The organism is Mangrovimonas cancribranchiae (assembly GCF_037126245.1).
GTDB classification, from domain to species: Bacteria; Bacteroidota; Bacteroidia; order Flavobacteriales; family Flavobacteriaceae; genus Mangrovimonas; species Mangrovimonas cancribranchiae.
The window spans coordinates 1,011,371-1,069,041 of record NZ_CP136925.1; the positions used below are offsets into that span (position 1 = coordinate 1,011,371).

Sequence of the window (57,671 nt, forward strand, 5' to 3'; positions counted from 1 at the left end):
ATGCTTGACTTTTTTTATAGCAGGTAAAATGCTTAAAAACTGATTTTCTACCAGTTGTTTATCGCTATTATTTTTTAAGATTACGGCAAACGCTTTGTTGCCATTTCTACCAGCACGTCCAGCTTCTTGAAAATAACTTTCAATACTTTCGGGTAAATGTAAATGAATAACGGTTTTTACATTGGGTTTGTCAATGCCCATACCAAACGCATTGGTAGCAACCATAACCATTTTTTGATTGTTAATCCATTGGTATTGATGTTGCTCTTTCTCTTTATTAGATAATCCGCCGTGGTAATAAGTAGCAGAGAATCCTAATTGCTCTAGCTTAGAAGCTGTATCTAGAGTTGCTTTTCGGTTTCTAACATAAACGATAGATGAAGCAGGATTCTTTTTTAGAATAGTTTCTAGCCTATAAAGTTTGTCCTCTTCATGAAAAACCATGTAAGCTAAGTTAGAGCGCTCAAAAGATTGTTTGTGTATTTTAGGTGAAACAAAATCTAAGTTTGTAACAATATCTTCAACAACTTTTTCTGTTGCCGAAGCCGTTAAAGCAATACAATTAACATGTGGCTTTAACTCTCTTAATAGACTAATGTTTTTGTATGCTGGACGAAAATCGTTTCCCCATTGCGAGATACAATGAGCTTCATCTACAGCAATTAGGTTAACATTCATTTGCCTAATTCGATCTTGTACTAATTCTTGTTGAAGTCGCTCGGGCGATAAATATAGAAATTTATAATTTCCATAAATACAGTTATCTAAAAACGTATCTAAATCACTATAAGAAATCCCGCTAGTTAAACAAAGCGCTTTTATGCCTTTATTATTTAGTTGTTGTACTTGGTCTTTCATTAAAGCCACTAAAGGCGATACAACAATGCAAATACCATCCTTTATTAATGCAGGTATTTGAAAACACATAGATTTTCCGCCACCTGTTGGCATAAGTGCCAAAGTGTCATTACCATTTAAAACATCATTTATAACAACATCTTGTAACGGTTTAAACGAGGTATATCCCCAAAAACGCTCCAATATGTCTAAGGGTTGTTGCATTATATGATGCTCAAATGGTTAAGTAAAAAATCAACACGATTTTCAATAGTATCCAAAGGAACATCAGTTAAATTATAATCAAACTTTTTATAGGTTGACAATAAATAATCATGAATTTCTTCTGCTTGTTTAAAGTTCTCGTAACGCTCATTGTCGCTTTCAAATATGGCTTCCCAAGGAGCTAGAACAAACACAGCGTCATAAGTATGGTTTTGACTAGCGTTAACAAAGTGATTAGGATAAGTTTCATTAGCGTAGTCCATATAAGCCAAGACATCAGGAATACCACGATCTAAAAAAATGAGATCTGACTTAGAATTATTAGCTTCAATATATTGCTGTTTTCGGCCTTCTAAAAGACGTTCGCTAAACAAAAGCGGCTTTGTAAGAAACAGCTGTTCAATACCTTCTTTGCGGGCTTCTAGTATAACGTCTCTAGAAACTTCATCGTAGCAAATGTAGCCACGAGTTTTAAGTTCGTTAATAAGCGATGTTTTTCCTGTACCTGGGCCACCAGTTATAACTATTTTTTTTGTTTTCAAATCGGCAAGGTTTTAGCTGTAAAAATCGTAATTTAAAAGGGAAATAAAAAATAGAAACTAAAGTGTATCTTTGCTAGATAGATATAAAGACTATGGAATTAAATAAAAAAACAGAAGAATTTTACGAAAAACTAAAGTCACAACTTTATGAAAATAATTCATGGCCAGCTGAATACCTCTATAAGTTTATTGTGAAATCTGATTCGCATAAAATAGCCGAAATAGAAGCTATATTTAACAATATGGGCGCTGTTATTAAAACAGCTGAATCTAAAAATGGTAAATATACCAGTGTGTCTATTAACTTGTTAATGCGTAATCCAGAGCATGTTATAGAAAAATACATAGAAGTTGGAGAAAAAGTAGAAGGTGTTATTAGCCTATAATTATTTTTTGTATTTTGCGCTTAAGGAAAATGACTTCAAGACAATTTTAATCCGCAACACATTTTGATAGACAATTTAGAATATAACTCAGAAAGAGAACATTTGATTATTCCAGAATACGGAAGGCATATTCAAAAAATGGTAAACCATGCCAAAACCGTTGAAAATAGAGACGAAAGAAATAAAGTAGCAAAATCAATTATTGATGTTATGGGGAATTTACAACCCCATTTAAGAGATGTAACAGATTTTCAACACAAACTTTGGGATCAGTTATTTATCATGTCTAATTTTGAATTAGATGTTGACTCTCCATTCGAAAAACCTTCCAAAGATAAACTTCAAGAACGTCCAGAACCATTACGTTACCCACAAAATCACCCTAAATACAGATTTTATGGTAACAATATAAAAACCATGATAGATGTAGCATGTACTTGGGAAGAAGGTGATAAAAAAGAAGCCTTGGCATACACCATTGCAAACCACATGAAAAAATGTTTCTTAAACTGGAACAAAGATACTGTAGACGATGCCGTAATTTTTCAACATTTGTATGAATTATCAGACGGGAAAATAAATTTAAAAACATCTGATGAAGATTTAACAGATGCCTCAAGTTTAATGCGTGGCAAAAAACAACGCCATCATAGTAACAAGAAAGGAAAAAAGAACCGAAACCGTAAACGCTACTAAACTACCAAAATGGGAATTTTTAAAATTGAAGGCGGCCATCAATTAAAAGGAAGTATCCAACCCCAAGGCGCCAAAAACGAAGCCCTACAAATTCTTTGTGCGGTGCTTCTTACTCCAGAAAAAGTAACTATCAAGAACATTCCAGACATTGTCGATGTCAATAAATTAATTGTTCTTTTAGGGAAACTTGGAGTAAAAGTTGAAAAGCTCTCAACATCGTCTTATTCTTTTCAAGCAGACGATATTAACTTAAAATATTTAGAATCGGCAGAATTTAAACAAGATGGTCGTGGTCTTCGTGGGTCGATTATGATTGTTGGGCCGTTATTGGCTCGTTTTGGCAAAGGTTATATCCCAAAACCAGGAGGCGACAAGATTGGTCGTCGTAGATTAGATACGCATTTTGAAGGTTTTATTAACCTTGGCGCAAAATTTCGTTACAACAGGGAAGAGTATTTTTACGGTGTAGAAGCCGATAAACTTACTGGAACCTATATGTTGCTTGATGAAGCTTCAGTAACGGGAACGGCCAATATAGTTATGGCAGCAGTTTTGGCCGAGGGTACAACCACTATTTACAATGCAGCTTGCGAACCTTATTTGCAGCAATTGTGTAAGATGCTCAACAGAATGGGCGCAAAAATTTCAGGAATAGGCTCTAATTTATTAACCATTGAAGGCGTTGATACATTAGGCGGAACTGAACATACCATGTTGCCAGATATGATTGAAATTGGTAGTTGGATTGGCTTGGCTGCGATGACCAAAAGTGAGCTGACTATTAAAAATGTAAGTTGGGACGATTTAGGACAAATTCCTAATGTATTTAGAAAGTTAGGGATTACGGTTGAGCAACAAGGTGACGATATTCATATTCCAGCACATACCGATGGTTACGAAATACAAAGCTATATAGATGGTTCTATTTTAACCGTTTCCGATGCACCTTGGCCTGGATTTACACCAGATTTGTTAAGTATTATTTTAGTTGTTGCTACCCAAGCTAGAGGTAGTGTTTTAGTACATCAAAAAATGTTTGAAAGTCGTTTATTCTTTGTTGATAAGTTAATCGATATGGGCGCAAAAATTATTTTATGCGATCCACATAGAGCGACTGTAATTGGTCATGATTTTAAATCGCAACTAAAAGCCACTACAATGACCTCGCCAGATATTCGTGCGGGTATTTCATTATTAATCGCTGCTTTATCGGCCAAAGGAACATCAACTATTCATAATATTGAACAAATTGATCGTGGTTACGAACACATTGTAGAACGCTTACAAGCTATAGGCGCTAAAATTGAACGCTTAGATTAAACAATTTATATTATCATAAATAATTAAAAACGTCTGCATTTGTGCAGGCGTTTTTTTTAGTTTAAAGCGTTTTTATAAGTTGCTAAGCAACGTTCACGTGCTTCTCTATGATCTACAATAGGTTTTGGGTAAGTTAGTTCTTGATATTCTGGCACCCATTTTTTGATGTATGTATGGTCTTTATCAAATTTTTTAATCTGTGTAGTGGGATTGAAAATTCTAAAATAAGGAGCAGCATCAACACCAGACCCAGCTACCCATTGCCAGTTACCAATATTACTTGCCATTTCATAATCGTGAAGTTTTTCGGCAAAATAAGTTTCGCCCCAACGCCAATCGATTAGCAAATGTTTACATAAGAAACTACCTACTAGCATTCTAACGCGATTGTGCATATAACCTGTTTTGTTAAGTTCTCGCATTCCAGCATCAACCAAAGGATATCCTGTTTTGCCTTCACACCAGGCTTTAAACTCGATTTCGTTATTACGCCATTCAATACGGTCGTATTTTGGTTTAAAGCTTTTGGTAACCGTATGTGGAAAGTGCCACAAAATTTGTATAAAAAACTCACGCCAGATAAGTTCTTGCCAAAAGGTTTCGTTGGGTTCTGTTATGGCTTTTTTTATCATTTCACGAATACTTACTGTACCAAACCGTAAATGTGGCCCTAAATGTGATGTCGCATCTTTGGCTGGAAAATTACGTGTGGCTTCGTAGTTTTGAATAAGCTCTGGTGACACAGTATAATCAGTAATATTTTGTGAGGATGTTTTAAATCCTATATCATTTAAACTTAAGTTAGGTAGATTATTTTCTTTAATTAAATTTTTAAGGAGTGGTTTTGTGTCATAGGTTTTAAGTTGAATGGTTTTAAACTTGGCTTTCCAGGTTTTCATATAAGGTGTGTATACTACATAAGGATTGCCATCGTTTTTTACAACTTCATTTTTTTCAAAAATAACGTGGTCTTTGTAAGTTTTAAAAGCAATATTCTTCCCCTTTAAAAACGTTTCAATATCCTTGTCACGTTTTTGGGCATAAGGTTCGTAATCGTGGTTGGTAAATACGGTGTTAATGGTATAATTTGCCGTCAGTGTTTTAAAAACATCAATAGGTTTTCCATTGAAAAGTGCCAAACTACTATTTTGTTTACCTTTAATATAACTACGCATTTGCTGCAAAGTGTTGAATATGAATGTCACGCGTGCATCGTCCTTTGGTAACTTATCCAAGATTTCTGTATCGAAAATAAATATTGGTAGGACAGGTAAACCGTTGTTTAAAGCATGACATAAGCCAACATTGTCTTCCCATCGTAAATCACGACGAAACCAAAAAATATTTACAGGCTTATTCATAGGGTAATTCGTTTTCCTTTAATGGTTTATAGTCACTTGAATTGATATCTAGAATAATATTTCCAATACGAATACGAACTAAACGTAAGGTTGGAAATCCTACTTTGGCTGTCATTTTTCGTACTTGTCTAAATTTTCCTTCGGTAAGTGTAATGCTTACCCAGGAAGTAGGTCCATGACGAGAGTCACGAACATGGCGCTTTTCTATAGGGAAATGATTTGGATTAATATTTGTAGTTACTTGACAAGGTTTTGTTTGATAGGATTTTCCATTAATACTAATGGTAACACCAGTTTTAAGTTGATTTATGGCTTCTTCTGTAATTACACCATCAACTTGTGCCAGATATTCTTTTTCAACTTTGGAGCTGTTTATGTAATGACTTGTTTTTCCACAAGTCGTTAATAGTAATAAGCCTTCAGAGGTTTCATCGAGTCTCCCAACAGCCATAATATTTTTGGGAAACTCACCAAGTTCACCTAGTAGCTTTTTATTACGACGTTTATTTTGATTATTAACAAACTGACTTAAATAGCCGTAAGGTTTATGTATTTTAAAATGCTGTGCCATTATTTAAATTCACCAAATAAGTCCATAAGTTTTTGTTGCCGGTAGTTGAATATCTCGTTTAATTTTGGTTTTACCAATATAGGGTGAAAAAGCTGCCCTAGAAAACCAAACGGGAGTTTGTAGTGCACAATATCTTCCATTTCAATACCGCTATTAATGGGTTTTATAAAATGTTTATGATGCCATAAGGCGTAAGGGCCAAACCGTTGCTCATCTACAAAATAGGTGTTGTCTTTAACATGAGTGATTTCGGTTACCCATTTTGATTTAATTCCCAAAATAGGAGTTACAATGTATTGAATAATTTGTCCAGAAAACATTGGTTTGTCTGCACCAGACAAAATATCAAAACTCATATAATCTGGTGTAATCGTTTTAAGGTTTTTAGGATTTGATAGAAATGCCCAAGCCTCTTCAACAGAAATGGGCAACTCCTGTTTTGTGTGTAATGTGTATATTTTCATTTTAGTTGTAGATAAAAATATAAGCGTTTAAAGAGGTCGCCAGTAATAACCAAATTAAATAAGGCAGCAATAAATACCTTATGCGTTTCATGTAATCTAGTTGGTATTTTATAAAGAAATAACCTATTACCAGAGTAAGCAAACTAATAACAATAAGTCCTAGAAAAACTAAATGTTGATTAAAGAAAATGTAATTCCAACTGACGTTTAAAATAATTTGAACACCGAATAATATGTTTAAAAACTTTGACTGGAATTCTTTAAATAAATACGCCAAATACACAGAAAAACAAATCATAATGGTACTCCAAGCAACCCCAAAAACCCAACCTGGAGGTGTCCAAGGCGCTTTGTTTAAATTTAGATACCATTGCGATTGCGGCCCATTATCCATTAACCAACTACCCAAGGCCAAACAGCCAAAATTGATAACTAGAAGTAGTATGATTAATTTGGCCGTTTTCATTATTCTAGATGTTTGGTAATCTTCTTGCTTAAGGGCTTTGTCATTGAGTAATATACATCAACAAATCGGCCGTTTTCATCAATAAGATATTTTTGAAAATTCCATTTAACCGATGAGTTTTTTGTGCCGTTAAGGTCTTTATCAGTTAACCATTTGTACAATTCGTGTTGGTTATCGCCTTTAACGTCTATTTTTTCAGTCATTAAAAAGTCTACACCATAATTAGATTGACAGAAATTTTGAATTTGTGTGGCAGAACCTGGTTCTTGGTTCCCAAACTGATTACATGGCAATCCAATAATTACAAGTTTGTCTTTATACATTTCATGAAGCTTTTGTAAATCTTCGTACTGTGGTGTAAAACCGCATTTAGAAGCTGTATTAACAAATAATATATGTTTGCCTTTAAAATCAGAAAGATTTACAGGTTCTCCAGAAAGATTATTAATCTTAATATCATAAATAGATGTTTTAGGTTCTTGAGCCTGCGTTTTACAATTAAATAGTACCATAAAAGTTAATATTGGAATGAATGTTTTCATAAAGTATATAAAATAAATGTTCAACAAAAATATAAAAAAGTTAGACAAAAATATGGTCTTTCGCTTTTATTTAAGGATTCGTTAACAATTAAAAGAGCGCTTAATTTGTAATTTTAACCTAATTAAAATTAGAAAACAAAATAATACTAATCACAATGAAAAAATTATTACTACTAGTTGCTTTAGTAGCGTTTACTTTTAATGCTAAAGCACAAATTGAAACACCTCAACCAAGTCCAGCGAGTAAGTTGGAGCAAAAAGTTGGGTTAACAGATGTTACATTAGAATATTCACGTCCTGGAGTTAGAGGGCGAACCATTTTTGGCGATTTAGTACCATACGGAAAGTTATGGCGTGCAGGAGCCAATAAAAACACAATGGTCACTTTTAGTGACAATATAACTATAGGTGATCAAACACTTAAAGCTGGTTCTTATGCTATTTTTGTTAAACCTATGAAAGGTTCTTGGGAAGTGTATTTTTACACCGATACTAATAACTGGGGAGCACCAAAAAACTGGGACGACAGTAAAGTAGCCGCAAAAATTACTGTAGAAACGCACGATGTTCCTTTTAATGTGGAAACTTATACTATAGATGTTAATCAGATAACTAATAATGGCGCGGCATTAGAGTTTATTTGGGAAAAAACCTATGCGGCTGTACCGTTTTCTGTACCAACAGAAACTAAAGTTGCATCGGCTATTAATCGTGTAATGCAAGGCCCAGGAGCGAACGATTATTATGCTGCTGCAGTATATTATTTAGAAGAAGGTAAAGATATAAAACAAGCGAAACAATGGATAGATAAAGCTATATCTATGGTAGATAAACCACAATTTTGGCAATATAGAAAGCAGGCTTTAATTTATGCTGAAGCTGGTGATAAAAAAGGAGCAATAAAGGCCGCAAAGAAATCTTTAAAAGGTGCTGAAGAAGCTGGAAATGCCGATTATGTAAAGATGAATACCGATTCTTTAAAAGCATGGGGAGCCATGTAGTAAAATCTATTTGATAGATTGAATTGACCAAAAAAAAGCGCGCTACTAAAATTAGTAGCGCATTTTTTTTATTAATAGTTTAAATTAATTTTTTTTCTAACGGAATCTAAAGTGGTGATTAGCGTTTTGCTGAATTCAAAAGGCATAATATTGCTTTCCGTTTTTCCTTCGCGAATAAGTTGATTAAAATGGCGTGTTTCAAAACTATATCCTATGGTATTGTAACCAAAATCTAAAATTTCTTCTATTCCATTTTGGGGTAATAAAGTAACTGTTGACGGTTCGTGAAAACGTCCATTTATTTTAATAATACCTTGTTCGCAATAAAAGGTTGCCGACGTTTCAGTTTCTTCAAGTAAAGTACTTTTTAAACTAGCTCTTACATTATTTGGGTATTGAAAAACCATATGGCAAGAAGCATCCGATCCATTATCAAAAAATGTAGCCGAAGCTTCAATATTTTGTGGATTTCCTAATGTTGATAAGGCTGCAAAAATAGGGTAGATACCAATATCTAATAAGCTACCTCCGCCAAGGGCTTTTTTTATTACTCGTGAATTTTCATCATATTCAGGTTGAAATCCAAAATCGGCTTCCATTTTTAAAAGCTTTCCAAAATGGTTTTTTTGCAAAAGATTTTGAACATGTTGATAATGTGGTAAAAAAGCTGTCCAAAGCGCTTCCATTAATAAGGTATTATTGGCTTTTGCAGTAGCAATCATTTCAGAAACTTCCTCAAGATTCATAGCAAAAGGCTTTTCACACAATACAGCAATACCTTTTTTTAGGCACATAATGGTATTTTCTTTATGAAACACGTGCGGTGTTGCTATGTAAACAGCATCGATTGTAGCGTCGTTAGCTAACGCTTCGTAAGAACTATATGCTTTTGTTGCTTGATAGGATTTAGCAAACTCATTAGCCTTATCTTGGCTTCTAGATGCCACAGCATAAATTTTGGCATCGGTTAGTGTAGATAAGTCTTTAGCAAATTTATGGGCAATTTTACCAAGCCCAATAATTCCCCAGTTTATCGTTTTGTTAGTGTTCATTTTTAAAGTTTAAAGATTGAATTAATATAGCCAATGCAATAACTAAAATACAGCCAAATAAATTTAGCCATAGGTATGGCATCCAATTAAACCACCAGCCAATTATAACGATGATTTGTGTTATTATTGCAGCTGTGAAAACAGCATTTCCACGTATTTTTTTAAAGAAAAATGCGAGCAAGAAAATACCAAGAACATTACCGTAAAAAATGGAGCCAATAATATTTACTAATTGAATTAAATTATCGGCTAAATAAGCTACGCAGGCCACAATAATAGCAAGAATACCCCAACTTAAGGTAAACCATTTAGTGGCTTTAACATAGTGTTTTTCGTCCTTGTTTTGAGCGTAATTACGCTTGTATAAGTCTAATGCTGTAGTTGATGCTAAAGCATTTAACTCGCTAGCTGTACTTGACATGGCGGCACTTAGAATAACAGCTAATAAAAGGCCAATAAGTCCGCGAGGTAAATTATTTAATATAAAATGAATGAACACATAGTCCTTATCATTAGTCTCTACATCTACTATTTTTTCTTGAGCAGCTTGTTCTATTAATGTTTTTGCAGCCTCACGATTAGCTTCAGATTGTTTATTTAATTCTTGAATGTCTTTGGTTAATGCTACATTATTAGTTTTTATATAGTCCGTTATTAAGGTTTGCTTTTCTTTAAAAATGGCTGTTTGCTCATTTTCAAGAGCTTTGTAATCTTCAGCATAGGCAGAATTTAAAATAGTCTGTTGTGCTGATGGATTAAAATTAATAGGAGAGACATTGAATTGGTAAAATACAAATACCATAACGCCAACCAACAGAATAAAAAATTGCATAGGGACTTTTAAAAGGCCATTAAAAATTAAGCCCATTTGCATTTCTTTGACTGATTTTCCAGAAAGATAGCGTTGCACTTGACTTTGGTCGGTACCAAAATAGGAGAGAGCTAAAAAAGTTCCACCAATTAAACCGCTCCAAACGGTATAACGATTTTCAAAATCAAAAGAAAAATCTAAAATATCCATCTTACCACTTACGCCAGCAATATCTAGAGCATTTGAGAACGTAATATTTTCTGGTAGATAGCTAAATATCAAGAAAAAAGCAATAAACATTCCAGTGAAAATCACAGCCATTTGATATTTTTGAGTAACGCTTACCGCTTTGGTACCGCCTGAAACGGTATAAATGATAACTAAAATACCAATAATAATATTGAGATAGGTTAAATTCCAACCCAAAACAGCCGATAAAATAATAGCAGGTGCATAAATAGTAATTCCAGCAGCTAAGCCTCTTTGAATCAGGAATAAAATAGCTGTTAAACTTCGTGTTTTTAAATCGAATCTATTTTCTAAAAACTCATAAGCTGTGTAAACTTTTAAACGATGGTATATAGGAATAAATACCATACAAATAGTAATCATAGCTAATGGTACGCCAAAATAAAATTGTACAAACCCCATACCATCATGAAAGGCTTGTCCTGGTGTAGACAAAAATGTAATAGCACTAGCCTGAGTAGCCATTACAGATAAACCAATGGTCCACCATTTCGAGCTATTACCGCCACGTACATAATCTTGTACGTTTTTGCTTCCGCGAGTTTTCAAAGTGCCATAACCAACAATTGTAAACAGAGTTCCTATTAATACAACCCAATCGAGTAGTTCCATATTAAAAAGCTTGCATTAAAAGGAAGAATAGTACAATATAAATAGCGTTGGCCACTAAAACTAAAGTGTAAAGCTTAGACCATTTTTCTTTGGGTTGCTGCGCCATTTTTAGTCGTTTAAGGTTTGCGTGTTATTGTTGGCTTCTTTTCCTAAAGATAACATGTTGGCAAATAATCTGTAAGCGCCAGATACGCCAGCAGGAAATTCTCTAAAGAAACTTAAACCTGTATATATATAGTAGCCTTTACCGTATTGCGTTACTAGTAAACTTCCTTTTTTTGCCGACTCACCTTTATCATGCATAGATAGAATAGGTGTAAAGTGTTTGTCCCATTTGTTAGGGAAATATAAGCCGCGTTCTTGTGTCCAGCCTTCAAAGTCGTTTTGAGTAATATTATTTGGGTAATTTAATATTGGATGTTCGGGTTTTAAAAGGGTTACTTTTGCAAACTCATCGGTAACACGATCGCGTGACAATTCTAATTTATATGGTGCTAGTTGTTGTGTTTTAAGTCGGTGACTAGTATTGTATTGTACAATCATATTGCCACCTTGTTTAACAAAATTAAATAATGCTTGTTGTTTAAATTTTAATTCTTCAACGGTATTATATGCACGAATACCAATAACAACTGCATCGAAACTTGAAAGGTTTTCAAGGGAAATATCTTCGGGAGCAAGTGTTACAACGTTGTATCCTATTTGCTGTAAACTTTCTGGAACAACATCGCCAGCGCCTTCAATGTAAGCTATATTTTCACCAATTTTTTTAATGTCTAGTTTTACAACTTTACTTTCGCTGGGTAATAAAACGGTTTGAAAAGGAATATGATTATAATCAATTTCAATCAGTTCTTTAGTGTAAAATGTATCATCAATATTAACCATTGGCGAAATAAATCCTTCACTTTGATATTTTGGAGGAACTACTGTAAAAGTTACTGTTTGTTCTTCGCCTTTGTGCGATAAGCTGATGTTTTGTTTTTTAGGGTAAACCTGCCAATCTTTAGGATGTGCTATTTGTACAAAACCTTCTAAATTATCTTTTTCAGCTTTAATAATAACTGGAATTTCTTTTTCTTCATTGGTATTAAAAATGATAACTTTTTCATCAATTTTTGCCGAAACCACTGGTACAATTTCAAAAGGTTTGTAGACTTCGCCTTTTACAGGGTCGTTGTATTTGTAAACAACAGGTTTTGTAAATGAAATAGGCGTATTTTCTATATATAAATTAAAAGTAACGTTAAAAACTCTTGGTGTTTCTGGATTACCAGTTACGTTAATATCATCAACTTTATACATACCTAAACTACCTTTTTGTGTTAACCAATATGGTGTAGTTGGCGCTTGGTTTTTAGGAATGTTTAGTTTTTCTTCAAACTGAAAAGAGGTGTTGTTTGTTAAGTTAATATTTTTTGAAACTTGATGGTTTTCTGTGTTATAGCTAACTAATGTAATGGCATTTTGACTACGGTTAATGGTTTCTATATTTAAGTCAATAGTTTCTCCAGCTGTCGCCAAATTTGTGTTCGCAACTGCTTCCAGATATAACCCAGAACAAGCAGCAATAATATGCTTAATTTCTTTAGTTTTTAGAGCTTTCCAATGAGCATCTTCTAGATTTTGAATGTGCTTATAAGCTTCAATTAATTTAGGAACAGAGGCCGAAGGGTTTGTAAAGTCGAAGTCGTCTTCAACTTGTTTTAAAATAGCTCCAATAGTTTTTCCGCCTTTTACACGGTTCCAAGAGGTATCGATACCTTCAAACACATTATTAGTGGAAGGCATATCTCCTTTAATTAACTCGATATATTCCATTTGCTTACCACGAGTTCCTGTATTTCCAAATCCTTGTGATTTGTGTTGGCTTCGGCTTAATGAAGCGATTTCAGAGTTACTTAAACCTAATTCAGGGTAATAGGTTCCTATATCAATGGAAAGCATTTCAGATTTGTCTGCTTTATCAAATTTCTCTTGACTACCATAAAACCACCAAGAGGTATTAAAAAACACCCGTTTGGGTTGCCAAGTTGACGTTATATCAAGGTGTTTTGGATATTTTTCAGGATTGTTTGCTATATCAAAAGCTTCAATACTTAACATAGCCGAGGTGGTATGATGCCCATGAGTTCTACCTGGGCTTCTGTGATCAAATCTATTTATAATAACATCTGGCTTAAATTGTCTAATAGCTAAAACAACATCGCTTAAAACCTCATTTTTATTCCAAATATCTAAGGTTTCGTCCGGGTGTTTGGAATAACCAAAATCGTTGGCACGTGTAAAACGTTGTTCGCCACCATCTATGGCTCTAGCAGTAAGTAGTTCTTGTGTTCTGATGACGCCTAAAAGTTCACGGATTTCTGGACCAATAAGGTTTTGGCCACCATCGCCACGAGTTAAAGACAAGTAGCCTGTTCTAGCATGAATATTGTTTGAGAAATAGGAGATAAGACGCGTATTTTCATCGTCTGGGTGTGCTGCTAAATACAATACAGATCCCAGAAAATTAAGCTTTTTAATATCTTGGTAAATCTCTGATGCATTAGGTTTTTGGGGGTGTTGAGCTGCAACGTTTAATGTAGTTAAAACGAAAATTAACGTGAGTAGGCGTAACAGTTTTGTCATAGTTAGTGTTTTTCAGCGTTAAATATAAAAAGAAAACCAGCGGTTAGGCTGGTTTTAAAATTTCTTTAACGTAAAGTTTAAAGCCATTTTTTTCTTCTAAAATAGTATATCATTCCTAGAAATATGATAATCATAATCCCCCAAACAATATAGTAGGCATTGTTATAATGAAGCTCTGGCATATTGTCGAAATTCATACCGTAAATTCCCGCAATAAATGTTAATGGAATAAAAATGGTAGCTATTATGGTTAGTACTTTCATAACTTCGTTCATGCGATTACTTATGTTGGTCATGTAGAGGTCCATTAAACTCCAAATCATTTCACGATATATATCGATAGTATCGGATAATTGGATAATATGATCGTAAATATCGCGGTAGAATTGTATGGTTTTTTTCTGAATAAATTTTGTTTCGCTTTTTTCAATTCTATTAATAATTTCGCGAAGTGGAAAAATAGCGCGACGTACTTTTAGAAGTTCTTTTTTTAAGTTAAGAACTTGCTGGCTTATGTTATCGGCGGCGGCACCTTCAAAAAGGACATCTTCAATATCTTCAATTTTATTGCCTAAAGTTTCCGATACAATATAATAATGATCGACTATGGCATCTATTAAAGCATATAATAAATAATCTGAACTAGAGGTTCTTATACGACCTTTCCCGTTACGTATACGTTCTCTAACTGTATCGAAAACATCGCCCTCCGATTCTTGAAAAGTGAGTACGTAGTTTTCTCCCATAATAAAGCTTACTTGCTCTATAACAACATCTTCATTGGTGTTATAGTAAAGCATTTTTAATGAAATAAAAATGTAATCGTCGTATTCGTCAATTTTTGGGCGTTGCGAGGTGTTTACAATATCTTCTAAAATTAAAGGGTGAAGATTGTAGTGTGTTCCTATTTTTTCAATTTCATCAATGTGGTTTAAGCCGTTAAGGTTTATCCAAGTAATGGTGTTTGACGCTTTATACTTAAAGGCTTCTTCAACATTTTTTAATTCGGCTTCAATGGCTTGTTCGGAATTGTAATCAAAAGATTCAATAAAGAGTTTTTCAGATATTTTATCGCCAGTGTAAACAATAGCGCCGGGAACTTGCCCAACATGTTTTTTGTATTTAGAGGTACGTTTTTTGCCCATAATTTACTAAAAGTACATAATTTTTATAACGCATCATGACCATCGTTGTAACTATTTGTAATGGCGTCTTTTTTTAGTAATGTTACTGGTTTTTGTAAAATAAGGTTGTTGGGGTAGGTTACTAAGTCGCCATTGTCTAAGCGTAAATGGAGTTGAAAAGCGCCAATATCTTCAATAATAGCTTTAATAGGGAAATCTTTGTCATGTATTTCTATTTTATCACCCACTTTATAAGGGAAATTAAAAAACATGATAATACCCGAAGTAATGTTGCTTAAAATAGACCAAACAGCAAATAAACCAATACCTATAACGGCAAAAACCGAAGAAAAAACCAAGGCAATGTCTTTAAATTCGGTGCCAAAAATAATAGTCTCAATTAAAAGCGCAATTAATAGAAGCGTTACCGTGACATAGCGGTTTATTAAATGAATACGCGCATCGTTTATGCCGCTTTTTTTTCCAATTTTATTTATAGTGACTCGTGTTAAAAAACGGATAATTAATAAAAAGGTAATGATGATTACCGATTGGATGAGTTCTGATTTGTATGTTTCAAAAAACATAGTTATAAAATATCTCGGGTTGCTTAACAAAGATAGTTTACAAAATGAATTTGCAAGAATTTAAATAAAACTATTTAATGTTTTATAAACGAGATCTGTTGGTAAACCAACAACATTAAAATACGAGCCTTCTATGTTTGTAATGCCAATTTTCCCAATCCATTCCTGTATGCCGTAAGCACCAGCTTTATCGTAAGGTTTATAGGTTTTTATGTAATATTCAATTTCTTCTCTAGATAATTTTTTAAAGGTAACTTTTGTTATTGAATTTACTGTTTTTTGAAGTGTTTTGGTAGTAAAACAAACCGATGTAATAACCTCGTGTGTTGTATTGCTTAAAGCATTTAACATAAAAAACGCTTCGTCCTCTGAAGTTGGTTTGCCCAATGCTTGGTTGTTATGCCAAACAATAGTGTCGCTAGTAATTAAAATATCCTCTTCTTTAAGTTCTTCTTTAAAAGGTAACGCTTTTAACTGTGCTAAATAATCGCTTATTTCAAAATGGTGTAACCTATTGGGATATTCTTCTTTTACGGGTTTTAAACGAATGTCGAAATCTAGACCTAAATCTTTGAAAAATTGCTGTCTTCTAGGAGATCCAGAAGCTAGAATAATATTAAAGTCTTTTAATTTCTCTTGAAGCATAGTCGTTAACTAATTATTTCACTTTTGTCCAATCGTTTTTTATAAACGGACTAAAATTTTTGCCATCGAAAGCTATTAAAAAATCTTCGGTAAATGTTGAGTTAGAATTTTTAGTGTAAATAAGCTTTGCTTTCCAATTACCAGGGTTGTTTTCTATTTCTCTAGACATAAATACAACCTTGTTGTTGGTAGTTTGCTTACTATCTAATTCGTAAACAATGGTAAAGCCTTCAACAAAAAATTCACGAAAAACAATCTTTTTTGTATTACTATTAAAACTAAAAACACCTTTATCACGGTGTATTTCGCCTTTAGGTTTTTTTTTCTGAAGGCGGAAAAGCCGATTGGTTTTCTATAAAAATAAAATTGTTTGCTAATTCGTATTGGTAAGTTCTAAAACCAACACCATTGCCTGCAGCACCCGATTCGATACCTTGCCAGTTTCCTATTAAAAAATCTAAAGCTTCAAATTTTGATTGACTATATGTTAGTTGATTTATAGTTGCAAAAATAAGGGCTAAGAGTAATATTATTTTTTTCAAAATAAAATAGTTTTATTTGAGTATAAACGGATATAAAAGTAATGATAGTAACCCCAAAAACATAACAAGTTTTAATAATTGACTTATATAATGTAGTTGCTTTTTTGTTTCAGCAGAAAATAATTTAATACTAATATAAATTAATGGTGCAATAACAAATAACAAAAAGTAAATTACAGCAATTATTTGATGATATAAATACGTTGCGGTATAGTAAATTATCGAGATAATAGGAAGTAAGGATATTATAAAAGCAATTTTTATAGCGCGTTCCCTACCAATAGCTATTGGTAATGTGTTCATTCCAGATTTATAGTCGCCGTCAATATCTTCAATATCTTTAACAATCTCGCGAATTAAGTTAATAAAGAAAGCAAACATGGCGTAGTCTAAGATAATCTTAAAAAATGTTGATTGTGTATCTTGGTTTTGTGGTGTGATTTCTGGTAATAAATCAAAAACACCAACAATAATTAGGCTTAAAGCAACAAGTATAGAAATTAAAATATTACTCGCTAAAAGCACTTGTTTTAAATAGCTAGCATAAAAATATAGCGAAGCCGATACAAAAACAAAAAGGCCAAAAAAGACATCTTTTCCAATGGCTGTAGCAACATAGTAACCCAATAAAACACCAATAATATTACATGCAAAAAATAGGTTATAAGCAAGTTTTTCTGAGATGGATTTCCCAATTAAAACAGTATCTGGATTGTTTATTAAATCGGTATCTACATCGTAAATATCGTTAATAATATTTCCAGCTGCAGCAATACAAACTGATGCTAAAACCAGAATTGTAAAATGAAATCCGTTTAAGGCTGTGGCAACTCCAAATGGTTCTAAAAGGGCATATTTAACTAAAATTTGAGATAAGGCTATTAGTCCTAAATTTTTCCAACGGATAAGTTTTAAAATCGCCATAAGTTGTATTAATCGTATTTAGCATCAAAGTTACTATTCCATTTTTCCTGAACTTTTAAAACTTGCTCAATAACATCTCTTACAGCACCTTTACCACCATTTTTGTGAGAGACGTATTTAGAAATGCCTTTTATTTCTGGAACAGCATCTTGTGGGCAGCATGGTAAACCTATCAATTTCATAACCGGGTAATCGGGAACATCGTCTCCCATGTACAATACATTTTCGGCTTTAATATTGTAAATGTCTAAATATTCATCTAGCTGTTCAATTTTATTATGTGCGCCAAGATAAATATCGGTAACTCCTAAGCCACGTAAACGTTTACGAACCCCTTCGTTGGTGCCTCCAGAAATAATGCATACATTAAAACCTGCTTGTAGAGCTGTTTTTATAGCATAACCATCTTTAATATTCATAGTTCTTAGCATCTCGCCGTTTGTTGTAATGGTTATTGTGCCATCGGTAAGCACGCCATCAACATCAAAAATAAATGTGGTTATATGTTCTAGGTATTCTTTGTAACTTTTATCTTCCATGAGTGTGTTTTATTGAAGCTGTAAGCAGCTCGTATATGTCTTTATGTTTCGAGTTTTCTAATTGTTTTAAATGACGTTTTATTGTTTTTTTATCACGTCTCACGGCTGGTCCAGTTTGCGCCATGTAAGGCGAAACGGTTTGTACTTTTTTGGCCGTTTCCATAATTAAAGGTTTTAAGATATCGAAATCTATACTCTTAGCATCGCTTATTTCGTGAGCGATACGATACAATTGATTGGTGAAATTATTTACAAATACAGCCGAAAGGTGTAGCGTTTGGCGTTGTTCGGTATTAATTCTATACCATTTACTCCCAATGGCTTCTGTAATGGTTTTTAGGGTGTCAATATCTTGTTTATCTATAGTTTCTATACATATAGGCACCTGTTTAAAATCCATTTCAACGTTTTTAGAGAACGTTTGTAAAGGGTAAAATACGCCACGGCGTAATTTTTTGTCTAAATCATGAATACCAGCACTACCCGAAGTATGCACAACTAATCGGTTTTCAAACGGTAAGTTAGACGACACTTTTTTAATAGCATCGTCGCTAATAGCCATAATATAGATATCAGCTTCAGCCAATTGTTCTATATTATCAGTAATATTTACCTCATTTTTATACGTGCTAACTTTAGATAAATTGCGGTTATACCACTGCTTTACTTGCAATTGGTTACTCTGTGTGAAAGCTTTATATAAATGTGTAGCTACATTTCCGGCTCCTATAATGCAAATTGAAATCATGCCGCTAAAATACTGAAGTATCTTATGATTTAAAAGTATCTTTGTAAGTATGAAGAAAAAGGATATAAAAAATAGAGACGACATCAAGCTATTGGTTAGTAGTTTTTACGATAAAATAAGAGCACACGCTATATTAGCGCCTTTTTTTGAAAACGCAATAACCGATTGGGAAGCGCATATTGAAAAGCTAACTGATTTCTGGGAAGCTAGTTTGTTTTTAAAAACAAAGTTTTACGGTAATCCGTTACAAGCACATATAGAAGTAGATAGAAATAATAACCATAGTATTACACAAGAACATTTTGGTTTATGGCTAAATTTATGGATTAATACTATTGATACACTTTATAAAGGTGACTATGCCGAAAACGCTAAAAGCAAAGCAAGGAAAATGGCTAGTTTTATGTATATAAATATTTTCTCCGCGAGAAAATAGTTGCCATAATTTTGTAATTTTTAACATCTCAAGTTTATTTCTAAACACTTAAAGTAAACAAAAAGACTTACCTTTGCACGAGCTAAAAATAAGCCGCTTTATCATGCTAAAAAAACTTACCAAAACACTTTTCTCTACAAGACTTACTGCTGTTTTATTTATTGTATTTGCTGCAGCAATGGCCATAGGAACTTTTATGGATGCTGGAGAAGAAACATCGCCTACAGCATACTCAAGAAACATGATTTACAACACCTGGTGGTTTGAAACCATTATGGTCATGTTTGTTATCAATTTTATAGGAAATATTAAAAGATATAGGCTTTTACGAAAAGAAATGTGGGCTACTTTAATCCTACATTTATCTTTTATTTTAATTATAGTAGGAGCAGGCGTTACGCGATACATAGGTTTTGAAGGCATGATGGGAATTCGAGAAGGCGCTACCGAAAACACGTTCTTGTCAAGAGAAACTTACATTACAGCATACATAGATGGTGATTATGAAATAAATGGTGTTGCGCAGCGGTTACCTAGAGAATGGCCTGTTGATTTTTCATATAGATTAGAAAACGATTTTAAAGAAACAGCCGTTTATAATAACCAACCTGTTACTTTTGAATTAGAACGATTTATACAGGGAGCAGAACTAGATGTAGTACCTTCGGAAGACGGCGAAGAATACTTGAAAATAGTAGAGGCAGGTGGCGGAGCGCCTCATAATCATTTTCTGCAAAGCGGTAAGGAGCAACTTATACACAATGTTATTTTTACATTAAACAAGCCTATTGAAGGAGCCGTTAATATCACCAATCAAGATGGCAAGTTAAGTATAGAATCTCCTTTTGATGGCGAGTATATGACTATGGCTACCATGACAACAGGAACGTTAGTAAAAGACTCCATTCAGCCTCTCATATTACGTTCGCGGTACATTATTGGCGATATGCAAATGGTGTTTCCTAAGCCTGTGGTTAAAGGACAATTTGAAGCTGTTAAAAAATCTAGACTACTGAAAGGTGATGAAGACGGTGTAGTATTAAAAATCACCTCTGAAGGCGAAACAAAACAAGTTCACCTACTAGGCGGACAAGGCCATAGCAATCCTTTTGAACAAGTAAGCATTGCAGGGTTAGATATTGCTGTTAAATATGGCTCTAAAACAAGAGAGTTACCGTTTAGTATTAAGCTAAACGACTTTATTGCAGAGCGTTACCCTGGTACCGAAAACAGCTATTCTTCATTTGCAAGTGAAGTAACTGTATTAGACCAACAAGAAGGTGATTTTGACTATCGAATTTTTATGAATCATATTTTAGACCATCGTGGTTATCGCTTTTTTCAAGCTAGTTTCGACCCCGATGAAAAAGGCACAAGACTTTCTGTAAATCACGATTTTTGGGGAACTTGGATTACATATATAGGATACGCTTTGTTGTATTTAGGGCTGTTGGCTATTTTATTTGATAAGAATACACGTTTTGGAGAATTAAAACGATTGCTTAAAAAAGTTAAAAACAAAAAGAATGCTTTATCAGTAATAACCTTGTTGTTTTTTGCAACATCGTTTGCACAAACCGAGGCAACACAAACAAACCATATTCACAATCAGCCAACAAAAGCAGAAATAGATTCTATAATCCATGCCAATATCACACCTAAAGAACATGCCGATAAGTTCGCACATTTGGTGATACAAGATGCAGGAGGAAGAATGATGCCTGTAAATACATTTGCTTCTGAAATGCTTCGTAAATTAAGTAAACACAATACTTACAACGATTTGGATGCTAATCAGGTATTTTTATCTATTCACGAAAGTCCTATGTTATGGTACAATGTGCCCATAATTTATTTAAAGCCTAAAAAGTCAGATTCTTTAAAGCAGTTAATAGGCGTACCGAAAGAGCAAGATTATGTGTCTTTAGTTGATTTTTTTAGTGATAAGGGGGATTATAAATTAGCGTCTTATTTAGAAGAAGCATATAAAGCGCCAATACCTAATGGGTATCAAAAAGAACTTAAAGACGCCGATCAAAAAGTAAATCTATTATATAATACTATAGAAGGTTACGCTTTAAGAATATTCCCGCTTCCAAATAACGAAAACAATAAATGGATCTCTCCAACAGAATATAGGAGAGACGGCTATCAAGAACAAGTAAACGATTCGTTATACGGAAACTTTATTAATAGCGGATTTAGCGCTTATCTTTTTACACTTAACAAAGCCAAGCAAACAAAAGACTTTAAAAAAGCCGAAGAATTGCTAGAAGCCTTTAAAAAAACACAACATAAATATGGTAGCGAGGTTATGTTGTCTGATAAAAAGATAAATACTGAAATACTTTACAATAAGTACGATATTTTTAAAAACTTATTTAGTTGGTATATGTACGCTGCTACTTTAATGTTTATACTTATTATCATACAAATTTTTAATGATAAGAGTAAAGTATTACCAGTAATAGTTAATGTATTTACAGGGATTATTCTTTTACTTTTTGTATTACATACTGTTGGTTTAATAGCAAGGTGGTACGTTTCTGGTCATGCCCCATGGAGCGATGCATACGAATCTATGATTTATGTCGCTTGGGCAACTATGCTATTTGGATTAATATTTGGTAGAAAAAGTAACTTAACCATAGCATCTACAGCTTTTGTAACCTCAATGATTTTAATGATAGCCCATTGGAATTGGATGGATCCTTCCATTGCAAATTTACAACCTGTATTAGATAGCTATTGGTTAATGATTCATGTAGCGGTTATTGTAGCAAGTTATGGACCATTTACATTGGGTATGATTTTAGGTGTTGTATCATTATTATTAATGATTTTTACAACAAAAGACAATAAGAAGAAAATGAAACTCAATATCCAAGAGTTAACCATTATAAATGAAATGGCATTAACCGTAGGTCTTGTCATGTTAACCATAGGAAACTTTTTAGGTGGTATGTGGGCTAACGAAAGTTGGGGGCGTTATTGGGGTTGGGACCCTAAAGAAACTTGGGCTTTAATTAGTATTATGGTTTATGCCTTTGTAATTCACATGCGTTTGGTGCCAGGATTACGCAGTAGATTTGGGTTTAACCTAGCATCAATAATAGCATTTGCTAGTATCATGATGACGTATTTTGGCGTTAATTTTTATTTAGCGGGATTACATTCTTATGCTAGTGGCGATCAAATAATAAGTTTGAAATTTATTGGAATAGCTTGTGCAGTTGTAGCTGTGTTAGCCATCTTGGCTTACAGGAATTATGCAAAGTTTTATAAGAAATAGCCTTTAATAATAACCTTATTAAACAAAAAAATCAATCTTAAACAAGATTGATTTTTTTGTTTTTATAAAGTAAACGTTTTAAAGTTTAATAGGATTCTTATCTAAATTTAAGTCATCTAACATATCTTGAGTGAATTTATAATGTCCACGTCTAGTAACAATTTTAAACCTATGATCTTTCATTCTAGTTAAGACTTCAAGAAAGCGCCATTTAGATTTTAAAAGTTTAGGTTTTTCAGATTTCAAACTAATTTCAAAGTAATGTTTCCTACCTGCCTTTTCGGCAACTATATCTGGTGTAATTGTAATATCGCTACCTTTTTTAAGGTACGATTTAGGCGCTTCATAACCTTCTAAATCAGCTTTAATGTTACTAAAGCCACGCTTCTCTAAATAAGCTAAGGTTTCTTGTAAGAAAACTTCGTTTTCAGTTTTATCTTGTGCTATCATGCTATTAAGATATAAAAAAATATTAATTATTTTATTTATTTAATGTTAAAAAAACAACTTGACTGGTTGAAACATAGTTGTTTAAGTGTTTTGTGCTTAGTTTTTGTTCTGTATAGAGTACAGGAAATTAATTAAGAAGTAGTATTTTGCAATTTGTAGGACAATGCATAATATGGAAACATTTTTAGAAAATTATAAAAACATATTTGAAAGTGACCTTATCGACGAAATGGCACAGGTTGGTATTTTTAAAAAGGTAGCAAAAGGTCAGTTAGTTTTAGATGTAGGCGAATACATTAAATATATGCCTTTAATTGTTTCAGGAGCTATAAAAGTGATGCGTGAAGATGAAGAAGGCGAAGAACTACTGTTGTATTTCTTAGAAGTAGGCGATACGTGTGCCATGACTATTTCTTGTTGTTTAGGGCAAAAGAAAAGTGAAATTACAGCCATAGCAGAAACAGATTCTAGTTTGGTCATGATTCCCGTAAAATACATGTCTATTTGGATGTCTAAATATCAATCTTGGCAAAACTTTATTTTAGAAAGTTATAATGAACGTATTAGCGAACTTTTAGAAGCCGTAGATACCATTGCTTTTTTAAAAATGGACGAGCGTATATACAAATACCTTAAAGATAAAGCCATGGTAAACCGTAACGACTTAGTAGAGGTAACACATCAACAAATAGCAAACGATTTACATACATCAAGAGTTGTTGTTTCTAGACTGCTTAAATCGTTAGAAAAACAAAACATAATAGAGCTACAAAGAAACTGTATTAAAGTTCTAAAACTGTAACCATTGTTACGCTTTATATAATTTAACACTATTACCTTTGAAGCAAAATAAGTGATTTGGAAGATATTTTAGGATATTTAGGCGCATTGGTTATAGGTTTAGTGTTAGGCTTAATAGGTGGCGGTGGTTCTATATTAACCGTCCCTTTATTGGTTTACTTATTAGGTTACAATCCTGTGGTTGCTACAGCGTATTCCCTTTTTGTAGTAGGATCTTCTTCTTTAGTTGGCGTCATTCAAAAGCATCGAAAAAAACAAGTAGATTTTAAAACGGGATTTACATTTGTTTTTCCATCGTTCATAGCGGTTTACATGTCTAGACGGTTTTTAGTCCCTTATATACCCGATGAGGTACTTTCTCTTGGTGGTTTTGTTCTAACTAAAGAAATGGCTATCATGGTTTTTTTCTCTTTAGTCATGTTGTTAGCTTCAATATCTATGATAAAAGGGCGGAAAAACTTAGAACCTGAAAATCAACAAACATCGCAACCTTATTATAAAACCTTTGTACAAGGATTGTTTATAGGTTTAGTAACAGGATTAATTGGAGCAGGAGGCGGTTTTCTGTATGTGCCAGCATTAGTTATTTGGGGCGGATTAAGTATGAAAAAAGCCGTAGGTACCTCATTAATTATTATAGCTTTCAACTCATTAATAGGATTTACAGGTGATATACAAACCTTAGAAATAGATTGGGTGTTCTTATTAACCTTTTCAGCCATTACAATTATTGGCATTTTATTAGGGGGGTATTTCTCCAAATATATTTCTAATAAAAAACTTAAAAAAAGCTTTGGTTGGTTTGTTATGTTAATGGCAATTTATATCTTAATAAGAGAAATTTCAGCGTAGAAATAATTGTAACTTAAGTCACTAATTAACTAAAAAAACATTAGTAATTTTGAGTCACTAAAAAATAATGACAATGATTATAGAACAAATATATACAGGATGTTTAGCTCAAGGAGCTTATTATATAGAAAGTAAAGGAGAGGTGGCTATTATAGATCCACTTCGCGAAGTACAACCATACATCAATAAAGCTTCAGAAAGCAACGCGAGTATAAAATACATTTTTGAAACTCATTTTCACGCCGATTTTGTTAGTGGTCACGTTACCCTATCAAAGAAAACAGGAGCGCCAATAGTCTACGGGCCTAATGCAAACCCCAGTTTTGATGCCGTAATAGCCAAAGACGAACAAGAATTTAAACTTGGAGATATAACCATAATAGCCTTGCATACACCAGGACACACTATGGAAAGTACAACCTACCTTTTAAAAGATGAAAATGGTAAAGACCATGCTATTTTTAGTGGCGATACGTTGTTTTTAGGAGACGTTGGTCGCCCAGATTTGGCCCAAAAAGGAAAAGAGTTAACACAAGAAGATTTAGCAGGCTATTTATTTGATAGTTTACGTCAAAAAATTATGCCTTTAGCAGACGAGGTTATTGTTTATCCTGCACATGGAGCTGGATCGGCCTGTGGCAAAAATATGATGAAAGAAACGGTAGACACTTTAGGTAACCAAAAGAAAATGAATTATGCTTTACGTGCCGATATGTCTAAAGAAGAATTTATTAAAGAAGTTACAGATGGTTTAGCACCACCACCAGAGTATTTTCCACTTAATGTTAAAATGAATAAAGAAGGTTACGAAGATATTGATGAGGTCTTAGAACGCGGTTCAAAAGCATTATCACCAGAAGCTTTTGAAGTAGCTGCTAATGAAACAGGCGCAATTGTATTAGATGTTCGTCATCAAACAGAATTTGTAAAAGGACACATTCCAAGATCTATTTTTATAGGTATAGACGGTGGTTTTGCACCATGGGTTGGTGCTTTAATTGCCGATGTAAAACAACCTATTTTAATCGTAGCCAACGACGATCGTGTAGAAGAAACCGTTACGCGCTTATCGCGTGTTGGTTTTGATAATACCTTAGGATATTTAGAAGGTGGTTTTGAAGCATGGAAAAATGCCGGTAAAGAAGTTGATACTATAGAATCCATTTCTGCCGAAGAATTTAAAAACAGATTAGAATCTAATAATGAACTTCCTATTTTTGACGTTAGAAAAGAAGGTGAGTATGTAAGTTCTCATATTGAAACGGCACACTTAACACCATTAGACTTTTTAAACAAACACCTTAGCGAATTTCCAGAAAGCAACGATTTTTACGTGCATTGTGCTGGTGGATACCGCTCGGTAATTGCAGCCTCCATTTTAAAAAGTCGTGGTATTCATAATTTAATAGATGTTGCGGGCGGATTTTCGGCTATAAAAAAAGCGGGTATTTCTGTAACAGATGAAGTCTGTCCAACAACACTTAAAAAGTAACTTAAAAAATTAATCAGCATAGCTCTCTTTGTTATGCTGATTAATTTCCTTTAATTCTCTTCCATAAATCGTTAAGCATGGCTTTGGCATCACCTGGTTTCCTAGGCTGCTCGATAAAGGTAACATGTCCCATTGCATCTTCTTGTATTAAAAACTGAAACACAAAATCTTGAGAGTGGGGTTTTAGGTTTAGCAACCCAAAACGTAAGTCGTTAAAATATAGGTCACCATTTTTTTTTGAAATCGTGTACCAACCTTCCGAAATAGTAATCATACGTTGCATCTTTTCATGCGTTTGTAACTCGCCTAGTAAATGATGATTTTTAGGGTAGGAGGTAAAACGAATAGGTTTAGAATCGAAAAAAGAATAGCTTGCTAGTAAATATGCATCTTGAGTATTTACATTGGCATTCCATAGAATAGTATTTAGTGGCGATGGTCTTGTGTCAATATCAATATAATCTATATTTTGATCTTTTAAGGCTTGTTTAAATTGCGTGTATCCACCCCATTTTAACCCTAAACTAATCAATAAGTAAATAGAGCTTACAGTTAATCCTAAAGTATTAAACAACCGCCGTTTTTTACTCGTTCTGTTTTGAAGCATAGTTAAAATTAAAAACACCAAAAATGGCAACGTGTATAGTGGGTCGATAACAAAAATGTTTTTGTAGGCTAAACGTAAATCAAACGGCCAAAAAAGTTGTGTTCCCCAAGTGGTGTGGGCATCTAGTAATGGGTGAGTTATAAACGCCCAAAAGAATAACCAAGTCCAGTCTTTAATACTTTTATGGAGTTCAACTTTTGAGATTATCCACCCAAAAATAGGCGCAAATACAATAGAAAAAACAATAGAATGTGTAAAGCCACGATGAATTTCTAAAGCGGTAACAGTATCGGTTACATAAGAGGCTATAACATCCAAATCTGGAATAGTACCAGCAATGGCTCCATAAAACATGGCTTTGTTGCCAACTTTTCGTCCTAAAACAGCTTCGCCAACAGCAGCACCTAATACAATTTGAGTAAGAGAATCCATATTTTTTGCTGTGCAAAGCTATTTAAAAAAGTATTTAAAGCACTATAACTGGTCTATAATTTAGGCAGTGTAACATAGGTTACTAATAAATAAAGATTAATAAGTTAATTTTATACTTCGTATAAATTTAATAATAAAAGTATGTCGTTTTTATCAACATTATTTTCATCTAAAAGTCAAGATAGCAAGTCTGTAGTTGGGCTTTCTTCAGAAGAATTTAAAGCACAAATAGAGCATAAAAAAGTACAATTAATAGATGTTAGAACGCCAAGAGAGTTTAAATCGGGTTGCATAAAAAAAGCCAAAAATATAGATTTTTTCTCTGGAGCGTTTAACAAAGAATGTCTTAAATTAGATAAGGGAAAGCCTGTTTATGTGTATTGCAGAAGCGGAAACAGAAGCCGTAAAGCAGCAAATAAACTAGCGAAAATGGGCTTTACTAAAATTTACGATCTTAACGGCGGTATTTTAAGATATAACTAATAAGTAAATACATGACAGCAGCAATAATCGTTCAAAATTTAAAATGTGGTGGTTGTGCTAATACCATAACCAACAAACTATCTGAAATTAATACTATTTCAAATTTAAGTATTAATGTAGAAGAAAGTAAAGTAACTTTTAATTACAACAAAGCGGCAGATATAATACTAGTAAAAGAAACCTTAAGAGCTTTAGGGTATCCTTCAATAGACGATGCTAATTCTTTAACAGCAAAAGCAAAGTCCTTTGTAAGTTGTGCCACAGGAAAACTATCTAAATAACACATTATGAAAAAAATAATAATATTGGCTTTTTTATCGGTGGTCATTTTTAGTTGTAAAAACGATACAAAAAATAAAATGTCTGCTTTAGACAAGCAATTAAAGGCACAAAGTCATCCAGGTAAAAAGCTTATGGAAACGAATTGCTATACCTGTCATAGTCCTTCGGCTAGTCATGAAGATAGAATTGGTCCTCCAATGGTAGCCATAAAAAAACATTATATTGATAGTGAAACTTCTAAAGAAGAATTTATTAAAGCCATGCAAGAATGGATAAAAAATCCTAACGAAGAAGATGCAAAAATGTTTGGCGCTGTAAAACGTTTTGGAGTTATGCCTAAACAACATTTTCCTGAAGAAACCATACAGCAAATAGCAGATTATATGTACGATTTTGATATAAAACAACCCGAATGGTTTGAAGATCACTTTAATGAACATAAAGGCCAAGGAAAAGGCGCTAGAAAGGGGCAAGGAAAAGGCATGCAAAAAAAACAAGTACAAACTAATTTTGAAGACCTTCCTTATGCCGAGCGTGGATTAAAATATGCGTTGTCTACAAAAGCAGTATTAGGAAAAAACCTAATGGGAACCATTCAAAAACAAGGTACCATAGAGGCCTTAGCTTTTTGTAATGAAAAAGCCTACCCATTAACAGATAGTATGTCGGTTGTACATAACGCTAATATTAAACGGGTATCAGATAAACCAAGAAACCAAAATAATCAAGCTAGTCAAGAAGAGTTAGATTATATAAAAACATTTAAACAAGTTGTTGCAAGTAACGAAGAACCTAAACCTCTAGTAAAGGAATTAGACAATAAAGTGCAGGTATATTATCCTATTGTTACAAATACCATGTGTTTACAATGCCATGGAAAACCTAATGAAACTTTAGCACAATCAACATTAACAAAAATTAATGAATTGTATCCAAACGATAAAGCCATAGGCTATGATGCTAACGAGGTTAGAGGTATTTGGCGTGTTACTTTTGCAAAATAAATACAAGTATTATGAGTAAATTTTCAGAAATAATAAATCAAGAAAAACCTGTATTGGTTGACTTTTTTGCAGAGTGGTGTGGCCCATGCAAAATGATGAGTCCTATTTTAAAACAGGTAAAAGATACCATGGGAGATAACGTTTCTATTATTAAAATAGATGTTGATAAAAACCAAGCGCTAGCTGCAAAACACCAAGTAAGAGGCGTACCAACACTACTATTGTTTAAAAATGGAAAACAAGTTTGGCGTCAGTCGGGTGTGTTGGAAAAAGATGAGATAATTAATGTTATAAATACATCGAATTAATGAATTTATCTAAAACCTTTTGGGATGATAAATATAAGAATAACGACATAGGTTGGGATTTAGGAGAGGTGTCGCCACCAATAAAAACTTATGTAAATCAATTAACCAATAAAGCGTTACATATTTTAATTCCTGGAGGAGGGAACTCCTACGAGGCCGAGTATTTACATGCTAAAGGTTTTAAAAATGTGTATGTGGTAGATTTATCAAAAACAGCGCTATCTAATATTAAACAGCGTATACCATCGTTTCCGTCTTCACATTTAATTAATAAAGACTTTTTCGAATTAGACATGACTTTCGATTTAATTATAGAGCAAACATTTTTTTGCGCTATAAATCCAACTTTAAGAGAGCAATACGTTACCAAATCTAACGAACTTTTAAAAGCTAAAGGCAAAGTTGTTGGGCTGCTTTTCAATGTGCCTTTAAATATCGATAAACCTCCTTTTGGTGGTTGTAAAGAGGATTATATGACATATTTTAAAAAGTATTTTAATATTGTTTTAATGGAAGAAGCTTATAATTCTCACGATACAAGACACGGCAAAGAGCTCTTTTTTATTATCAAGAAAAAAGACTAGTTATAATTTAAAAAACTTAAAAACAAGAAAAGAGGAAGTGACTTACAAGCGTTCCTCTTTTTTTATATGTAAAAGCTTTTATACAGGGTATGTGCAAAAAGTATTAAGTAACAAAGGTTACAATAAAAAAGACTAATACATACTAACTTTAACATGGACAAATATAAAAACAACTCGCCATGAAAAAGCTAAGAATAACTTCAATCCTTACCGCCTTTATTATAACAGTATCAATGTCATTTTTAAGTGCATGTAGCTCAGATGACGATGCGAATTCGAGAAACTTCAACACAAATCAACCACTAACAGAAACCGATAAAGATGCACTGCTATTTATGTTAGAAGAAGAAAAGCTAGCGAGAGATACGTATGTATATTTAAATAATGAATGGTCTATAAGCCAGTTTGATAACATTAAAGATAGTGAACAAATGCATATGAATGCCGTAGAAAACCTTTTAACGCAATATAATGTCGCATACACCATTTTACCAATGGGAGAATTTGAAGATGAAATATTACAAGATCTTTATAACCAGTTTATCATAGATGGAACGATAAGCCAAGCAAATGCACTTCAAATTGGAGCAACAATAGAAGATTTAGATATTGTAGACTTAGAAGATTATATAAATGCCACATCAAATACCAATTTAATTCGTGTTTTCGAAAAGCTTCAATGTGGCTCTCGTAACCATTTAAGAAGCTTTGTTAGCGTTATAGAAAATGCGGGTGATACGTATACACCACAATACTTATCGCAAGAAGATTATAATAGCATTATAGCAGGAAGTCACGAACAGTGTAATTAATTATTTTATCGTGATTAAAATCATTTTATGATCGTTCTTTTTGTGCTAATTTTAGTTATACACGAAAATAAAAGCCGTTTTTAAAGTCTCTTGTGTAACTTAAGTAGCATTGATAAACCTTATAACTAATTATATTTGATATAAATAAATTTAATACAAAAATATTATGAATAATTCAGAAGTAACAACAGAAAAAGAAGTGTTTTCAATGCCAAGAATTGGCGATAAAGCACCAGAGTTTAAAGCAGTAACGACACAAGGTGAGATAAATTTCCCATCAGATTATAAAGGCGAATGGGCCATTTTATTTAGTCATCCAGCAGATTTTACACCAGTTTGTACCTCAGAGTTTATGACCTTTGCTCATTTAGAAGAAAAGTTTAATAAAGCAAATTGTAAACTAGTAGGTTTATCGGTAGATGGTTTGTATAGTCATATAGCATGGCTTAGATCAATAAAGGATAAAATTAAATTTAACGGTATGGAAAACGTAGAAGTTAAATTTCCTTTAATTGAAGATATTACCATGGAGGTTGCCAAGAAATATGGTATGATACAGCCAGGCGAACATAAAACACAAGCCGTAAGAGCTGTCTTTTTTGTAGATCCAGAAAGCATTGTAAGAGCAATAATTTATTACCCGTTAAGCTTAGGAAGAAATTTCGACGAAATTTACAGAGCATTAATAGCCATGCAAACATCAGATAAGTTTAATGTAGCAACTCCGGCAGATTGGGAACCAGGAAAAGACGTTATTGTTTCTCCTGCAGGTTCTTGTGGCGTAGCTGAAGAACGAATGACAAACACAGAAGATTTAACATGTGAAGATTGGTTTTTCTGTACTAAGAAATTAGATAAAGACTTAGTACTTAACGAAGTTTTAAAATCATAATTTTAAAAAAGAAAAGGCTCTCAATATTGAGAGCCTTTTTTTATGTTAAAATAGTATAAAACACCTAATTACATTGTATTTTTAAAGAACACAAAAACCAACTATGGAAGATATGCTTTTTTACGATAGGATGCAGTTTGCATTTACTATCACATTCCATTATTTATTTCCACAATTAACTATGGGATTATCTTTAATGATAGTCTATTTTAAATGGAAATTTCTCAGAACCAAAATTGATAAATACAACGATGCTGCAAAATTCTGGATGAAAATTTTTGCACTTAACTTTGCTATGGGAGTTGTTACAGGAATTCCTATGGAGTTTCAATTTGGTACCAACTGGGCCAAATTTTCAGAACTTACAGGAGGCATCATAGGTCAAACACTTGCTATGGAAGGTATGTTTTCCTTCTTTTTAGAATCCTCCTTTTTAGGGCTCTTTTTATTTGGTGAAAAATTATTAGGTCATAAATTACACTTTGTAACAGGCTTTTTAGTTTTTTTAGGGTCTTGGGCAAGTGGTTATTTAATAATTGCTACTCACTCATGGATGCAATACCCTGTAGGATATGAAATTTTAGAAAATGGAAAATTCGTACTTAATAATTTTAATGCTTTGTTTTCTAATCCTTGGTTACTACCATCTTATTTGCATAACCAATTAGCTTCAATAATTACATCGTCATTCGTGGTTTCTGCAGTAGGAGCGTTTTATCTTTTAAATAAAAAGCATACAGAGTTTGGAAAACTCTTTGTTAAAACAGGTGTTGTTTTTGGGGTAATATCTAGTGTTCTTGTGGCGTTTCCAACGGGCGATTGGACGGCAAAAAATGTAGCAAAACACCAACCTGTAACTTTTGCTGCAATGGAAGGAATTTTTGAAACCGAAGATGGCGGTTCAGAAATTGTACTTATAGGTCAGCCAAATGTGTTAGAAAAGAAATTAGATAATAAAATAGCCGTTCCAAATGTGCTTAGTTTTTTAACCTATCAAAAATGGGATGCACAAATAAAAGGGCTTAATGAGTTTAACGAAGAAGATTACCCAACAAATATTCCAGGATTATATTATGCATACCATATTATGGTTGGCTTAGGGACCATTTTTATTGGAATTATGTTATTAGCCAATATCCAGTTATTTAGGAAAAAGCTATACAAAACAAAATGGATGTTATGGGGATTAATGTTTATGTTGCCATTTCCTTATATAGCGAATACAACAGGATGGTACACAGCAGAATTAGGTAGACAGCCTTGGTTGGTTTACAACTTATTACGTACAACAGAAGGCGCTTCTCCTACAGTTTCTTCGGGTAATACACTATTTACCTTACTTGGTTTTATAGGATTATATTTATTGTTAGGCTTATTGTTTTTAATGCTAGCAGGGAAAATTATTAATAAAGGACCACAACTTAATCAAGACTAATTATGGAATTATTTTGGTATATCGTTTTAATGAGTATGCTCGCTATTTATGTTATTTTAGATGGTTACGATTTTGGCGCTGGTATTATTCATTTATTTTTTGCGAAAAAAGAAAAAGATAAAAAAGCCATAACCAATGCTATTGGTCCGTTTTGGGACGCTAACGAAGTCTGGTTAATTGCAGCTGGAGGAGTGTTGTTTTTTGCTTTTCCAACGTTATATGCTTCTTCATTTAGCGGATTTTATTTACCACTAATTATTATTTTATGGTTGCTTATTTTTAGAGCTGTCGGTTTGGAACTTCGAGGACAAATACACAATAAAATGTGGGAAACTATCTGGGATAAGGCTTTTGGTATTTCAAGTTTGTTATTAGCCTTGTTTTTTGGAGTAGCACTAGGAAACGTCGTCAGAGGCGTCAACTTAGGAAATGTGGTTAATGGCGTATCTACACATGAAGCACATTATTTCTTTTTACCACTTTGGAACCCAACATTTAGTCCGCAAACCGAGCAGTTAGGCATTATAGATTGGTTTACCCTTTTGTTGGGTGTAATAGGTGTTGTGGCTTTAACAATTCACGGTGCTAATTGGATTATTTTTAAAACAAATTCAGATTTAAATAATAAACTAAAACGCATCGTTTTTAATCTCAATTTTGTGTTGTTAGGACTAATTGTTATTTCATTATTAATCTGGCATATTATAGAACCTAAACCGTTTCATAATTTTTTAAACACCCCTTGGTTATGGGTTTTCCCCATAATAACAATAATAGGCGTTTTAGGACTGTTTAACGTAAAAGTATTTAAAAAAGATGGTTATGGCTTTTTGTTTTCATCATTGTTTTTATTTGGCGGATTAACCTCTACAGTAGCTTCAATATTTCCAAAGGTACTACCATCTACAAATACCATAAATCCAGATTTAACTATTTACAATGTGGCTGCAGATTATTATGGGCTATCGGTAGGAGTTTATTGGTTTATTATTGCTGTTGTTTTAGTAGCTATATATTTTACCATTCAATACCGTGTTTTTAAAGGTAAAATGGATAATGTTGGTTATGGAGAACACTAACTTTTTTGTAAAAAAACAACTAACAAATACATTTATTCTGTAGTGAGAATAGAAACTAAAAAGCAGCAATTAAGCTGCTTTTTTTATGTAACATAAGTTACGTTTTAAGTGGTTGAAAAGTGTCATCTTTATCAAAAGATTAATAAGGTGTAATAATTTAGTTTTCAAAATGATATCTGTCATTTTGTGATTTGTTTTTTCACCCTAATTTTAACTAAATACACAAAAACATGTCTAAAACTGTCATTTTAGGAGCAGGGATTTCGGGGCACGTAGCTGCAGCGCATTTACGTAGAAAACTACCAAAGGAGCATGAGGTTCTTGTGGTATCCCCAAATAGTAATTACCAATGGATTCCATCAAATATTTGGGTAGGAATAGGAAGAATGAAATCAGATAAAATATTGTTTCCTTTGGCGCCATTATACAAAAAGAAAGGTATTAATTACAAACAAGCCAAGGCCGTTTCATTTCATCCAGAAGGCGATAAAACTGAAAAGACCCCTTTTGTTTTAGTAGAATATGTGTCTTCAAATAACAAAGGACAACAAGAAAAAATCACATACGATTACTTAATAAATGCGACAGGCCCAAAATTAAACTTTGAAGCAACAGAAGGATTAACACCTGGAAAAAATAAAGCATATTCAGTCTGTACATATACACATGCAAATCATGCTTGGGAAGGATTAAATGCTTTAATCCAAGAAATGAAAAAAGGTAAAAAAGCAAAAATTTTAATAGGAACTGGTCATGCAAAATCTACTTGTCAAGGTGCTGCTTTCGAGTATATTTTAAATGTAGAGCAAGAATTACGTCGACATAATGTACGCGATATGGCAGAAGTGACGTGGATTTCAAACGAATACCAATTAGGTGATTTTGGTATGGATGGTATGCTTTTAAGTTACGGAAGCTTAACCATGAAATCTCATGAAATGATAGAAATGATTTTTGAAGACCGCGATATAAAATGGATTTTAGGAGCAGGCGTTAATAAAATTGAAGATGGTATTGCTTATTATGAAAACCTAGACGGCGAACACAAATTAGAAACATACGATTTTGCTATGTTGATACCGTCGTTTTCTGGACATGGTTTTAAAGCTTATGATAAAAATGAAAACGATATTACCGAAAAACTTTTTAAAGGGTTTATGGTTGTCGATGCAGATTATACACCAAAACCTTACGAAGAATGGTCTGTAAAGGATTGGCCAGAGACCTATCAAAATCCAACATATAAAAACATTTTTGCGCCTGGTATTGCATTTGCTCCCCCACACAGTATTTCAAAACCTAGGAAAAGTAAAAATGGAACAGACATCACTCCAGCGCCACCTCGTACAGGAATGCCTTCTGGTATAACAGCAAAAATAGTAGCCGATAATATTATAGACTCTATAAAAAGTGGGAAACAATCGCTAACCCATAAAGGATCTATGGGAAATATGGGAGCAGCTTGTATAGCTTCGGCAGGTTTTGGAATGACAACAGGAAGCGGCGTAAGTATTACAACATTTCCTATTGTGCCAGATTACGAAAAGTATCCTAAAACACAAGGCAGAAAATTAGGAAAAACCTTTGGAGAGATAGGTTTGGCAGGACATTGGCTTAAACTAGCCTTGCATTATGCATTTATTTATAAAGCTAAAATGAAGCCATTTTGGTGGTTAATTCCAGAGTAGGAGTTCATGCGTAACAGAATAATTTTACAATAAATAATATAGATAGTAATGACTCAAAGAATATCAAGATATCAGAAGTTTAAAATGAAGAATCCTATCATTCAGTTTTTCAAGTTCATTTATTTAAGCATAAAAATAATGATAATAGTAGCTGGAGGACATGGAGGAACTAGAAACGTAAATTGATGTGGTTGTCAGTTTTTAATTTTAGGTTAGTTAGTAAAAGGCACTTATGAGTACTTTATAGGTGTCTTTTTACTTGTAACTTTTGTTACTGACTCAGGTTACTCTCTAGCGTATCTTTGTAAAACAAATAAAAAAAGATGAAAAAATACATTTATATACTATTGTTACTTTTTGTATTTACACTCTCTGTAAGAGCTCAAGATGTAGTTCCTATATCAAAGGAAGAGGTGCTAACAAAAGTATCAGATAATAACACGTCTATTAAAATTTCTAAGGAAGAATTTAATCAAGCCAAAGCTGATTATCGTCAAACCAATGCCGTGTTTTTACCTAATATCACCGCAAGTCATACAGGAATTTCAACTACAAATCCGCTTATGGCCTTTGGTTCCAAACTGAACCAAGAAATTTTAACCCAAGCCGATTTTAACCCAGCATTGCTAAACGATCCCGATCAAACACAAAACTTCGCTACAAAACTAGAAATACAGCAACCATTAATTAATGTCGATGGCATTTACCAACGCAAAGCAGCAAAATCTAAAATGGAAGCCATGTCTCTGCAAACACAACGTACAGAAGACTTTTTAGCGTTTGAAGTCGATAATGCCTATATGCAACTACAATTAGCATATAAAGCGGTCGATGTATTAGAAAAAGCTTTAGAAGCAGCCAATGAAAACAAAAAACTAGCCGATAACAGTTTTGAACAAGGGTATTTACAACGTGCCGATGTACTTAATGTAGAAGTACGGGTTACCGAAGTGAAAAACCAATTGCAACAAGCCAAAAGTAATGTGCAAAACGCTTCTAATTACTTATCATTTTTAATGAGCGACGATACCTATGTTGTTTACAAGCCTAGCGATGATTTAACCACATTAGCAAGTACTATGGAAGTGAAAACACTTTCAGAAAATCGTAGCGATATCAAAGCGATGCAAATGGCAACTCAAGCCTACGAAACAATGAATCAAGCCGATAAAATGGCATTCCTGCCACGCTTAAATGCTTTTGGAAGTTATGAGTTGTACGACGACCAAATATTTCAAGGTGGAGCCAATGGTTATGTTATTGGCGCACAATTAAGCTGGGATGTTTTTCAAGGATCAAAGCGTTTTGGAAAAGCACAAAAAAGTAAAGCCGAATTTGAAAAATCGAAACTGGAATACAACCAATATGTCTCAAAAAGTAAGTTAGAATTAAACAAAGCAAAACGTATGCTTATTGATGCCGAAAATAAATTAAAGCTTTCAAAACTAGCTTTAGACCAATCAGAAGAATCATTAAGAATTCGTACTAACCGATTTAAAGAAGGTTTAGAAAAAACGTCAGATTTATTGATGGCAGAAACGCAATACGCCCAAAAAGAATTAGAATACTATCAAACCATTTTCGAATATAATTACGCCTTAGCGTACGTTAATTTTTTAACTAAAGAATAGAATTTAGTTGACAGTTAAGCAGTAGCAGTATCCAGTAAAAGTAAACTCAATTAAAATGAAAAAACTATATACCATCTTATCCATTTCAGTCGCCATACTATTAACAAGTTGTGGTAGCGAAGACAAAAAAGCCGTTGCAGATAACGGGCCAGCTATTCCTGTAAAAGTTGCACAGGTTAGTGGTGATAACGACAATCCGTTTTTAGCGGTTAGCGGAAAAATTCAAGCCGAAAATAGTGCTAATCTAAGCACTAGAATGATGGGTTACGTCAATAACGTTCTTGTAAATGTTGGCGATAAAGTAAGCAAAGGACAATTGTTAGTAGCAATTAATAATGCCGATTTACAAGCGCAAAAAGCACAGGTAAACGCAAATATTACAAAAGCTACAGCAGCATTTAACAACGCTAAAAAAGACTACGAACGTTTTAAGTCGCTATTTGCTCAAAACAGTGCCTCTCAAAAAGAAATGGATGATATGACAGCCAATTACGAGATGGCAAAAGCAGGTCTTGAAGCTGCAAAACAAATGAAAAATGAAATTAACGCACAATTTGCTTATACCAATATTACTGCGCCATTTAACGGAGTCATTACAAGCAAAAATGTAAAAAAAGGTGATATGGCAAATCCAGGTCAGCCTTTAATTTCCATTGAAGCGCCAGGCGATTTTGAAGTAATTGCTATGGTGCCAGAAACCGAAATAGCAGACATAAAAAAAGATACAAAAGTTGATGTGAATGTAAAATCTATTAGCCAAACTATTTCTGGAAAAGTTACCGAAGTAAGTACATCTGCAGCACAAACTGGCGGACAATATTTAGTAAAAATAGCATTAGATAAAACCGATGCAAAAATTCTATCAGGAATGTTCACAACGGTACAATTTCCAGTAGAAAGAAAAGCTGAAACTTCAATGGTTTTAATACCAAAAGATGCTATTGTAAACAACGGTCAGTTAAGCGGTGTTTACACAGTTAGTCAAAGTAATACAGCCATTTTACGTTGGTTGCGCTTAGGCAGAACATTTGGAAATGAAGTGGAAGTATTATCTGGTTTAAATGCCAATGAAAGTTATATCGTTTCTGCAGAAGGAAAATTATATAACGGTGCGAAAATAAGCAAGCAGTAAGCAGTATCTGTAAGCATTAACAAGAAATTCAAGAAAAAATGAAAGAAGGTTTAGCAGGAAAAATTGCCAAAGTCTTTATGACATCGAAGCTTACAGTGCTTTTAATGATTGTATTTATGGTCGTTGGTGTGTACAGCTCGTTTTTAATTCCTCGTGAAGAAGAGCCGCAAATTGATGTGCCTATGGCAGACATTTTTGTGGGATATCCTGGTGCAAGTCCAACCGAGGTTGAATCTAGAGTGATTAAGCCTTTAGAGCAATTAATTTCAAATATAAAAGGTGTGGAATATGTGTATTCTACGTCGATGAAAGAACAAGGAATGGTCATCGTTCAGTTTTATGTGGGCGAAGATATCGAGCGTTCTTTTGTGAAATTATACAATGAAATCAATAAGCATATGGATCAAATGCCAGAAGGTGTTACGTTTCCACTAGTAAAAACACGTGCTATAGATGATGTTCCAATGTTAGGGTTGACGTTGTGGAGTGAAAATTATGACGATTTCCAATTAGGGCAGATGGCTCAAGAATTAGAAGCCGAAATTAAAAAAGTGAATGACGTTGCCATCACAAATAAAATAGGCGGAAGAGAACGTCAAATACGTGTCGTTTTAGATAAAGACAAATTAGCAAGTGCTGGCTTAGACTTTTTATCAGTTTCTGAAATGATTAAAGCCAATAACGCACAATTAAATAGCGGCACTTTTGATAAAAATGACACCGAATTTGTAGTCAACACAGGTAAGTTTTTAGAATCGGTAACTGATGTAGAAAATTTAGTTGTTGGTGTTCAGCAAAATCAGCCTATCTATTTAAAGCAAGTTGCGAAAATTGTTGATGGTCCTGAAGTACCACAAAATTACGTTAGTCTTGGTTTTGGTCAAGCTAGCGAAAAAGCAAGTGATTACAAATCTGAATATCCAGCAGTAACTATTTCTGTAGCTAAGCGTAAAGGCGCCGATGCAATGAAAATTGCAGATGTCATCATTGATAAAGTCGAGCATTTACGTAAAACCTTAATCCCTGATGATGTTCACGTAGAAATCACTAGAAACTATGGTGAAACGGCATCACATAAAGTATCAGAATTATTATTACACCTAATTGGTTCTATCATTGCGGTAACATTTGTCGTAATGTTAGCCATGGGTTGGCGTGGTGGATTGGTCGTATTTTTATCAGTGCCAATTACATTTGCATTAACGCTGTTAAGCTATTATATGTTAGATTATACGCTTAACCGAATTACCTTATTCGCATTAGTATTTGTAACAGGTATTGTGGTAGATGATTCCATTATTATTGCCGAAAATATGCATAGGCATTTTAAAATGAAACGCTTGCCATTTAAACAAGCCGCATTATATGCCATTAATGAAGTAGGTAATCCAACTATTTTAGCAACCTTTACCGTAATTGCATCGGTATTGCCTATGGCATTTGTGTCTGGATTAATGGGCCCATATATGGCGCCAATGCCAATTGGAGCGTCTATTGCGATGATTTTATCGTTATTCGTAGCCTTAACCATTACACCGTATTTAGGTTATATTTTCTTACGCGAAAAAGACAAGAAAGGTGTAGCTGAGAAACCTAAAAAACCATTAGAGGACACTAAAATTTACAAGTTTTATGAAAAACTAGAACGTCCATTAATTGAAAGTTCTTCAAAACGTTGGTTGTTTTTAGGGTTGACATTCGTGTTGTTGATGGGAACAATGGTAATGTTCTTTACCAATTCGGTCGTTGTAAAAATGTTACCGTTTGATAACAAAAACGAATTTCAGGTAGTTATTGATATGCCTGAAGGCACCACGTTAGAGCGCACCGCAGTTGTAGCTCAAGAAATTTCGCAATACTTATCAACGCGACCAGAAGTGGTTAACTATCAAAATTATATTGGGACTTCGGCACCAATTACCTTTAACGGATTAGTACGTCATTACGATTTACGTGGCGGAAGTAATATGGCAGATATTCAAGTGAATTTGGTTGATAAAGGTGAGCGTAGTGCGCAATCTCACGATATTGCTAAGTTGTTAAGACCTGAAATTCAAAAAATAGCTTCAAAATACAACGCCAATGTGAAAGTGGTTGAAGTTCCGCCAGGTCCACCAGTATTATCAACTTTAGTGGCTGAGATTTATGGTCCTGATTATGATAAGCAAATGGAGATTGCTAACGAAGTTCAAAATATTTTGAATAATACAGAAGATGTGGTTGATGTGGATTGGATGGTAGAAGCTGATCAAAAAGAATTTCAATTTACTATAGACAAGGAAAAAGCAATGCTTTACGGTGTCGCACCGAAGCAAATTGCTTACACGATGAATATGGCATTATCCAACAGACCGTTGACCGTTTTGTATGATGAAGATGCAGTAAATCAAATCGGTTTGGTGTTGGCTTTAGATGAAAAGGAAAAATCAACCATACAGGACATTTCACAATTAAAAGTGAAGTCAAAACAAGGTAACCTCGTTCCTGTTGCTGATCTAGTTGACATTAAGGAAACCACAAGCGCCAAAAGTATTTACCGTAAAAATCAAAAACGCGTGGTGTATGTGTTGGCTGATATGGCTGGTGAATTAGAAAGTCCTGCGTATGCCATTTTAGGAATGGAAGAGAAGCTAAAAGAAATTCCGTTACCACAAGGTTACGAAATCAATGAAATGTATTTGGGGCAACCAGAATATGAAGACGATTATACCGTAAAATGGGATGGTGAGTGGCAAATCACTCTGGAAGTATTTAGAGATTTAGGGATAGCCTTTTTAGGTGCTATAATTTTAATCTACATATTGATAGTAGGTTGGTTCCAAAACTTTAAAGCGCCTGTGGTTATGATGGTTGCCATACCATTATCATTAATTGGTATCATTTTAGGGCACTGGTTAATGGGCGCATTTTTTACAGCAACGTCGTTTATTGGTATGATTGCTTTGGCGGGTATTATGGTGCGTAATTCAGTATTACTTATCGACTTTATAAACCTAAGATTAGAAGAAGGCGTGCCATTAAAACAAGCAGCCATAGAAGCAGGTGCAGTACGTACAACACCAATTTTACTAACTGCAGGAACTGTAGTCATTGGTGCGTTTGTCATTTTATTTGACCCGATCTTTCAAGGATTAGCTATTTCGTTAATGGGCGGAACTATCGTTTCGACTGTATTAACCTTATTAGTTGTGCCTTTAGTGTATTACATGATAGAACGTAAAAACCATAAGTAAAATGAAATTAGTAATTATAACATTGGTAGATGAATACAAGGAAACAATTTATCAGTTGTTTAAACAGTCTAATATTAACGATTTTAACGAGTCTGATATTGCTGGGTTTAAGTTAGGAGGTTCTTCTAATTTAGGAAGCAACTGGTTTGCTGGACAGAAGTTTGGTGCAGATTCAGAATTGTTTTTCTTTTTTGCAGAACAACAAAACATCGATTTACTTTTTAAAAACCTTAAAGCTTTTAATACAACAATAGAAGAAGAAAACGGCATTAGAGCTGTTGTTGTCCCTGTTGAACAATTTATTTAACCTAAAATAATTAATTATGATGAATAGATATATTAGAGTAATAGCCGGAACATTTGTTATTATAAGTGTTTTATTAGGCATGTATGTCAATGAAAACTGGCTATGGTTTACTGTGTTTGTTGGCGCCAACCTTTTACAATCTGGAATTACCAAATGGTGTTTAATGGAAGATATTCTTCAGAAATTAGGCGTTAAGAAGGACTGTAATTAATCTTCAATTTTCCATAATCTATTTTTAGCTGTATTTTTGCTTAAAAATAGATTATGGAAATTATTTATGGCCCTTGGCCTTGGTATGTATCGGGCTTTTTAATTGCCGTTACAATGCTCTTATTGCTATTGTTAGGAAAAAAGTTTGGCATGTCGTCTAACTTAAGAACCATGTGTGCCATAGGCGGAGGAAATAAGTTTAGCCAGTTTTTTAAATATAATTGGCGCAACGATTTGTGGAACTTAATTGTTATTTTAGGAGCTATTATAGGTGGTTTTTTAGCATCACATTATTTGTCTCTTGAAAATGATATGCCTCAAATAAGTACGCATACTTTAGAGGCTTTAAATAATCTTGGAATAGCTTCCCAAAATCATTACTTACCTGTAGAATTATTCTCTTTTGAGGCTTTAAATGCAAAAACCATAGCAATACTTATTGTTGGAGGTTTTTTAGTTGGGTTTGGAGCCCGTTATGCTGGTGGCTGTACATCTGGACATGCTATTTCTGGTTTAAGTAATTTACAACTCCCTTCTTTAATTGCTGTAATAGGCTTTTTTATTGGCGGCTTAATTATGGTGCATTTAATTTACCCTTTAATTTTTTAAGATGAAACAACTTGTATATTTATTAGTAGGTGTAGTGTTTGGTATTATCATGTATAAGTCTGAAGCAGCTTCATGGTTTCGTATTTATGAGATGTTTCGTTTCGAATCTTTTCATATGTATGGTATTATAGGAACGGCTTTAGCGTTTGGAATGCTTTTTGTTTATGTTATTAAACGATTTAATATTAAATCGTTTAGTGGTCAACATATTTACATTCAACCTAAAGAAAAGTCCTTTACACGCTATATTGTTGGTGGTATTTTATTTGGATTAGGCTGGGCATTAGTAGGCGCATGTCCTGGACCCATTTTTGTACTTTTAGGCGCTGGTTTTTTACCTGTTATAATTGTACTTGTTTCAGCTGTTTTAGGAACATTTGTTTACGGTTTACTTTGCGATAAACTTCCTCACTAATTTTTAGGTTTAGAGGTGTAACATTTTTGCTTTTTGCACGTCAAATAAGTACATCAATCAAAAAAACAACCATGATGAGAGAAGATAGGCAACTTTTAACAATTACACATTTAACGCAATTATTAACTTGTGTAACAGGTTTTGGAGGGTTATTAGTACCATTAATTTTGTGGTTAACCCAAAAAGAAACGGTTTATGCTATGGACGAGCATGGTAAGCGTATTGTTAACTTCCAGTTAAGTTTAATTATCTATTCATTAATCTGTATTCCTCTTATTTTTTTATTAGGAGTAGGTATTTTAGGGTTAATAGTTATTGGACTTATATCTATAGTTTTTCCTATTATTAATGCTATTAAAACTAATAACGGCGAAATGCCTAAATATCCTTTATCTCTTAATTTTATTAGTTAGTTATTATCGAGGTAAATAAAACGCCCATAGTAATATGGGCGTTTTTTTATTTAGAAAAAAAAAGACGGCTTACAGAAAAAACAAAGCTTGATTAGTTAATTAAAATATTATGTTTGCTAATTATAAGCTATGCAATTAATAATTAGATATATACTTTTATTTAGTTTATTGGGGTTTGGAAATGCTATTGATGCTCAAAATCCTGTGGTGCAAGATATGTCTAAAATATCTAATTTACCAGATGTAGAGTTTTATGATATTTTAGAGGATAACGACCATTATATCTGGCTTGCAGCAGATAAAGGCTTGTACAGATATAATGGAAAAATCTATCAAAAGTTTACAAATCCAAACCAAAGAGTTAACTCGTTATTTCAATTAAAATTAGATGAAAAAGGAAGGCTTTGGTGTATTAATCTTTATGGACAACTATTTTATGTTGAAAACGATAGACTAAACCTTTTTTACGATGCAAATGAGCTGGTAAAAGGACAATTATCACCTTTTGAAATTACACGTACATCAATACGATTGTTTACCGTAGATGGTATTTATGATATCAATTTAAAAGATAAAAAGACGACTAGACTTTTTGATGGTATGTCTGTTAGCGAGAGTTCTTTTAAGGATCTATCCTATGTAATTAAGATGGACTCTGACGATAAACCTTCAAAAGAGAAGCAAAATTGGTATCAAATCAGAGATGATAAACTAAAACTACTAATAGAGCTGACTTCAAAAAACAGAATGCAGTCACCAAAGGTGTATGCTTTTAAAAATTCAGCGCTTTTAAATTTCAAAGAACAAGGTAAAAATCAACTCTATTATTACAGAACTCAAGCAGATAGAGTCTTTAAACTTAAAACCCCAAAAAGCCTTGAAGATGTCACTATTTATAATATAATATTGTTAAATAATCACTATTGGTTTTTAACAACTTCGGGTGTATTTATATTTCAACTAAAGAAAAATCAGTTAAATTTTAAAGAGCAATTATTTAGTAGCGAATCTGTTACTGATGTATTAGTAGATTTCAATAAAAACTATTGGTTTACCACATTGGATAACGGTGTTTTTGTGTCTTCTAATCTAAATATAAGACGTCTTAATTTAGAGAATACAAAAGATAAAGTTACAGCTGCATGTGCATTAAATAAAAATAAATTTTTACTTGGAACAAATAATGGTAAGTTGCTGTTTTATAGTAATAATAAAGTTTTTAAAACCCTAAAATTACCTGGCTCTAAGATTATTGGTAATTTATTTTTTGATGCCTTACACAACAGAGTTGTTGTTAGTATTAATGCATCAGAATCTTACAGTGTAGATTTGACCACTTTTAATGTAAAAGATGAAAAAAATAAGTATTCTGTTGCAAAAACATTCTCAAAGGTTAATAATAAAAATCTCTTTTATGGTAGTTATAAAGAAGCTATAATTTATAACCAACCGTACACTTCAGATTCAACACAAATTATTAGAGAAAGTAGAGTAAAAACCTCTGAAGTTTTAAATAATAAACTTTTTGTTTCTTTTATAGATGGTTTGTATCAATTTGATGTTAATAGTTTTGATTCAAAGGAAATTAAACTTGAAAATGAAAGTATTTTAGTTAATTCAATTGCAAAAAATAATAATGAAATATGGTTAGCAACACAGCATAATGGTTTGTATTGTTTTAAGGATAATCAATTGATTTCAAAACAAGATGTCCTACCAAAACAAGTTCAGATAAATACATTAAAATCTGATGGTGAGTTTCTATGGATTTCTACAGATGAAGGTTTTTATAGATTTCAACCTAAAATCAATCAAATTAAGAGTTTAAATACGCAAGATGGTTTAACATTATCGGTTGATAAATTTATCATTCTTCAAGATTATTTGGTCGCAACTTTCCCAAATTCATTTTATTTAATGCCTAAAGACGAAACACTTTTTAAAGCCTTTAAAACCTCTAAAGTGTGGATAGAATCTGTAAAAATTAATGATGAAGATACCGTAGTTAATACCGATTATAATTTACCCTATAATTTTAATAATTTAAGGTTTGATTTTAACTCTAATGGCTTTCAATCTAACAAGCACGTTGGTTACAAATACCGCATAAAACCTATCGATACCACATGGCGTGATGTGCCTTTAAATACACATTTTGTAGTATTTAATAGTCTGTCTAGCGGTAAATATACGTTTGAGTTGCAAGGTCAAAATATTAGCAGTAAAGACATACAATTTGCAAGTCCTATTACTTTTACCATCAATAAACCCTTTTGGGAAACCTACTGGTTTTATGCGTTTGTTTTATTGGTTGTAGTAGGTTTTATTTGGTTGTATTTTAGATGGCGACTAAGACAAAAAGAAGCACAACGTATTGCTGAAATCGATAAAATATTAATCGATAAGAAAATTACCAATTTGAGGTTAGAAAATCTGCGTTCTCAAATGAATCCGCACTTTATTTTCAATGCTTTAAATTCTATTCAAGATTATATCATTTCTAATGAGAAAGAATTAGCGAGTTCGTATCTGGTGAAGTTTAGCCGTTTGATTAGAATGTATTTAGAATACAGCCAGCAAAACGAAATTACTTTAGAAGAAGAGTTAAAAGCCTTAAAGCTTTATTTAGAGTTAGAAAAGGTTCGTTTTGAGGATGAATTAAAATATGAGATAACAATCGATAATCTACTTAAAACCAATAAAATAAAAGTACCTTCATTATTCATTCAACCGTATGTTGAAAATGCCTTAAAACACGGATTGTTACATAAACCAACAGACAGAAAGTTGACCGTTGAAGCAAAAATTATTCAGCAAAATAAATTGCAAATTACAGTTGAAGATAACGGCATTGGTAGGGCGCAATCCGAAAAACTAAAACGACCAAACCAACAACACAAACCTTTTGCCACCAAAGCGAATGAGGAGCGTGTGCATCTATACAAAAACAAGTTAAAACGCGATATAACCATTGCAATTGAAGATTTGCAGGATGAAAATCAAATACCTTCAGGTACAAAAGTGGTTATAACCATGCCAATAGAATAAGAAAATGAAAGCGATAATTATAGACGACGAAAAACGCGCCAGACATTTACTCTCTAACTTAATTGCAGAGCATTGTACGAGTATAACCAGTATTGGAGAAGCGCAAGATTTAGCATCTGGTGTAGATTTGATTAAAACGTCAAAACCAGATATCGTGTTTTTAGATATTGAAATGCCCAATCAATCAGGATTAGATATTTTAGAATATTTTCCAAATCAAATTGATTTTAAAATCATTTTTGTAACTGCTTATAATCAATATGCCATAGAAGCATTTAAACTTTCTGCAGTAGATTATTTGTTAAAACCAGTTGATGTTACAGAGCTTAAAGGCGCCGTTTTAAAAGCAGAAGAGACTATAAAAGCTAATAATCTAAACGATCAGTTAAATAAATTGCGCGATTCCTTGAAACAACTGTCGATAGATAAAATTGCTTTAGAAATCCCAAAAGGCATCATGTTTGCTTCGCATAGCGATATTGTATATTTTGAAGCCGATGGTATGTACACCAACGTACAACTTATAGATGGTAAACAAAAAATCATTTGCAAACCGTTGAAGCATTTTGTGGAGCAATTAGAGAGCAATGCCATGTTTTTTAAATGTCATCGTTCGTATTTAATCAACTTAAAATATGTAGACGAATTGGTAAAAGACGATGGTGATTATTTACTAATGAATAATCAAAAACGCATTCCAATTTCAAAATCTAAACGCGATCAATTTTTAGAAATAATTAAGGAAACGTTTATGTAATTTTTCATTCAGAAAGAAATTAGAGCTATTCAGAAAAAAGCAAATTGAAAACCTTATATGTAGTAGTTGTTTTGTAGTTGAAAATTAAAATAAATCTCAACTACAATGAAAAAAACATTACTCTTATTTACAACCTACCTATGTTTGGGAGTGTCTGCAATTTTTGCTCAAAATGTAAACATTCCTGATGCCAATTTTAAGACTTATTTACTAGGAAATGCATCAATTAATACCAATAGCGATAGTGAAATTTCTGTTGCTGAAGCTCAAGCTTTCACAGGTGAATTATTAATTAATGGTTTGTCAATTTCAGATTTAACAGGTATAGAAGCTTTCGTAAATATTACACGATTAGATTGTTACAGTAACAATTTAACAGCTTTAGATGTAAGTAATAATTTAGCATTAACGCGTCTTCACTGTGCTGCTAATCAAATTGAAACTTTAGATATTGGTGCAAATACATTAATTACAGATATTCAATGTCATAATAATGGTGTTTTAAGCGAGTTAAATATTGCTAATGGTAATAACAGCAATATAAATTGGATGAAAGCCTATGGTAATAGTTTATCGTGCATTCAAATAGATGCTGGTTTTACACCACCAGCAGATGCTGGAATTTACAGTCTAGGTTGGACAAAAGGTAGCTCAGCATTTTACAATGAAGATTGCGCTGCATTAAACCAGATAGTAAACATTCCTGATGCCAATTTTAAAAGTTATTTAGTAAACAATAATAGTATCAATTTAAATGGTGATACTGAAATTACAGTGGCTGAGGCACAAGCTACAACAGAGCTTCTTATCAATGGTCTATCTATTGCAGATTTAACAGGTATTGAAGCCTTTACTAATTTAACACGTTTAGATTGTTACACAAATAATTTAACGACTATAGATGTTAGTAATAACTTAGCCTTAACGCGTTTACATTGTGCTGATAATCAAATTGAAACTTTAGATATTAGTGCCAATACGCTAATCACAGACATACAATGTCATAACAACGGTGTTTTAAACGAATTAAATATAGCTAATGGTAATAACAGCTATATAAACTGGATGAAAGCTTATGGTAATCCAAGTTTAACTTGTATTCAAGTAGATGCTGGCTTTTCACCACCAGCAAACAGTGGTTTGTATGTGGCAGGTTGGACTAAAGATAATCAAACAAGTTATAGCGAAAATTGTATACCAACAGTGTACTACGTAGATGCAAATGCAACTGGTGTCAATGATGGTAGCTCATGGACAGATGCTTTTACAAACGTAACAGACGCTTTAGCGCTTACAAATTTAAATGATGCTGTTTGGGTAGCAAAAGGAACGTATACATTAGCGGATAAAAATACGCCAATAGCTGTTAGTACAAACGAAGTAGATATTATTGGAGGTTTTGCAGGAACCGAAACGACTTTAGCCGATAGAGATTTAACAGCCATACATACTACAAATGCAACCATTTTTACTGGTGATATTAATGGTGATGATATTGATGGAGATTTCTCATCGAACAAAAGCGATAATGCAGAGCGTTTATTTGAATTAAGAACAAGTAACGTCACTTTTGATGGTATTATTTTTGAAAATATTTACGACACCTCACAATCTGGTGGAGTAGAAGAAAACGGTGTGATATTTATACCAAATAATTTGAATGCTAATAACTTAAAAATTAAAAATTCGGTATTTAGAAATAACTATTCTAATGGTTATTTGCTTAAAATAAGAAAATTTAATCAAGGGTTACTTATTGAAAACACCAAGTTTATAAATAATACCATTGTTAATATGGGATTGGTTTATGTGCAGTCTGATAGTACAAACGGCTATATTTTTACACGTTGGGCAAACGTTTTAGTAGCAGATAACGATATCAATCTTTCAGCATTACATATTTTCAGATCAGATTGGAATAACGGAAGCACTTTAGATGTTGTAATTAATAATAGTACGTTTGTTAATAATGATTATAATGGTACTTATGGTAATTCTATTACGGCATCAGGTAATGGTAGTGTAAACCTAAATGTTAATAATACTATCTTTTGGCAGAATACTGTTAATGGTACTGCAGCAACTAGAGATATTTCAAACGGAGCGGAAACTAATTATGATGTTGTTATAAGCAATGCCATTGCAGCCGTACCTAATAATGCTGGTACTTACGGTACTTTTTCTGTATCAAATGTAACGACTTTAGATCCTGCAACAGATAATTTAAATTTAGATAGCGACTATAAACCAACAGTAAGTTCGTCTTACATCATAGATCAAGGAGACAATGCCTTTTATGACGTGGCTTTATTTGGCGATTTAGATTTATCAGGTAATACAAGATTTTTTAACACTACGATAGATTTAGGAGCTTATGAATACAATTCTACATTAGGAGTTGATGCTGTTTCTTTAACTACAAATTCAGTAAAGTTATATCCTAATCCAGCAACAGATATTGTAAACATTAAGACTAATGAAACTATTAAATATGTGACAGTTTTTAATATCAATGGTCAAAAAGTATTAGAAGTTGCTAATCAATCTCAAATTAACATTTCTAATTTACCAACAGGCATGTACTTTTTAAGCATAAAAACTAACCAATCAAATCAAACTATAAAAATCTTAAAACAGTAATTTTTAAAATGAAAAAAATAAATAAACTTTTAATCTTATTTTGTCTTGCTTTAACAGTATTTAGTTGTTCTTCAGATGATGATAACACACAACAACCACAAGGCACTAATGTAATTACATTAAATAATGAAACCTATGTTGTTAATACAGTTATTGTAGAACCTTCAGTTGGAGGTAACACTTTTATAAGTTTAATCAATAAGTCTGAAGCAGAAGTTTTTGATGCAATTGATAACGGTACACAACTTAATAATATTAATGTATTTAATATGCGTATTAATCAAAGTTCATTAGGAGAACAAACGTATAGTTTTTCAGATATATCAAATTTTGAATTTTCAGTAAACGCTCAAATCATTAACGGAGAATTAGAGAACGGAGATATATTACTTGATAGAAATAATGTAGATACCAACTTAAATGCTTCTACAGGAAGTTTTACATTAGATTTATATGCTGTTGATGAAATTGAGCTTAGTTTTCAGTTTACAAGAAACGATGGTAAAATCATTAATGGAAGTTATAAAGGGAGTTACATTAGTATGGATAACACAGATGGTTAAACGAAGTTGCTATTAATTAAACATTAGGGGAAATTGTTTAAACGCTCACTTTTTTAGTGAGCGTTTTTCATATTAAGTAATTGAGAAGTTAAAAATAATGCACAAAAAAACCGTAACTTAATGTTACGGTTTTAATATATAATATTGACGTGTTTTTTTAGCTATTAAGCATAACAGGCATAACAAGCATGGTTACTTTTTCGCCTTCATCTAAACCATCTACAGGAGTTAAAATACCTGCTCTATTAGGTAAACTCATTTCAAGTTGTACGTCATCGCTAGTTAAGTTGTTTAACATTTCTGTAAGAAAACGCGAGTTAAAGCCTATTTGCATATCGTCACCTTGATAATCGCAAGTTAAACGCTCTTCTGCTTTGTTACTGTAATCAATGTCTTCAGCTGAAATGTTTAATTCGGCACCAGCAATTTTTAAACGTATTTGGTGTGTGGTTTTATTAGAGAAAATGCTAACACGTTTAACAGAGTTTAAAAATTGTGTTCTGTCAATACTTAGTTTATTAGGGTTTTCTTTAGGAATAACCGCTTCGTAATTAGGATATTTACCATCAATTAAGCGGCAAACTAAAACCGTGTTATCAAAAGTAAATTTAGCATTACTTTCATTATACTCAATAGTTACATTTTCCTCGCTACCAGCTAACACATTTTTAAGTAGTGTTAATGGTTTCTTAGGCATAATAAACTCAGCTACTTGGTCTGCCGAAAGGTCTTCTCTAGTATACTTTACAAGTTTATGAGCATCGGTAGCTACAAACGTTAAATTGTCTTGTGAAAATTGGAAGAATACACCACTCATTACGGGGCGTAAATCGTCGTTACCAGCGGCAAAAATAGTTTTGCTAATAGCGGTTGCTAATACGTCGCCTTCTAAAGTAGTAGTATTTGGATCTTCTAAAGTAACAGCTTTTGGAAATTCGTTTCCATCGGCATAAGCTAAGCCATATTTACCATGGTTTGAACTAATTTCTATAGCATTATTATCACCAACTACAAAGGTAAGTGGCTGCTCTGGAAATGTCTTTAAAGTATCTAGAAGCAATCTTGCTGGTACAGCAACACTACCACTGTCGTTACTTTCTACATCTAGTTTTGTAGACATGGTTGTTTCTAAATCGCTAGCAGAGATGGTAAGCGCACTATTATCTAGTTCAAATAAAAAATTATCTAGTATAGGTAAGGTGTTCGAGTTATTAATAACTCCACCAAGAATTTGTAACTGTTTAAGCAAGTAAGTACTTGATACAATAAATTTCATGAATTCCTAAGCGTTTTTATGTTGTAAACATTTCTATTTACAAATATATTTCTTTGAAACTAATATAAGAAACAAACTTATTAACATTTGTTAGCTGTATTTTCGCTTCCTAATCGCATTAAATACAACACCAAATAGTCCTAGTAAAATTAAGGGAAGGCCTATGTTTACAACTTGCCACAAGGTTTTGTTAGAGGCGACTTTTTCTTGATCTAAAAATGCCACAGATATTTCTTTAGAACGAATGTTTATAAGTCCGTTGTCATCTAACAGATAGTTTACAGCATTTAATAAAAATTCCTTATTACCATATAGTTGGCCTGTACTTCTATTAAACCCTAATTCTAAAGGGCCATTTTTACCAATATCATTTTTAATAACATCGCCATCAGCAATAAGAATCATTTTGGTAGGTATGCTTTTTTCTTTTGTGTTGTTTAGTGAAAAAGGTTTAATTCTGTTGGAATATGCTGAAGGAAATTCGCCTTCTAACAACACCGCTAAATTTTGATTCGGATTTTTATATTGTTTAGGGTCGGGATCTTGGGTAGTCATGTCTAGACTAATTTCACGAGGAACGCCATCTATTTTACTTAAAACAGAACTTTGTAATAGAATGCTTTTGGAAACATTATTATTTTTTAGCGTATCAATCTGGCTGGCATAATCAAACTTTACCAAATTTAAATTATTTACAATAGGATGTTTGCTTTGCGGATTTACTAAAGGCGAATAAAACCATGGAAATGATTGAAATCTAGCCTCGCTACCTTCACCAACAGCCAAAGTTATTGGAGCAGAGTAGAGGTCGTTTATTAAAACGGGGTTTACTCTAGCACCATATTTAAAAAAGAAGTCTGTAAGGTTTACATCTCGTGGTATGGCAATGGCCTTTCCTGTATTGTTTTGTAAACTATCTTGATCCATAGCTACGGCATCAAGTAACCAAAGACTTTTACCGCCATTCATGGTGTATTGATCTAATACAAATTTCTCATTTTCAGTAAAGGCTTCTGTTGGTTTTGCTGAAACAATTAAATCGTATGCTTTTAAATCGTTTAACGTTTTTGTTGGGTTTGTAGCAACACTATCTAAAGTAAAAGGTGCGATGTAGTAATAATCGCGTATGGTTTTTACAAAATCAAAAATATATTTATTATCTAGTTGATTGTTTCCTTTTAAAATGGCAACTTTTTTGTTTTTAGGATTGATGAGTTTACTAAAACCATCGGCAAAAGCATATTCAAGATGTTGAATGGAATGACTTACAAGTTCTTCTTGAGAAGCCCCTAGTTTGTTTTTTAATAACGATATTTTTACCGTTGTATCTTTGTAACTGGCTAGTGCCCAAGGAAAAATAACTTCGTAACTACTTTTTCCATTTTCTTCAACTGCAAGTTGCATAGGTGTTAAACCACGTTGTGTTAGTTGTTGAATGTTTTGTTGCCTACTAGCTTCGTCCTCAATAGGGTTGATGAACGTAAATTTGATTTGTTTGTTTTTTGCCGAGAATTCTTCTAATAATTGTTGCGTTTCTGCTTTTAGGCGTCTAAACTCTGAAGGGAATTCATCGCTTTCTAGAAAAATGTCAACAATAATTGGAGTGTCAACTTTATCAATAATGGCTTTTGTAGCTTTGCTTAGGGTGTAGCGTTTATCGTGGGTTAAATCAAAACGTTGATAAACGTATTGTCCAACCAAGTTTAATCCTAAAATAACTATCAATCCAATAATAATGTAGCGTAGGTTTAACGTATTGGTTTTTTTATTATTAAGCTTTCTTTCTGTTGCCATAATAAACAACAGGACTATTGAAATAAAATAAATAATATCTCTAGTATCAATAACCCCACGTCCAATACTTTTAAAATGATAACTAATGCCTAGTTGTTCAATAAAATTACTAGAGGTAATATCGGCAATACCTTCAAAACCAATGTAAAATAAGAAGCATAAAAAAACTGCTGAAATAAAAGCCACAATTTGATTGTTGGTTATGGCCGAAGAAAAAACACCAATACTGGTATAGGCAGCAACTAAAAATAGCAGACCAATGTAAGAGCCTAGAATACTTCCTAAATCTAAATTACCTATTGGGTTCCCTAACTGATAAACTGTATAAACATATAAAAGAGTAGGTATTAAGGCTATTATAATTAATAAAAAACTCCCAAAAAATTTACCTAGAACAATTTGTAATAAACTTATGGGTTTTGTTACTAGAAGCTCTAAAGTGCCTTGTTTGTTTTCTTCCGAAAAACTTCGCATGGTCACAGCTGGTACAAGAAAAATTAAAATCCATGGCGCTAATAAAAAGAACGGCGATAAGCTAGCAAAACCACTATTTAAAATATTAAACTCACCTTTAAATAGCCATAAAAATAATCCGTTTAATAAAAGAAAAATGGCAATAACAAGATAGGCAATTGGCGAGGCAAAAAACGCGTTAATTTCTTTTTTTAAAATGGCAATCATAGAGAATTATTTTAAGCTATGTAATTTATCCACACTCCAAGCTTCTGGCTTTGTGTTAAATAAAGGTTTGGTTTTTGACCAAATACGTTTAAATAAGTCGGATTGTCTGTAATTTTCCAAATCGGTTTCGGTATTCCAATAACTGTAGGTGAAAAATATATTAGGATTATCTTTATCGCGATATAATTCTAAAAACTCACAGCCTTCAAACGCTCTAATGTGGGCTTTATTGTCTTCAAAATTAGTGAGGAACTCATTAATTTTTTCTGGTTGAAATCCCATTTTTACAATGCGTACAAACATGTTTATTCTTTTAAAAAGTTAACCGTTACGGTATCCATTAAACCTAAGCCCATTAAAGTAGAGGCACTGCCAGAAGTTTCACTATTACTTTTGTAAACAGCAATTTCTAAATAATTAGAGGCATTAAAAACAACAAGTCCACGACCTTCATCTTGCCTTTTTTCTGGCGGAACATCAAAGTTAACAATATCGCTATATTTTGTGAAGATTTTTTTAAACTTGTGGTGTCTGGCAAAAATTTCATAAGAACGCCCTTTTTGAGTACTTTCAAAAAACGACTTTTTAATGTTGGTGACCACATTCCCATAATTATCAATATAAATAACACTTCCTATAATTTGTGTTTTTTCATCGTTAACAAAAGGGTGCAGGTTTTTAATAGGTTTTATCGTATTTATAGCCTTACCTATAACTTCTAAAGTGCCGCCACGAGCAACATGGCAGGCCACTTTAACAAAAACATCTAACACAGGAAAGCTACTTTGTATTTTATCGTGAATATTAATCTCAACAATCTTTTCTGGCGCAATTTCTGCACAAATCATACTCATAATACCATTGTTAGCACAAATAAAATAATGGTCGTCTAGTTTAATGGCAATATGCTTATTTTCTTGGTTTAACTCAGAATCAATACCTATAATATGAATAGTTCCTTTAGGAAAGCTGCTAAAGGCATTTTGTATAATATAAGCAGCTTCTGCAATGTTAAAAGGCGATATAGAATGTGAGATATCAACAATTCTCACGTCAGGTAGCTCACTATAGATAGCGCCTTTAATAGCACCCGCAAAGTGGTCTTTCTCACCAAAATCGGTTGTTAATGTAATGATTGCCATAAGTGGATTGTTGATATTTTTTTAACCTAACACAACGTAAAAATGCGTAGTTTTGTTGTAAGGCAAATCTAATAAACTAAACTGAAAAAATTAATTAAATCGCTTAGCTTTTGAACGAAATCATTATCGAACTTGAAGAGGTATCTCCAAAAGAATTTTTTGGAGCGCACAATACCAACATCGAACTTTTAAAACAATACTTTCCAAAATTAAAAATTGTAGCCAGAGGCAATAAAATAAAAGCCTATGGTGACGAAGAATTGTTAGAAGAATTTGATAGGCGATTTAATATGCTCATGGAGCATTATATGAAGTACAACAAGCTAGATGAAAATATTATCGAGCGTGTACTTACTAGTCAAAGCAAAGACGATTACGAAACCAGCAAACAAAGTGGCGAAGTAATAGTTCACGGTGTAAATGGGCGATTAATTAAAGCGCAAACCGTTAATCAGCGCAAATTAGTGGAGAGTGTGCGCAAAAACGATATGGTATTTGCTATAGGTCCTGCAGGAACAGGAAAAACCTATACTGGTGTAGCCCTAGCTGTACAAGCCTTAAAAAACAAAGAAGTTAAGCGTATTATTTTAACACGTCCAGCCGTAGAAGCAGGCGAAAATTTAGGGTTTTTACCTGGTGATTTAAAAGAAAAATTAGATCCCTACATGCAACCGCTTTACGATGCGCTTCGCGATATGATTCCCGCCGAAAAACTGACCCACTATATAGAAAACGGAACCATTCAAATTGCGCCTTTAGCTTTTATGCGTGGTCGTACGTTAGATAATGCCTTTGTTATTTTAGATGAAGGTCAAAATACCACCCATAACCAAATGAAAATGTTTTTAACCCGTATGGGTAAAAATGCTAAGTTTATGCTAACAGGCGATCCAGGTCAAGTAGATTTACCGCGTCGTACTATTTCGGGCTTAAAAGAAGCGCTTTTAGTCCTTAAAGATGTTAAAGGTGTTGGTATTATATTTTTAGATGATAAAGATGTGATTCGTCATAAATTAGTGAAAAAAATTATTGAAGCTTATAAAGGTATAGAGAATAGAGAATAATGAGTAATACAATTACAAAAACTAACTTTAACTTTCCAGAACAAAAAAGTGTTTACAAAGGAAAAGTACGTGAAGTTTATAATATTAATGATGAGCAATTAGTCATGATTGCTACAGATAGATTAAGTGCTTTTGATGTTGTTATGCCTAAAGGAATTCCTTATAAAGGACAAATCCTTAATCAAATTGCAACAAAAATGATGAAAGCCACAGAAGATGTTGTGCCTAACTGGTTAACCGCAACCCCAGACCCTAATGTGGCAGTTGGGCATTTATGTACACCATTTAAAGTAGAAATGGTTATTCGTGGCTACATGTCTGGTCATGCTGCAAGAGAATATAAAGCAGGGAAGCGTTTGCTTTGTGGTGTGCCAATGCCAGAAGGTATGAAAGAGAACGATAAGTTTCCACAACCTATTATTACGCCAGCAACCAAAGCTGAAATGGGCGATCATGATGAAGATATTTCACGCGAAGATATTTTAAAACGTGGTATTGTTTCAGAAGAAGATTATAACGTCCTAGAAGACTACACCAAAAAATTATTTCAACGAGGCACCGAGATTGCTGCCGAACGAGGATTAATTTTAGTGGACACCAAATACGAGTTTGGAAAAACTAAAGATGGAAAAATAGTCTTGATAGATGAAATTCACACACCAGATTCGTCACGTTACTTTTATGCTGATGGCTATCAAGAACGTCAAGATAAAGGAGAAGCACAAAAGCAGCTTTCAAAAGAATTTGTACGTCAGTGGTTAATATCTAACGGATTTCAAGGTTTAGAAGGACAAGTTTTACCAGAAATGAGCGATGACTATATAGAAAGCGTAAGCGAACGTTACATAGAGTTATACGAAAACATAACTGGAGAAACCTTCATAAAAGCCGACGTTTCAAACATACAAGAACGAATAGAAGCCAATGTGCTTGAGTTTTTAAAATAAACCAA

Annotated in this window: 57 protein-coding genes (1 of these 57 cut by a window edge); 33 read left to right on the forward strand and 24 right to left on the reverse strand. The window is 33.1% G+C overall.

Annotation, left to right across the window (positions count from 1 at the left end):
- A protein-coding gene (locus R3L15_RS04460) for a RecQ family ATP-dependent DNA helicase (protein ID WP_338733479.1) crosses the window boundary here: on the reverse strand, nt 1-1,062 show its 5' portion. 843 nt of this gene lie to the left of the window's left edge; only the first 1,062 of its 1,905 coding nucleotides appear in the window; its start codon is at nt 1,060-1,062; the stop codon falls past the left edge of the window.
- Nucleotides 1,062-1,604: an ATP-binding protein gene (locus R3L15_RS04465; protein WP_338733480.1), complete on the reverse strand. Its 543-nt coding sequence runs from the start codon at nt 1,602-1,604 to the stop codon at nt 1,062-1,064. Before R3L15_RS04465 ends, R3L15_RS04460 begins: the two co-directional genes overlap by 1 nt.
- 92 nt (nt 1,605-1,696) lie before the next feature.
- On the opposite strand from R3L15_RS04465, the gene R3L15_RS04470 reads away from it, so the two are divergent.
- The 3 genes from R3L15_RS04470 (at nt 1,697) to murA (ending at nt 4,006) form a co-directional block, all read left to right on the forward strand.
- Nucleotides 1,697-1,990 (forward strand): DUF493 family protein, encoded by a 294-nt coding sequence (locus R3L15_RS04470; protein WP_338733482.1) that lies wholly within the window; start codon nt 1,697-1,699, stop codon nt 1,988-1,990.
- 63 nt (nt 1,991-2,053) lie between these two features.
- The gene (locus R3L15_RS04475; RefSeq protein WP_125467306.1) at nt 2,054-2,686 is read left to right on the forward strand and encodes a DUF4290 domain-containing protein; all 633 of its coding nucleotides are present in this window, start codon (nt 2,054-2,056) and stop codon (nt 2,684-2,686) included.
- Nucleotides 2,687-2,695: 9 nt separating this feature from the next.
- Entirely contained in the window at nt 2,696-4,006 is a 1,311-nt protein-coding gene (gene murA, locus R3L15_RS04480; protein WP_338733484.1) for a UDP-N-acetylglucosamine 1-carboxyvinyltransferase, read from the forward strand.
- 56 nt (nt 4,007-4,062) lie between these two features.
- Here the strand turns inward: murA and R3L15_RS04485 are convergent, their stop codons facing one another.
- Genes R3L15_RS04485 through R3L15_RS04505 form a run of 5 tightly spaced genes read right to left on the reverse strand, consistent with a single transcriptional unit; the run spans nt 4,063 to nt 7,380 of the window.
- The gene (locus R3L15_RS04485; protein WP_338733486.1) at nt 4,063-5,367 is read right to left on the reverse strand and encodes a deoxyribodipyrimidine photo-lyase; all 1,305 of its coding nucleotides are present in this window, start codon (nt 5,365-5,367) and stop codon (nt 4,063-4,065) included.
- On the reverse strand, nt 5,360-5,938 hold the full coding sequence (locus R3L15_RS04490) for a pseudouridine synthase (protein WP_338733487.1): 579 nt from the start codon (nt 5,936-5,938) through the stop codon (nt 5,360-5,362). The genes R3L15_RS04485 and R3L15_RS04490 overlap by 8 nt, the downstream gene beginning before the upstream one ends.
- Nucleotides 5,938-6,402, reverse strand: coding sequence for an SRPBCC family protein (locus R3L15_RS04495; RefSeq protein WP_338733488.1), 465 nt, complete (start codon nt 6,400-6,402; stop codon nt 5,938-5,940). The genes R3L15_RS04490 and R3L15_RS04495 overlap by 1 nt, the downstream gene beginning before the upstream one ends.
- A gap of 1 nt (nt 6,403) precedes the next feature.
- A complete protein-coding gene (locus R3L15_RS04500; RefSeq protein WP_338733489.1) occupies nt 6,404-6,868 on the reverse strand; it encodes a TspO/MBR family protein in 465 nt (154 codons plus the stop codon).
- Nucleotides 6,868-7,380, reverse strand: coding sequence for a glutathione peroxidase (locus R3L15_RS04505; protein WP_338734110.1), 513 nt, complete (start codon nt 7,378-7,380; stop codon nt 6,868-6,870). Before R3L15_RS04505 ends, R3L15_RS04500 begins: the two co-directional genes overlap by 1 nt.
- A 185-nt stretch (nt 7,381-7,565) precedes the next feature.
- Between R3L15_RS04505 and R3L15_RS04510 the strand changes: the two genes are divergently transcribed.
- Nucleotides 7,566-8,411, forward strand: coding sequence for a DUF2911 domain-containing protein (locus R3L15_RS04510; protein ID WP_338733490.1), 846 nt, complete (start codon nt 7,566-7,568; stop codon nt 8,409-8,411).
- 71 nt (nt 8,412-8,482) lie between these two features.
- Here R3L15_RS04510 and R3L15_RS04515 read toward each other — a convergent pair whose 3' ends face one another.
- The 11 genes from R3L15_RS04515 to R3L15_RS04565 all read right to left on the reverse strand — a co-directional run bounded on the left by R3L15_RS04515 (nt 8,483) and on the right by R3L15_RS04565 (nt 18,875).
- The gene (locus tag R3L15_RS04515) at nt 8,483-9,463 is read right to left on the reverse strand and encodes a Gfo/Idh/MocA family oxidoreductase (RefSeq protein WP_338733492.1); all 981 of its coding nucleotides are present in this window, start codon (nt 9,461-9,463) and stop codon (nt 8,483-8,485) included.
- Nucleotides 9,453-11,135 carry a sodium:solute symporter gene (locus R3L15_RS04520; protein WP_338733493.1) on the reverse strand — a complete coding sequence of 561 codons (1,683 nt, stop codon included), beginning with the start codon at nt 11,133-11,135 and terminating at the stop codon, nt 9,453-9,455. The genes R3L15_RS04515 and R3L15_RS04520 overlap by 11 nt, the downstream gene beginning before the upstream one ends.
- Nucleotides 11,136-11,243: 108 nt before the next feature.
- Entirely contained in the window at nt 11,244-13,766 is a 2,523-nt protein-coding gene (locus R3L15_RS04525; RefSeq protein ID WP_338733494.1) for a PIG-L family deacetylase, read from the reverse strand.
- A gap of 77 nt (nt 13,767-13,843) precedes the next feature.
- Entirely contained in the window at nt 13,844-14,911 is a 1,068-nt protein-coding gene (corA, locus tag R3L15_RS04530) for a magnesium/cobalt transporter CorA (RefSeq protein ID WP_338733495.1), read from the reverse strand.
- A gap of 23 nt (nt 14,912-14,934) precedes the next feature.
- Entirely contained in the window at nt 14,935-15,477 is a 543-nt protein-coding gene (locus tag R3L15_RS04535) for a mechanosensitive ion channel family protein (RefSeq protein ID WP_338733497.1), read from the reverse strand.
- A gap of 60 nt (nt 15,478-15,537) precedes the next feature.
- Nucleotides 15,538-16,122 carry a Maf-like protein gene (locus tag R3L15_RS04540; protein WP_338733498.1) on the reverse strand — a complete coding sequence of 195 codons (585 nt, stop codon included), beginning with the start codon at nt 16,120-16,122 and terminating at the stop codon, nt 15,538-15,540.
- A 13-nt stretch (nt 16,123-16,135) separates the two neighbouring features.
- Nucleotides 16,136-16,291, reverse strand: a complete 156-nt coding sequence (locus R3L15_RS04545; RefSeq protein ID WP_338733499.1) for a hypothetical protein — start codon at nt 16,289-16,291, stop codon at nt 16,136-16,138.
- 142 nt (nt 16,292-16,433) lie between these two features.
- On the reverse strand, nt 16,434-16,664 hold the full coding sequence (locus R3L15_RS04550; protein ID WP_338733501.1) for a hypothetical protein: 231 nt from the start codon (nt 16,662-16,664) through the stop codon (nt 16,434-16,436).
- Nucleotides 16,665-16,676: 12 nt separating this feature from the next.
- On the reverse strand, nt 16,677-17,588 hold the full coding sequence (locus R3L15_RS04555; protein WP_338733502.1) for a geranylgeranylglycerol-phosphate geranylgeranyltransferase: 912 nt from the start codon (nt 17,586-17,588) through the stop codon (nt 16,677-16,679).
- Between the two features lie 8 nt (nt 17,589-17,596).
- On the reverse strand, nt 17,597-18,127 hold the full coding sequence (locus R3L15_RS04560; protein WP_338733503.1) for an HAD-IIIA family hydrolase: 531 nt from the start codon (nt 18,125-18,127) through the stop codon (nt 17,597-17,599).
- Entirely contained in the window at nt 18,117-18,875 is a 759-nt protein-coding gene (locus R3L15_RS04565; protein ID WP_338733505.1) for a Rossmann-like and DUF2520 domain-containing protein, read from the reverse strand. The genes R3L15_RS04560 and R3L15_RS04565 overlap by 11 nt, the downstream gene beginning before the upstream one ends.
- Before the next feature lie 49 nt (nt 18,876-18,924).
- On the opposite strand from R3L15_RS04565, the gene R3L15_RS04570 reads away from it, so the two are divergent.
- Together R3L15_RS04570 and ccsA are read left to right on the forward strand one after the other, a co-directional pair.
- Entirely contained in the window at nt 18,925-19,311 is a 387-nt protein-coding gene (locus R3L15_RS04570) for a group III truncated hemoglobin (protein WP_338733506.1), read from the forward strand.
- Between the two features lie 103 nt (nt 19,312-19,414).
- On the forward strand, nt 19,415-22,603 hold the full coding sequence (gene ccsA, locus R3L15_RS04575; protein WP_338733507.1) for a cytochrome c biogenesis protein CcsA: 3,189 nt from the start codon (nt 19,415-19,417) through the stop codon (nt 22,601-22,603).
- 78 nt (nt 22,604-22,681) lie between these two features.
- Here the strand turns inward: ccsA and R3L15_RS04580 are convergent, their stop codons facing one another.
- Entirely contained in the window at nt 22,682-23,053 is a 372-nt protein-coding gene (locus R3L15_RS04580; protein WP_125467291.1) for a hypothetical protein, read from the reverse strand.
- Nucleotides 23,054-23,225: 172 nt separating this feature from the next.
- Here R3L15_RS04580 and R3L15_RS04585 point away from each other — a divergent pair, with 172 nt between their 5' ends.
- The 3 genes from R3L15_RS04585 to R3L15_RS04595 all read left to right on the forward strand — a co-directional run bounded on the left by R3L15_RS04585 (nt 23,226) and on the right by R3L15_RS04595 (nt 26,198).
- Complete coding sequence (locus R3L15_RS04585) at nt 23,226-23,855, forward strand: Crp/Fnr family transcriptional regulator (protein WP_338733508.1); 630 nt, start codon at nt 23,226-23,228, stop codon at nt 23,853-23,855.
- Between the two features lie 56 nt (nt 23,856-23,911).
- The gene (locus tag R3L15_RS04590) at nt 23,912-24,706 is read left to right on the forward strand and encodes a sulfite exporter TauE/SafE family protein (protein WP_338733509.1); all 795 of its coding nucleotides are present in this window, start codon (nt 23,912-23,914) and stop codon (nt 24,704-24,706) included.
- 73 nt (nt 24,707-24,779) lie between these two features.
- Entirely contained in the window at nt 24,780-26,198 is a 1,419-nt protein-coding gene (locus R3L15_RS04595) for an MBL fold metallo-hydrolase (RefSeq protein WP_338733510.1), read from the forward strand.
- Between the two features lie 40 nt (nt 26,199-26,238).
- Here R3L15_RS04595 and R3L15_RS04600 read toward each other — a convergent pair whose 3' ends face one another.
- Nucleotides 26,239-27,237 carry a metal-dependent hydrolase gene (locus R3L15_RS04600; RefSeq protein WP_338733511.1) on the reverse strand — a complete coding sequence of 333 codons (999 nt, stop codon included), beginning with the start codon at nt 27,235-27,237 and terminating at the stop codon, nt 26,239-26,241.
- Between the two features lie 141 nt (nt 27,238-27,378).
- Between R3L15_RS04600 and R3L15_RS04605 the strand changes: the two genes are divergently transcribed.
- From R3L15_RS04605 to R3L15_RS04710, 22 genes are all read left to right on the forward strand, one after another.
- Nucleotides 27,379-27,720: a rhodanese-like domain-containing protein gene (locus R3L15_RS04605; RefSeq protein WP_338733512.1), complete on the forward strand. Its 342-nt coding sequence runs from the start codon at nt 27,379-27,381 to the stop codon at nt 27,718-27,720.
- A gap of 11 nt (nt 27,721-27,731) precedes the next feature.
- Nucleotides 27,732-28,001, forward strand: a complete 270-nt coding sequence (locus R3L15_RS04610; RefSeq protein WP_338733513.1) for a heavy-metal-associated domain-containing protein — start codon at nt 27,732-27,734, stop codon at nt 27,999-28,001.
- Nucleotides 28,002-28,007: 6 nt separating this feature from the next.
- Nucleotides 28,008-29,006, forward strand: coding sequence for a DUF3365 domain-containing protein (locus R3L15_RS04615; RefSeq protein ID WP_338733514.1), 999 nt, complete (start codon nt 28,008-28,010; stop codon nt 29,004-29,006).
- Between the two features lie 11 nt (nt 29,007-29,017).
- Nucleotides 29,018-29,314 carry a thioredoxin gene (gene trxA, locus R3L15_RS04620; protein ID WP_338733515.1) on the forward strand — a complete coding sequence of 99 codons (297 nt, stop codon included), beginning with the start codon at nt 29,018-29,020 and terminating at the stop codon, nt 29,312-29,314.
- Complete coding sequence (locus tag R3L15_RS04625) at nt 29,314-29,898, forward strand: methyltransferase domain-containing protein (RefSeq protein ID WP_338733516.1); 585 nt, start codon at nt 29,314-29,316, stop codon at nt 29,896-29,898. The genes trxA and R3L15_RS04625 overlap by 1 nt, the downstream gene beginning before the upstream one ends.
- 179 nt (nt 29,899-30,077) lie before the next feature.
- Nucleotides 30,078-30,710 (forward strand): DUF2202 domain-containing protein, encoded by a 633-nt coding sequence (locus tag R3L15_RS04630; RefSeq protein ID WP_338733517.1) that lies wholly within the window; start codon nt 30,078-30,080, stop codon nt 30,708-30,710.
- A gap of 166 nt (nt 30,711-30,876) precedes the next feature.
- Nucleotides 30,877-31,602, forward strand: a complete 726-nt coding sequence (locus tag R3L15_RS04635) for a peroxiredoxin (RefSeq protein ID WP_338733518.1) — start codon at nt 30,877-30,879, stop codon at nt 31,600-31,602.
- Nucleotides 31,603-31,705: 103 nt separating this feature from the next.
- Nucleotides 31,706-33,037 carry a cytochrome ubiquinol oxidase subunit I gene (locus R3L15_RS04640; RefSeq protein WP_338733519.1) on the forward strand — a complete coding sequence of 444 codons (1,332 nt, stop codon included), beginning with the start codon at nt 31,706-31,708 and terminating at the stop codon, nt 33,035-33,037.
- 2 nt (nt 33,038-33,039) lie between these two features.
- Nucleotides 33,040-34,116 (forward strand): cytochrome d ubiquinol oxidase subunit II, encoded by a 1,077-nt coding sequence (cydB, locus tag R3L15_RS04645; protein WP_338733520.1) that lies wholly within the window; start codon nt 33,040-33,042, stop codon nt 34,114-34,116.
- 230 nt (nt 34,117-34,346) lie between these two features.
- Nucleotides 34,347-35,804: an FAD/NAD(P)-binding oxidoreductase gene (locus R3L15_RS04650; RefSeq protein WP_338733521.1), complete on the forward strand. Its 1,458-nt coding sequence runs from the start codon at nt 34,347-34,349 to the stop codon at nt 35,802-35,804.
- 323 nt (nt 35,805-36,127) lie between these two features.
- Entirely contained in the window at nt 36,128-37,435 is a 1,308-nt protein-coding gene (locus R3L15_RS04655) for a TolC family protein (RefSeq protein ID WP_338733522.1), read from the forward strand.
- Between the two features lie 55 nt (nt 37,436-37,490).
- Nucleotides 37,491-38,567: an efflux RND transporter periplasmic adaptor subunit gene (locus tag R3L15_RS04660; protein ID WP_338733523.1), complete on the forward strand. Its 1,077-nt coding sequence runs from the start codon at nt 37,491-37,493 to the stop codon at nt 38,565-38,567.
- 38 nt (nt 38,568-38,605) lie between these two features.
- Nucleotides 38,606-41,800: an efflux RND transporter permease subunit gene (locus R3L15_RS04665; RefSeq protein ID WP_338733524.1), complete on the forward strand. Its 3,195-nt coding sequence runs from the start codon at nt 38,606-38,608 to the stop codon at nt 41,798-41,800.
- A 1-nt stretch (nt 41,801) separates the two neighbouring features.
- Nucleotides 41,802-42,107, forward strand: coding sequence for a hypothetical protein (locus R3L15_RS04670; protein ID WP_338733525.1), 306 nt, complete (start codon nt 41,802-41,804; stop codon nt 42,105-42,107).
- 16 nt (nt 42,108-42,123) lie between these two features.
- Entirely contained in the window at nt 42,124-42,318 is a 195-nt protein-coding gene (locus R3L15_RS04675; protein WP_338733528.1) for a DUF2892 domain-containing protein, read from the forward strand.
- A 53-nt stretch (nt 42,319-42,371) separates the two neighbouring features.
- Complete coding sequence (locus R3L15_RS04680) at nt 42,372-42,926, forward strand: YeeE/YedE thiosulfate transporter family protein (RefSeq protein WP_338733529.1); 555 nt, start codon at nt 42,372-42,374, stop codon at nt 42,924-42,926.
- 1 nt (nt 42,927) lies between these two features.
- A complete protein-coding gene (locus tag R3L15_RS04685; RefSeq protein ID WP_338733530.1) occupies nt 42,928-43,341 on the forward strand; it encodes a DUF6691 family protein in 414 nt (137 codons plus the stop codon).
- A 74-nt stretch (nt 43,342-43,415) separates the two neighbouring features.
- Entirely contained in the window at nt 43,416-43,754 is a 339-nt protein-coding gene (locus R3L15_RS04690; protein ID WP_338734111.1) for a DUF4870 domain-containing protein, read from the forward strand.
- Between the two features lie 129 nt (nt 43,755-43,883).
- On the forward strand, nt 43,884-46,802 hold the full coding sequence (locus tag R3L15_RS04695; protein ID WP_338733531.1) for a histidine kinase: 2,919 nt from the start codon (nt 43,884-43,886) through the stop codon (nt 46,800-46,802).
- Between the two features lie 4 nt (nt 46,803-46,806).
- A complete protein-coding gene (locus R3L15_RS04700) occupies nt 46,807-47,559 on the forward strand; it encodes a LytTR family DNA-binding domain-containing protein (RefSeq protein ID WP_338733532.1) in 753 nt (250 codons plus the stop codon).
- Nucleotides 47,560-47,664: 105 nt separating this feature from the next.
- Nucleotides 47,665-50,199 carry a T9SS type A sorting domain-containing protein gene (locus tag R3L15_RS04705; protein WP_338733533.1) on the forward strand — a complete coding sequence of 845 codons (2,535 nt, stop codon included), beginning with the start codon at nt 47,665-47,667 and terminating at the stop codon, nt 50,197-50,199.
- An 8-nt stretch (nt 50,200-50,207) separates the two neighbouring features.
- Nucleotides 50,208-50,762 carry a hypothetical protein gene (locus R3L15_RS04710; protein ID WP_338733534.1) on the forward strand — a complete coding sequence of 185 codons (555 nt, stop codon included), beginning with the start codon at nt 50,208-50,210 and terminating at the stop codon, nt 50,760-50,762.
- A gap of 157 nt (nt 50,763-50,919) precedes the next feature.
- On the opposite strand, the gene dnaN is transcribed toward R3L15_RS04710, so the two are convergent.
- The 4 genes from dnaN to R3L15_RS04730 all read right to left on the reverse strand — a co-directional run bounded on the left by dnaN (nt 50,920) and on the right by R3L15_RS04730 (nt 55,655).
- Nucleotides 50,920-52,038 carry a DNA polymerase III subunit beta gene (gene dnaN, locus R3L15_RS04715; protein ID WP_338733535.1) on the reverse strand — a complete coding sequence of 373 codons (1,119 nt, stop codon included), beginning with the start codon at nt 52,036-52,038 and terminating at the stop codon, nt 50,920-50,922.
- A 90-nt stretch (nt 52,039-52,128) separates the two neighbouring features.
- Nucleotides 52,129-54,513: a gliding motility-associated ABC transporter substrate-binding protein GldG gene (gldG, locus tag R3L15_RS04720; RefSeq protein ID WP_338733536.1), complete on the reverse strand. Its 2,385-nt coding sequence runs from the start codon at nt 54,511-54,513 to the stop codon at nt 52,129-52,131.
- A 6-nt stretch (nt 54,514-54,519) separates the two neighbouring features.
- The gene (locus R3L15_RS04725; protein WP_338733538.1) at nt 54,520-54,816 is read right to left on the reverse strand and encodes an antibiotic biosynthesis monooxygenase family protein; all 297 of its coding nucleotides are present in this window, start codon (nt 54,814-54,816) and stop codon (nt 54,520-54,522) included.
- Between the two features lie 2 nt (nt 54,817-54,818).
- Nucleotides 54,819-55,655, reverse strand: a complete 837-nt coding sequence (locus tag R3L15_RS04730; protein ID WP_338733539.1) for an SAM-dependent chlorinase/fluorinase — start codon at nt 55,653-55,655, stop codon at nt 54,819-54,821.
- Between the two features lie 110 nt (nt 55,656-55,765).
- On the opposite strand from R3L15_RS04730, the gene R3L15_RS04735 reads away from it, so the two are divergent.
- Nucleotides 55,766-56,719: a PhoH family protein gene (locus R3L15_RS04735; RefSeq protein WP_338733541.1), complete on the forward strand. Its 954-nt coding sequence runs from the start codon at nt 55,766-55,768 to the stop codon at nt 56,717-56,719.
- Complete coding sequence (locus R3L15_RS04740) at nt 56,719-57,666, forward strand: phosphoribosylaminoimidazolesuccinocarboxamide synthase (protein ID WP_338733542.1); 948 nt, start codon at nt 56,719-56,721, stop codon at nt 57,664-57,666. The genes R3L15_RS04735 and R3L15_RS04740 overlap by 1 nt, the downstream gene beginning before the upstream one ends.
- Nucleotides 57,667-57,671: the final 5 nt, after the last annotated feature.

Bases quoted from the DNA above. Each gene is read 5' to 3' on its own strand.
- R3L15_RS04660 (WP_338733523.1), top strand. From the start codon at position 37,491: ATGAAAAAACTATATACCATCTTATCCATTTCAGTCGCCATACTATTA.
- R3L15_RS04725 (WP_338733538.1), bottom strand. From the start codon at position 54,816: ATGTTTGTACGCATTGTAAAAATGGGATTTCAACCAGAAAAAATTAAT.
- R3L15_RS04740 (WP_338733542.1), top strand. From the start codon at position 56,719: ATGAGTAATACAATTACAAAAACTAACTTTAACTTTCCAGAACAAAAA.
- R3L15_RS04500 (WP_338733489.1), bottom strand. From the start codon at position 6,868: ATGAAAACGGCCAAATTAATCATACTACTTCTAGTTATCAATTTTGGC.
- murA (WP_338733484.1), top strand. From the start codon at position 2,696: ATGGGAATTTTTAAAATTGAAGGCGGCCATCAATTAAAAGGAAGTATC.
- R3L15_RS04570 (WP_338733506.1), top strand. From the start codon at position 18,925: ATGAAGAAAAAGGATATAAAAAATAGAGACGACATCAAGCTATTGGTT.
- R3L15_RS04700 (WP_338733532.1), top strand. From the start codon at position 46,807: ATGAAAGCGATAATTATAGACGACGAAAAACGCGCCAGACATTTACTC.
- R3L15_RS04665 (WP_338733524.1), top strand. From the start codon at position 38,606: ATGAAAGAAGGTTTAGCAGGAAAAATTGCCAAAGTCTTTATGACATCG.
- R3L15_RS04610 (WP_338733513.1), top strand. From the start codon at position 27,732: ATGACAGCAGCAATAATCGTTCAAAATTTAAAATGTGGTGGTTGTGCT.
- R3L15_RS04510 (WP_338733490.1), top strand. From the start codon at position 7,566: ATGAAAAAATTATTACTACTAGTTGCTTTAGTAGCGTTTACTTTTAAT.
- R3L15_RS04535 (WP_338733497.1), bottom strand. From the start codon at position 15,477: ATGTTTTTTGAAACATACAAATCAGAACTCATCCAATCGGTAATCATC.
- R3L15_RS04470 (WP_338733482.1), top strand. From the start codon at position 1,697: ATGGAATTAAATAAAAAAACAGAAGAATTTTACGAAAAACTAAAGTCA.
- R3L15_RS04490 (WP_338733487.1), bottom strand. From the start codon at position 5,938: ATGGCACAGCATTTTAAAATACATAAACCTTACGGCTATTTAAGTCAG.
- R3L15_RS04485 (WP_338733486.1), bottom strand. From the start codon at position 5,367: ATGAATAAGCCTGTAAATATTTTTTGGTTTCGTCGTGATTTACGATGG.
- trxA (WP_338733515.1), top strand. From the start codon at position 29,018: ATGAGTAAATTTTCAGAAATAATAAATCAAGAAAAACCTGTATTGGTT.
- R3L15_RS04545 (WP_338733499.1), bottom strand. From the start codon at position 16,291: ATGTCTAGAGAAATAGAAAACAACCCTGGTAATTGGAAAGCAAAGCTT.
- R3L15_RS04625 (WP_338733516.1), top strand. From the start codon at position 29,314: ATGAATTTATCTAAAACCTTTTGGGATGATAAATATAAGAATAACGAC.
- R3L15_RS04505 (WP_338734110.1), bottom strand. From the start codon at position 7,380: ATGGTACTATTTAATTGTAAAACGCAGGCTCAAGAACCTAAAACATCT.
- R3L15_RS04695 (WP_338733531.1), top strand. From the start codon at position 43,884: ATGCAATTAATAATTAGATATATACTTTTATTTAGTTTATTGGGGTTT.
- R3L15_RS04705 (WP_338733533.1), top strand. From the start codon at position 47,665: ATGAAAAAAACATTACTCTTATTTACAACCTACCTATGTTTGGGAGTG.
- R3L15_RS04515 (WP_338733492.1), bottom strand. From the start codon at position 9,463: ATGAACACTAACAAAACGATAAACTGGGGAATTATTGGGCTTGGTAAA.
- R3L15_RS04675 (WP_338733528.1), top strand. From the start codon at position 42,124: ATGATGAATAGATATATTAGAGTAATAGCCGGAACATTTGTTATTATA.
- R3L15_RS04605 (WP_338733512.1), top strand. From the start codon at position 27,379: ATGTCGTTTTTATCAACATTATTTTCATCTAAAAGTCAAGATAGCAAG.
- R3L15_RS04710 (WP_338733534.1), top strand. From the start codon at position 50,208: ATGAAAAAAATAAATAAACTTTTAATCTTATTTTGTCTTGCTTTAACA.
- R3L15_RS04520 (WP_338733493.1), bottom strand. From the start codon at position 11,135: ATGGAACTACTCGATTGGGTTGTATTAATAGGAACTCTGTTTACAATT.
- R3L15_RS04680 (WP_338733529.1), top strand. From the start codon at position 42,372: ATGGAAATTATTTATGGCCCTTGGCCTTGGTATGTATCGGGCTTTTTA.
- R3L15_RS04685 (WP_338733530.1), top strand. From the start codon at position 42,928: ATGAAACAACTTGTATATTTATTAGTAGGTGTAGTGTTTGGTATTATC.
- R3L15_RS04595 (WP_338733510.1), top strand. From the start codon at position 24,780: ATGATTATAGAACAAATATATACAGGATGTTTAGCTCAAGGAGCTTAT.
- R3L15_RS04565 (WP_338733505.1), bottom strand. From the start codon at position 18,875: ATGATTTCAATTTGCATTATAGGAGCCGGAAATGTAGCTACACATTTA.
- R3L15_RS04585 (WP_338733508.1), top strand. From the start codon at position 23,226: ATGGAAACATTTTTAGAAAATTATAAAAACATATTTGAAAGTGACCTT.
- R3L15_RS04655 (WP_338733522.1), top strand. From the start codon at position 36,128: ATGAAAAAATACATTTATATACTATTGTTACTTTTTGTATTTACACTC.
- R3L15_RS04600 (WP_338733511.1), bottom strand. From the start codon at position 27,237: ATGGATTCTCTTACTCAAATTGTATTAGGTGCTGCTGTTGGCGAAGCT.
- R3L15_RS04640 (WP_338733519.1), top strand. From the start codon at position 31,706: ATGGAAGATATGCTTTTTTACGATAGGATGCAGTTTGCATTTACTATC.
- dnaN (WP_338733535.1), bottom strand. From the start codon at position 52,038: ATGAAATTTATTGTATCAAGTACTTACTTGCTTAAACAGTTACAAATT.
- R3L15_RS04650 (WP_338733521.1), top strand. From the start codon at position 34,347: ATGTCTAAAACTGTCATTTTAGGAGCAGGGATTTCGGGGCACGTAGCT.
- gldG (WP_338733536.1), bottom strand. From the start codon at position 54,513: ATGATTGCCATTTTAAAAAAAGAAATTAACGCGTTTTTTGCCTCGCCA.
- R3L15_RS04560 (WP_338733503.1), bottom strand. From the start codon at position 18,127: ATGGAAGATAAAAGTTACAAAGAATACCTAGAACATATAACCACATTT.
- ccsA (WP_338733507.1), top strand. From the start codon at position 19,415: ATGCTAAAAAAACTTACCAAAACACTTTTCTCTACAAGACTTACTGCT.
- R3L15_RS04580 (WP_125467291.1), bottom strand. From the start codon at position 23,053: ATGATAGCACAAGATAAAACTGAAAACGAAGTTTTCTTACAAGAAACC.
- R3L15_RS04635 (WP_338733518.1), top strand. From the start codon at position 30,877: ATGAATAATTCAGAAGTAACAACAGAAAAAGAAGTGTTTTCAATGCCA.
- R3L15_RS04670 (WP_338733525.1), top strand. From the start codon at position 41,802: ATGAAATTAGTAATTATAACATTGGTAGATGAATACAAGGAAACAATT.
- R3L15_RS04615 (WP_338733514.1), top strand. From the start codon at position 28,008: ATGAAAAAAATAATAATATTGGCTTTTTTATCGGTGGTCATTTTTAGT.
- R3L15_RS04495 (WP_338733488.1), bottom strand. From the start codon at position 6,402: ATGAAAATATACACATTACACACAAAACAGGAGTTGCCCATTTCTGTT.
- R3L15_RS04690 (WP_338734111.1), top strand. From the start codon at position 43,416: ATGAGAGAAGATAGGCAACTTTTAACAATTACACATTTAACGCAATTA.
- R3L15_RS04540 (WP_338733498.1), bottom strand. From the start codon at position 16,122: ATGCTTCAAGAGAAATTAAAAGACTTTAATATTATTCTAGCTTCTGGA.
- R3L15_RS04630 (WP_338733517.1), top strand. From the start codon at position 30,078: ATGAAAAAGCTAAGAATAACTTCAATCCTTACCGCCTTTATTATAACA.
- R3L15_RS04555 (WP_338733502.1), bottom strand. From the start codon at position 17,588: ATGGCGATTTTAAAACTTATCCGTTGGAAAAATTTAGGACTAATAGCC.
- R3L15_RS04525 (WP_338733494.1), bottom strand. From the start codon at position 13,766: ATGACAAAACTGTTACGCCTACTCACGTTAATTTTCGTTTTAACTACA.
- corA (WP_338733495.1), bottom strand. From the start codon at position 14,911: ATGGGCAAAAAACGTACCTCTAAATACAAAAAACATGTTGGGCAAGTT.
- R3L15_RS04730 (WP_338733539.1), bottom strand. From the start codon at position 55,655: ATGGCAATCATTACATTAACAACCGATTTTGGTGAGAAAGACCACTTT.
- cydB (WP_338733520.1), top strand. From the start codon at position 33,040: ATGGAATTATTTTGGTATATCGTTTTAATGAGTATGCTCGCTATTTAT.